Origin of the sequence: Rhizobium pisi, from assembly GCF_003938655.1 — a bacterium.
Lineage (GTDB): Bacteria > Pseudomonadota > Alphaproteobacteria > Rhizobiales > Rhizobiaceae > Rhizobium > Rhizobium pisi.
In genome coordinates this window covers 225,793-283,463 of sequence record NZ_RJJT01000007.1, presented here as the reverse complement: position 1 = coordinate 283,463, position 57,671 = coordinate 225,793, and the positions used below count along the sequence as shown (strand labels likewise).

Below are 57,671 nucleotides of genomic sequence, written 5' to 3'. Positions count from 1 at the left end.
ACGTGGGATATGCGCAGTCTCCATCGGACCGCGCCGAAACACGGTGCCCTCAAGTTCGAAATCAATGACGCCTTCCAGCACAAGGAAAGTTTCGTCCTCGGCCTCGTGGACGTGCGAAGGCGGGCCTTCAAGCGGACCGGCAACGCCGTGGACGATGGACATGGCGCCTTGAGTTTCGGCGGAGGACAACAGGATGCGATAGGTGGTGCCGTTCCAGCTATGAGACTGCTGTGGCTGGGTATATATGTTCATGATGCAGGGACCTTTGTGGTTGGTTGATGGAAGGCCCCCGAGGTAACGCACCGGCGGACTTGTGATAAATTGAATGATTGTATCGACTGAATTGGTCCCATGAATTTATCCGCGTTCGACCTCAACCTGTTGAAAGTGCTTGATGCCTTGTTGCGCGAACGGTCTACCGTGCGCGCCGGGGAGCGGGTTGGCCTATCGCAGCCGGCAGTGTCAGCGGCCCTTGGGCGGTTGCGCGCCGCCTTCGGCGATCCACTGCTGGTGCGTGATGGCCAGCAAATGCGCCCCACGGAATTCGCACTTGGTTTGGTGTTGCCGCTGACGCAACTGCTCGAGGATTCAAGCCGCCTTTTGAACCCGGCAAGCTTCGATCCAGTAAGTGCGGTGCAGACTTTCCGCATTGCAGCGTCGGATTTTTTCACCGAGATGATGCTTCCCGGCCTACTGGCTAACCTGGAACAGCAGGCGCCCGGCATTTCGCTGCGCTATACTGACTCGCCCAATCTTCAGACCATGGACGACCTACGGGAAGCCAGGCTGGATCTGATCTTGTTGCCTGCGGGCAATTTTCCGCCCTGGGTCGATTGCCGACCGATTTTTCATGCCGGTTACGTTGTTGTTGCGCGGCAGGATCATCCGGTTCTACGCCAGCACGATGTTACGCCAGCGGCGGCGATGCCCGTCGAACTGTATTGCAGCCTGCGCCACGCCGCCTTCTGTGTCATCGAGTCGGCGCCCGATCGAGAAACTGCCGCACTTGCTGCATTGGGTCTGCAACGCGAAGTCGTTCTCTCGGTGCCGACCTTTGCGGCCGTCTTGCGATCTGTAGCGGCGACAAACCTCGTCGGAATTGTACCGCGCCGGATGGCCCACAAAGTGGCCATCACAGCGGGGCTTGCCATTCATCCGCTGCCCTTTGCTTTGCCGCCAACGCTGTTGGCAATGATTTGGCACCGGCGCAATTCCGCCTCCCGTGCACACGCCTGGTTGCGCGATCAGGTCTTTGAAATACTCACGCCACTCGATGATCTTGAACAGGCCGGCGTCGGCAACGCGGTATTGGGAGGCCCTGGCAATATCGATTGATTGCAGGATATTTCTGCCAGGTGGCCTGGTCGCCTCTTTCTTCAGCGTCAGGTGCATGCGCTCATGCCGGCCATTCTCTTGCGGATGGCCCGGCAGCAATCCGTGCCGTATCGACTCTGTACTCGCCCCTCGCCCTTGAAAGGTCATCGAAGAAAAACTCTTTGTTTTCAATGTCACGAATTGCAGCCAGAGTTGGCGTTAGCACAGTGTTAGCGTGAGTCATCTACCATCGTGACACCATTGGAAACCGCCACGGAACATATCAAGGATCGGCTGCAACAGCGGCAGGCAGAATGGTGACGGGCTCTGAAACGCTGGCTTACGGAGATGACATGAAACTGGTTCTAGGCAGCCTGATATTGGCGTCTGGCATACTGCTATCCAGCCTGTCGGGATTCGCCGCTTCCGGCGGATGGCAGTCGGATGGGCAAGGCACGAGATACTGGCACGTCACTCCACCGCCCGGGCAATGCAACATAAGCCAGGCGAGAAACCGGGCGCTTCGGGCCGGCATCTATCGCAGCGAGATTATACAGCAGGATGAGAATATCATCGTGCTCAGAGGTCTGGATGAATCAGGCGACCGGCGAACGATCGGTTTCGGCAACATCAGGGGATGCCCTGAGTTAGAAGGCTTTGAGGATCCTTCGCACTTCTGAAGGCACGTTTAGAATTTGTTCAGCGAACTTTTCCAGTTCTGACCGGGGTGCGCATTTCTGTCCAAGCGTCGCGCAGCGAGGCTAGCGGTTAGCAGCTACTCGCGGACGCAGGTTGCGATTGCCCCTGGGATGGCCGCATCCTCAATTCGCCAAGCTTACACATCCGCTCGTTAGCAATTTGTTGACCATAATCTGGCTCTACTCAGCCGGATGGATGCGGAGTTCCCATCCGTCGTCGCGTGTTTGGTGTAGGACGGATTGTTCGTGTTGAAGTATCCAGTGCAAGGATTGTCGGGCGCAGCCTTGGGCGGCATGGCCACGCTCCTGTCGCATGCAAAACGCTTTGCAGCGCAGACCATTCTGCCGGCTTTGTTTGCGCTCCCTGCCCTTGTCGGTTCTGCATCATTCGCCTCGGCGGAAGATCGCGCCCTGAAGCTGTTCTTTACCCATACGGGCGAGAGGGCGACGATTACCTATAAGCGGGATGGAAAGTTCGATCCGAAGGGCCTCGCCCAGATCAATCGCTTTCTGCGCGACTGGCGGAGGAACGAGCCCACCCGTATGGATCCCCGGCTGCTCGACTTGGTCTGGGAGGTGTACAAGAAGAGCGGCGGCAAGGACTATATCCACATCGTCTCTGCCTATCGTTCCCCTGCTACCAACAACATGCTCCGCAACCGCTCGCGCATCACGGGCGTCGCCAAGAAGAGCCAGCACATGCTGGGCAAGGCGATGGATTTCTACGTTCCCGGCGTGAAGCTTGCGACGCTGCGGGCCACTGCGATGCAGATGCAGGTCGGCGGTGTCGGCTATTATCCGACCTCGGGATCGCCCTTCGTGCATCTCGATGTCGGCAACGTCAGGGCCTGGCCCCGCATGTCCCGGCAGGAACTCGCGCGATTATTCCCCAACGGGCAGACGATGCATCTTCCGGCCGATGGCCGGCCTCTGCCGGGATACGATCAGGCGATTGCGAACTACAGGAAGCGCGTCACACCCACCTCGATTGAGATCGCCAGCGCCGCCGGAGAAGACGATGACGTGGGAGCATCGACCCCGCCTGGCGGCGGCACCACAGACAAGAACCTCGTGACGGCGCTTCTGCCGGCGCCCCGAGGCCGGGCATTGAATGCGCTCGCGCTGCAGACCGGTGCGGTCGCGCCGGATGACAAACGGTCCGCTCTGGACCTTTCATCTTTGCCGATTCCGATACCGGCGATGCGCCCGCCCGCCCTTGACCACGACGCGAGCACGGACGACAAACTGGAGACTGCGTCGATCGGCCCGATTGCCGCTCTTCCGGAGAGACAGACCTCGGCATTGCCGGCCCACGCCCGCTTCCATCCCCTTGTCGTTGCACAGGAGACCTCCAGGCAGGGCGCTGATATGATCGCCTCCCTGCCCATGACCGCTTCCTGGGAAGAAGCAGATTTCTTTGGATCGACGTCCGACGCGGCGCTGATGAAATGGGCGCTGCATTCTCCCGGCGAGGCGATGGAATTGAGCGCGCCTCGCGTTTCCCCCCGCACGGTTCATCGTGAGGCTGGTGTCGCGGCATCAGGTGTGGATATCATGCCGGTCGCCGCTACAGACCTGTTCGATGCCAACCGGTTTGCGTCGCCCCCGGAGGGCTGAGCTCAATCATCAGGGCTGGATGCGCGGCACGAAGCCGGTCAGAAGCGTCAGCGGCCTGTCGAGGTCGGAGCCGGGCCGAAAGACGGCGGCGCTGTCCGATGTGACGATCGCTAACCTATATCCATCGACATGCCGGGCGCGATTGACGAGAGTCCAGATGCTTCTGGAAACCCAATCCCCACGTCAGAATGGAGCGCCGCACGGCGGCCAATCAGCTTTTTTAGAACATCCTAATTAATCAACATGCCTTGCGGCCGATGCTCGCACATCGACCCGAAAAGTCGGAATCGACTATCGGAAAGAACGACGTCGATTCAATGTGTTAAAGCATTCTCTCCAGACGCGCAGTCGCCGCAGTTCGGGTAGCCGAACGACCATGACCATCGCTTCCGCGCACGCCGGACTCGGACCAAAGTCTGGTCAACCCCGGACTTCGTACCCATACAAAACCTTCCCTCGCTGTAATAGCAATAGCACATCCGCAAGTAAAGAGGCATAACGCTATGAGAAATGTACTAATTTCAGGCGGGGCTGGATTCATTGGATCGCATCTATGCGATCGACTTCTACTTAGAAATGATATCCAGAAACTTGTTGTTGTTGACAATCTCTGGACAGGACTCTTCGATAATATTGCACACATCAAGGACTCCCGTTTTTACTTCGTGAAATCGGACGTCGAAACGCTGCAGACGTCCGAGAAATTCGATGAAATCTATCATCTTGCCTCTCCCGCATCGCCGCCATGGTATATGCAGGAGCCGAAGAGAACGATTTCCGCGAATCTGCTCGGCGCGTTCCGGCTTCTGGACCTTTTGAAGAGGGGCGGCCGTTTCGGTTTCACCTCTTCCTCCGAAGTCTATGGCGATCCTTTGATCTCGCCGCAGCCGGAATCCTATAAGGGCCAGGTGGATTGCACCGGGCCGCGCTCGTCCTATGACGAGAGCAAGCGCTGCACGGAATCGCTGCTCTTCGAGATGCAGCGCACCCAGGGGCTCAACCTCAAGGTTATCAGACCCTTCAATATCTATGGTCCCCGCACACGCGCCGACGATGGGCGCGCGGTCTCCAACTTCGTCACCCAGGCGCTTTCGGGACGCCCGATTACCGTGTTCGGCGATGGCCTTCAGTCTCGCAGCTGGGGTTATGTCGACGATATCGTCGACGGCTTCGCCCGGTATTTCTGGATCAATGAAACCGACTACAAGGGGCCTCTGAACATCGGCAATGATCGCGAGATTTCGGTTCTCGAGGTCGCACAATATGTTTCCAGCCTGGTCGGCGGCGTGCCGATCGTCTTCAAACCGTCGCCGCCGCAGGATCCCACGAACAGACGCCCGGACCTGACCAACGCAAATTATGTCATGCCGGAATGGTCGTGCAAGGTCTCCTATGAGCAGGGCGTGGCCATGACGCTCGACTGGTTCAGGGAGAAGATGAAGGCGCGCGCAGCGGGGTAACCATCACGCACGGCTTTCAGGCCCGCGCCTCGGGCGCGGGCGGCCATGCCATGGTGCGATTGAGAAAGCGATGATGCGAGAAACAATTCCGTCTGATCTGAAGGATATAAGCTTTCCCGTCCCGATCCATTACCTCGATCTCTCATCCAGCCAATCCCAGGCTATTTCGCCGCCGATTTCGGATGGGCTCGTGGTCTTCATGTCGGACGGCCTTCCCGTCGGGCAGACCTATATCGAGCGTCCCGAGACGGCGGCAGCACTTGCCGAGCGTATCGTGCAGGCAGACACCCTCGCACATGCGCGTGATATCGCCCAAACCCCTCTTCGTAATCGCGACGTCAGCATTCTGATCTGCACCAAGGACCGGCCGGATCAGCTGCGCCGGTGCCTGGCTTCGATCCCCGAACAATCGCTCCGCCCCACCGAGATCATCGTCGTGGACAATGCCTCCGCGGGCGATGCGACGCGTCGCGTCGTGGAGGAAGCAGGCGCCACCTATGTCCGCGAAGACAGGGTTGGGCTGGACTACGCCCGCAATGCGGCGCTCCGCGCGGCGAAAACCGAATTCGTCGCCTTTACCGATGATGACGTGGTTCTCCATGAGCGGTGGCTGGAGAACCTGATGAAGGCGTTCGATCGCCCTGACATCGCCTGCGTGACCGGCTTGGTCCTTCCCGGGGAGCTCGCAACGCCCGCGCAGTTCATCTTCGAAAAGCATTGGGGTTTCGGCCGGGGTTATCTCCGCCAGGATTTCAATCGGGACTTCTACATCAGCCATGCGCGTTATGGCGCACCGGTCTGGACGATCGGAGCCGGCGCAAGCCAGGCTTTCCGTCGCAAGGTCTTCGACGAGATTGGCCTGTTCGACGTCCGTCTGGACATGGGAGCGGCCGGATGTTCAGGCGATTCCGAATACTGGAACCGGCTGCTCCATCACGGCCATGTCTGCCGCTACGAGCCGACAGCGGTATCCTGGCATTTTCATCGCAAGGATATGAAGGGGCTCGCCAAGCAGATCTATCAATATATGAGCGGCCATATCGCGGCACTGCTGGTCCAGTATCAGAACACGGGAAATAACGGCAATCTCAGGCGCATCCTCGTTTCCTTTCCGAAATACTATGCGCGAAGGGTCCGCAGGCGATTTCGCAAAGGGGCGACGTCGAACGACTTTTTCCTGAAGCAGGAAATGCTCGGAAGCGTCAATGGCGCGCTCTATGTCCTGCGCCGATGGAAGATGCGCGCATGGTGATCGCTGCGACGCCTGACATCTCGTTTCTTATCCCTGCCTACAATGCAGACGATACGCTTGCGGAATGTCTTGCCAGCCTGCAGAAGCAGACGCGATCGAACTGGCAGGCCGTCGTGGTCGATGACGGTTCGACCGACCGCACCTGGGACGTTCTCGACGATATCGCAAAAGCCGATAGCCGCATTCTCCCCGCCCGTCAGGCAAATGCCGGCGCGGCTGCGGCGCGAAACCACGCCGCACGCCTCGCGGCCGCCCCCCTGCTCTGCATGCTGGATGCCGACGACTGGCTGGATCCGACCTTCATCGAAAACATGCAGCCTGTGGCAGAGGATTCGTCTCCTGATGTCATCGCCTATTGCGCGTACCGCCGCGTTGCTCCGGATGGCAGGCTGATGCGGGTGGAGCAGCCTCCCATCCTGACGGGCGATGCCGCCAAACGCGAGTTCTCCTCCTTTTGCGCCCTCGCCATCCATACGGTCGTCTTTCCCAAAAGCCTTTTCGACCGGCTGAAAGGCATGGATGAGACCTTGCAGACCTGCGAGGATTGGGATGTCTGGCTGCGCATGGCCTTTTCAGGCGCTGAATTTCGCCGTGTCGACAAGTGCCTCGCTTTTTATCGTATGAAGTCGGGCTCTCTCTCCGGCAGCCCGACCAAAATGATACGTGATGCCATTCGGGTGACATCGAAGGCGCAAGCGCTGCAAATGCAGGAAGGCTTGTCTGCCGAGGGGCCGGAGACAGGTTGGATCACGCCTCCCGTCAGCCAGCTGCGCATGCTGGCCTGGGTCGTCGCGGCCAAGCTCGATCCGGTTTTAGATGTTGCTGCCCTTGCAGCGCTTCTGCCTGACATGCCGGATGTCGCAGGCTACGAAAACCTTCTTGCCGGTGTCATCCTGCATGGCTTGCAGACCGGGCTCTCTATCGATCGGGCCGACGATCTCATCGATGTGCTCGATAAATGGCTGCCGACGTTCCTTTCGCTCATCCAAATGATTGAGAGCCATTCCTCGCCCGGCACCGGGCGCAAGATTATTGATGCCGTTTCCTGGCACATATCCGCCGCAGACCCTTTGCGGTCCTTCACGCTCGACAATGTCCAGGTAGTCAGCGTCGAACTCGGCAGGCTTTCCAGGATCCCCAAGGCCGTTGAGGCCGATACGCTCATCATGCACGCCTTCTCCGGCGAAAAGCATGTCGGCTCCTTTGTCGGTCCATTCTGGGGCGATCTTTCGATCCGGGCGCAGCTCCGGCTGATCATGCATGAGATGCGTGTGGAAGAGCACCTGCAAACGCCGCCCGCACTGGCCTATGCCAGTTCCTGGACGACGGAGGCGCTGAAGGGATATCGAGCCTTCGGCGGCCTCATCTTGAAGAGCGGCCGGCGGCGAGGCCGTCTGGAAAGGCTGCTGGCGCGCATCGGCCGCAACGCCGTCCTCGCCACGGCGCCAAGCGACAAGCACGACAACGACATCAGGCTCTCCGCCATCCTTCGGAAATTCGAACATGAGCTGAGCCCGCAGTTGCCGGAATCCTCCGGTCCGCGGCCGAAGGAAAGAAGGGAAATTCCGGCCATTCAGTCCGAGGAAGCGTACTGGGACCATATCTTCGAACAGCCGGATCCGTGGAATTACGTCTCGGTCTACGAGCAGGTCAAATATGAGCAGACGTTGGGCCTGATCCCGGATGGGATCGAGAAGGCTTTGGAACTTGCCTGCGCCGAGGGGATTTTCACCCGGAAGCTGGCGCAAAAAGTCGCCCGGCTGACGGCCACCGACATTTCCCAGCGGGCGATCGACAGGGCAGTCGAGCGGTGCCGCGACGATCGCAACGTCGAGCTTCGCGTTCTCGACTTCGTCAGGCAGGATCTTCCGCCCGAACAGGATCTGATCGTCTGCTCCGAAGTCCTTTATTACATGAAGGATGAGGAGATGCTGGCGGCCGCCTGCCGCAAGATGGCGGCCGCATTGAAGCCGAACGGCTGTCTGGTGACCGCCCATGCGCATATCCGCCGGGACGAACCCGACCGGACGGGTTTCGATTGGGGCAATCCTTTCGGCGTCGGGACGATCAAGCGGATTTTTGCCGAACAAGTCGGGCTCGCCCTGGAAGAGACGATCGAAACCGGGCTCTACGCCATCCACCGGTTCAGGAAAGGCCCCGCGGCCGATCCCGTGTTGCGGATCGAGCGCCATGGAACGCCATTGGAGACTGAAGTCGCAAAGCACGTCATCTGGGGTCCAGCTGGCGTCGAGCGCGAACTGGCATGGACGACGGAGGTCACGAGCTCGGTTCCCATTCTCATGTATCACGGGATCACGGAGGAAGGACCGGCGGCACTCCAGCGCTTCCGCACCTCGCCGGAGATCTTCCGCAAGCAGATGCAGTTCCTGAGGCGGCAGGGCTATTACACCCTGACCGCGCAGACCCTGGCGAATCTTCTGCGCAGCGGCAAGCCGATCCAGGGCCGCCCTGTGATGCTGACTTTCGATGACGCCTATCTGGATTTCCGGGCGAACGCCTTCCCGATCCTTGCCGAGAATGATTTCAGCGCCGAGGTGTTCGTGGTGACCGACAAAGTCGGCGGCCGGTCGGATTGGGATTGCGCCTATGGGGAACCTGCGGCCCTGATGTCATGGCCGGATATTCAGGACCTGCACAAAAAAGGCATCAGCTTCGGCTCCCATCTTGCATCCCACACGGCAGCCAGCGCGATGGACAATCAAGCCCTGCTGGCCGAAGCCATGTCGTCGCGCAATACGCTGCGGAGCCGGCTGGGCGCGCCCGTGGAATCCATCGCCCTCCCCTATGGCTCGACTGATTTCAGGGTCCCCGGCATTCTGGCGCTTGCCGGCTACGGCATCGGCTTCACGACGCGGCCTGAGAAAGCCACGCTTTCCGACAATCTCTTCGCCCTGCCGCGCCTTGAAGTGCGCGGCGATCGTCCGCTTGAAGCCTTCCCCGAACTCATGGGCCTGCCGGGAGCCTTTATCGGATGACAGCTGCAGCGCGCCCCTTGGTCACCGTCGTCGTCCCGGCTTACAATGCCGAGAAGACGCTTTTGGAAACATTGAGAAGCATCTCTGCCCAGTCCTACGACCAGCTCGAAATCCTGGTGGTCGACGACGGATCGCGGGACGGCACGTTCGAGCTTGCACGCGATTATAGCCTGAGCGACACCCGTGTCCGGGTTCTCCGCCAGGAAAATGGTGGCGTTGCGCGGGCGCGCAACCATGGCGTCAGGGAAGCGCGCGGCCTCTATATCGCACCCGTCGATGCCGATGATATGTGGCACCCCAGCAAGATCGAGCGCCAGCTCGAGGCGGTGCTGAAATTTCCCGGCGGAAACGGGGTTGCCTATAATTGGTACGCGTCGATCGACGAAAACGGCATCATTTTCGGCCATTCCCGCTCGGTCATGCATCAAGGCAACATCTTCGAACCGCTGCTGAGGGAAAACTTCATCGGCAATGGCAGCACGCCCCTGATGCCGCGGGCCGAGATTCTTCGCTGCGGCGGTTACGACCCCGGCCTGCGTGACAGCGGCGCCGAGGGCTGTGAGGATCTGAAGCTTTATCTGGCGCTCGCCGAGATCCTGCCCTTCGCTTTGATCCCTGATTTCCTCACCGGCTATCGGTTTACCAGGGGAAACATGTCCAGCAATGCCCATCGGATGCTGAAATCCTACGCCCTGGTGATGGCGCCGATCGCCGACCGCTACCCGCATCTGGCGCGCGATATCGAGGCATCGCAGTTCAACACGGCGTGTTGGTATTTCAAGAAGGCATTTCACGACGACGATTATGCCCAGCTCAAAAAGCTGGCGCCGATGATGGCGAGAAAATACCCCTCGCGGCTGATTGTCCACGGCCTGCGCCAGAGCTGGCGCCAGGTGAAACGCCAGGGCATCCGGATCGCAAAGCGCGTCCTGGGCAAGCCTCCGGCCCAGCCCAGGATCCGCTTCACCGCGGCCGTTCCGCAAGCCGGAACGGCTTTCAGCGATCGTTTCGCAAGCCTGCCGGCCAGGGAAACGACCGGCCCCGATCTCTTCACGGGTGGCCTGAAATGAACAGGTTTCGAAAACCCGCTTCCGCCAAGCCGGCCGTCGCCTACAATCTGATCGTGGCGGCGCGGTTCCGCGAGCTTCGGCGACTCGTGCCGGCGCTGCGGTTCAAGATGTCGGTGATGATCGTCCTCGGTATCCTCACCGGCCTCTCCGAAATGGTCGGCATCACCTTCCTGGTCAGCCTGGTCTTTCTTCTCGGGCAGCAAGGCACGGTTTCCGGCTCCGCCGTTCCGTGGCTTCCAGCGTTTTTCGGCAGCATCGACCTCAGCCTTTCGAAGCCTGTCCTGATCGGCATTCTCATCGGCTCCATCCTCTTCCGGATTTTTCTGGGATGCGCCAATTCCCTCATTGCGAGCACCGTCAACCATCGAATTAGCGACCGCATGCGGGATCGCCTCTACGCCAAGATCCTGACCATCCCCTTCCAGCGCTTTCAGGACTATGAGCGCAGCGACCTGATCAACGTCATCGCCACCGAATCCTACGCGGTGTCCTCGGCGCATGCCAGCCTGGTGCGTTTGGGCATCAACCTCGGCACGATCGTCATCTTCGGCATCGGCATGCTGGTGATGGCCTGGCCGATCGCCCTGCTCGGGCTCGCCTTCGGCTTCATCCATAATTTCGCTTTGGGGTTCTTTGCCGGCGCCTACCGACGCCTCGGCGTCTCGGCGCTGGCAGCCGTGGAAGCGTTGACGCAGCTGAGCTGGACAACCCTGCAGACTTTGAAGGCCGTCAAAAGCTTCGGCCTCGAAACGCGCCACCAGCAACTCTTCGCGACGCTTTCCAGGGAAGTCGGCCAGACCTGGCGACGGTCGGACCGGATGGGGGCGACAACCTCGCTTCTGAGCGAAACGCTGACCTTCGCCGTCATCCTGACGATCATTCTGTCCTCGGAATTCCTGCCGGTCGATTTCAAGGCTGCGCTCTCGGCCACGATCCTTCTCTACAGGCTTCAGCCGCATATCAAGGAATTCGACTCCCAGATCCTGCGCCTTTACGAAATGGAAGCGTCGCTGCAGAACGTCCTGTCGCTGCTTTCCGAAAGCGACGACATCAAACAGGCATCCCAAGGAGAGCCGATTACGCGCCTCGCGGAAGCGATCGTCTTCCACAATGTCTCGTTCGCCTACGAGCGCACGAACGCACCGGCGGTTCGCGGCCTCAGCTTCTCGATCCGGGCGGGCGAGACGACGGCTCTGACGGGACCGAGCGGCTCCGGCAAGACGACAATTCTCAACATGATCCTCGATCTCAACCGGCCGACCCAAGGCACGATTACGGTCGACGGCCGGGATCTCGCAACCATCGACCACTCCAGCTGGCTGCAACTGCTCTCCGTGTCGGGCCAGGACGTGGAGCTGATGGAAGGAACGGTTCTCGACAATATTCGATTTCGTCGTGACATCCCGGATGAGGATATCCGCTGGGCCGCCGATGTCGCCTGCGCCACGGAGTTCATCGAAGATCTGCCCTATGGCTTCGATGAATGGCTGGGCGACGAGGCAATCCGGCTTTCGGGCGGACAAAGGCAGCGGATAGGCCTGGCGCGCGCGCTGGCGAGCCGGCCGCAAATCCTGATTCTGGACGAAGCGACGAGCGCGCTCGACGAAGAGACCGAGATGCGGGTGTTTTCAGCCATCAAGCAAGATGCCGGCAGAACGCTGATCGTCGTCAGCCATCGGCCCGGCGTTGCCAGATTGATGAAAAACCAGATCGATCTTCGCCCGCCCGCGGCCATATCCAAGCTCAGGTGACGACAATGAAGGTGTCAGCCGTATCCGATATTTCCGTGGCCGTCATAATCCCGGCCTACAATGCCGGCCGCTACCTCGCGCAGACGCTTCAGTGCGTCATCGATCAGACCCACAAGGCGCTGGAGATCGTCGTCGTCGAGGACGGCTCGACGGATGACACCGCCTCGATCTGTCGCCGTTTCGCCGCGGGCGATGCAAGGATCCGGGTTCTCTCGACGGAAAACCGCGGCGTCGCCGCGGCCCGCAATACGGGAATCGGGGCAACCACGTCAGGCTATATCGCCTTCCTGGACGCCGACGATCTATGGCATCCGACCTATGTCGAAAGAATGCTTTCGGCTCTCCATCCCCTGCCCCGCACCTGGGGTGCCGTCTATGCGCTTCACCGCTTCATCGACCCCGAAGGCAATTGCCTGAGATCCGGCTCGTCCCTCAGCGCGCGGGACTCCATTCTCGCCCGTCATCTCGTCTTCCGCTTCGTCGGCAATGGCAGCGGCTTCATGATCCGTCGTGCCGTCGTCGACAGGATCGGCGGCTACGATCCGAGCTATGCCCGCCATGGGATCGGAGGATGCGAGGATTTCGATTTCGAACTACGTACCGCCGAGCATTTCAAGATCGAGACGGTACCGCTCGGCCTGGTGGGATATCGTGTTCATTCGGAAGCCATGTCCTCGGACAAATCGCGCATGGCCCGATCGCTTGTCGCAGTGAGTGAGCAATGTATTGGCCGCAACCCGGAACTTCCGGTTTTCGTCGTCAGCTGCGCCCGCGCGTCAGCGCACCTTTATGCATTTTCGAGATTTGCCGCGTTGAAGGATTGGCAGAGCGCCGCGAGTTCGCTGACGTATATCTATCAGCACAGCCCAATGCTTGCTCTCGGCGTTGTCGCCAATCTGATCTACTCAAAGGCCCGCAGAGCCGCACGCAGAGCCTTGTCGAAAGCCCTGCCGGCCGAGGCGCCAAAGGAAAACAATCTCCAGAAATTCGAGGAAATCGACCCGTTGCTCCCACTGGTCGGCGGCTGGTCGCACTTCAGAAGCAGGGCGTTGCTCCGGCGCCTGTCGGAGATCGATCGTTCCGGCGAATGCTCCGTTGCGACATCACGACGGAGGATTGACGCCTGTCGGCCGGAACACCCGTCGTCGGCGCCGATGTAGCGCGAATGCCGTGGAATCCTGCAGGCGCTGGTCACCGAAGCGTCAGGCCACGTCATCAATACCGCGGGCGACAGTGTCCTTGCTGAACTTCCGAGTGTCGTTGGCGCCATTCATTGCGCTAACGACTTTCAAAAGGCAGTCCGAGCCCGCAACCATGGTCGCCCTCCCCGCGAGCAAATCGAGTTCCGCGCAGGCGTCCATCAAGGAGAGATCGTCCACGAAGGTTCGGACGCGTTCGGCGATGGAATCAACATCGCTGTCCGGCTCGAGGGCGTGGCTGCTCCAGGAGGTATCGCCATCTCCGACAGAATTCACGACGACGTAGCTGGGAAAGTGAGCATCGAGTGGCAGGATGGCGGCGAGATCTCGCTAAAGAACATCGTCAAGCCAGTTCGGGTGTGGTTCAGCGGCGGAAGACCCGGACGGGCGGTGAAAGGTGGCGAGGGTGGACGTCCCTCGGTCGCAGTCCTTCCCTTTCTTGGAGGCGCCGGCGACGAAACATTATGCGATGGCTTCACCGAGGATATCATCAATGGGCTCGCGCGGTTTCGTTCGCTGTATGTCAGCGGTCGATACTCTTCGTTCGCATTTAAAGACAGCAGGGATGGCATCGAAAGTATCGCGCGCAAACTCGGGGTGACATATGTGGTCGAGGGTAGTGTACGTCGGCCGGCAGAGCGGCTGCGCGTAACCGCGCGGCTTTTGGATGCGGAAGTTGGCGTTGCTGTCTGGGCCGAACGCTACGACAGACCCCTGACCGACATCTTCGACATCCAGGACGAGATCGCCAACACCATCGTTGGAACACTGGCCGGGAGGATAGAAACCACCCAGACCGATATTTCTCTAAGGAAGCCCCCCGCCAGTCTTGCTGCATACGATCTCCACCTCAGGGGGCTCTCCCGATTCCGCGCCTATGACGTGCGGTCAAACCAGGATGCGGCTACTCTCTTCCAGCAGGCCATCGATCTGGATCCGGAATATGCGCAGGCGCATTCGTTTCTGGCGCTTTCCTCTCTGGCTGCCGAGGGCTACGGGGCCGCGTCGAAGCTGACACGGACACGCTCGGTCGCCCTAGCCCGGAAAGCTGTCGAGATGAGTTCACAGGACGCAACGTGCCAGAGGCTGCTCGGCCAGGCGCTGCTCTACGACCGCGATTACGATATGGCAGAACATCACGCCCGTCGGGCCATCGAACTCAATCCCAACGACGCCGACTGCCTGATGTCGATGGGCTATCTTCTAGTGCAGCGAGGGCGGCCCGTGGACGCACTTGCATTCATGGATCAGGCCGTCCGGCTCAACCCGTTCCATCCGCTCTGGTATTTCATTCACATGGCAGCGGCCCACTTTTCGTTGGGTCAGTACGATCAATGCGTCATGGCCATGCGGAAATTGCCGGACCCACAAGGATGGTTCTTCAGACTGGCGGGCGCCTACGCAAAGCTCGGCATGCAGCGCGACGCAGCCGGCGAAGCCGAAAAGGTCCTCGCAGCGAATCCGCATTTTTCCGTGGACGCTTTCATGAGCACGGCCATCCTTCTGGAGAAAGAAGCCGACCGTGAGAGCCTGAGGAATAGCCTCCTGCTTGCGGGGCTTCCGGCTTGAGCCTCATGGCAACATGCGTGGCGATTGATTCAGAAGGCTTATGCTGAAGCTGATCGAGGAATAAGCGAATGCACCGAAGAGGCCGCGAAGGAACCCCTCGCGCTGAACGAGAGCGCGTTTTTATCCAACTCGGTCGACGGCGCGCTCCCTTCCGGACACCGCCTGAACCTACTCGCTCTGCCGCAAATTCCGGATCCGATCGAACAGCACCGCAAGCACGATCGCCCCGCCAATGAACGTGCCTTGCCAGAAAGCGTTGATGCCGAGCAGGCCGAGGCTGTTGCGGATCACTTCGATGAGGGCTGCTCCGACCAGGGCGCCGAAGGCGGTGCCGACGCCGCCGGCGAGATTGGCGCCGCCGATGACGGCTGCCGCTATGACCTGGAGTTCCATGCCGGCGCCGATATTGGTGGTGACGGCGCCGAGCCAGCCGGTTTGGACGATGCCGGCAATGCCCGCGGACAAGGCCGAGACCATATAGACGGCGACCTTGATGCGGCGCACGGGAACGCCGGTCAGCGTTGCGGCATGCTCGTTGCCGCCGATCGCGAAGACATAGCGGCCGAACCTCGTCCAGCGCAGCACGAAGCCTGTCAGAAGCGCGAGGACGACCATGTAGAGAACCGGGTTGGCGATGCCGAAAAACCAGGCGCCGCCGCCGAGCGCCAGAAGCTTGTCATGATCGGGGCCGAACTGGAAGACGACGGTATTGTTCGAGGCGACCATCGCCAGGCTGCGCGCTATCGACAGCATGCCGAGCGTCACCACGAAGGGCGGAAAGTCGAGATAAGCGATCAACACACCGTTGAAGGCCCCGACCAGAAGCGCCGTGCCGACTGCGGCGGCTATGCCGATTTCGATGCTGTAGCCGGCGTTCATGGTAATTGCGAGCACCATGCTGCAGAGGCAGAGCACCGAGCCGACCGACAAATCGATGCCGCCCGTGATGATGACAAGCGTCATGCCGAGCGCGATGATCGCGACGAAAGTGACGTTGCGGGTGATGTTGTAGAGGTTCTTCGCCGTTGCAAAGGAGTCGGTGGCAAAGGACAGGAAGATGCAGGCAAGGACGACCGCGATCAGAACCCAGAAGGTCTGGCCGCTGATCACTTCCGAAAGCCAGTTCCGCTGCCTCTGCTCAATTGTCTGGTCCAGGGTAATTGCCATCTTCGACCTTCGCTTTTCCCGAGTGGGGCATTTCTCCCGAGCGGGGCTTTTGCCCCGCAGGGTTAGGCAGCGCCGATCAAACCTGTTCGATGGCGCCGGTGATGAGACCCGTTACTTCCTCCGGCGAACTCGCCGCGATCGATTTGTCGGCAACCTTTCGGCCCCGCCGCATGACGATCACGCGGTCGGCGACGGTGAAAACGTCGGGCATGCGGTGGCTGATCAGGACGACCGCAATACCCCGGTCGCGCAGCTCACGGATCAGGTTGAGCACCTCCGCCACCTGGCGGACCGAAATGGCCGCGGTCGGCTCGTCCATCAGCACGATCTTCGCCTCCGACAGCATGGTGCGCCCGATCGCCACCGCCTGCCGCTGGCCACCCGACATCTGCTTGACGAGGTCGCGCGGGCGCGTTTCCGATTTCAGTTCCTTGAAGATTTCGCCGGCGCGCCTGTACATCGTCTTGTAGTCGAGAACCTTCAGAGGGCCGATGCCGCGGCGCAGCTCGCGCCCGAGGAAGACGTTGGCCGCCGCCGTCAGATTGTTGCAGAGCGCCAGATCCTGATGAACGATCTCGATGCCGTGCTGACGCGCCTCGACCGGGCGGTGCATCACGATCTCCTTGCCGTCGAGGCGCATCGTGCCTTCGCTCGGCCGGAAGTTTCCGGCGATCATCTTGACCAGCGTACTCTTTCCCGCGCCGTTATCGCCCATCAGGCCGACGACCTGGCCGGCTTCGAGCGAAAACGACACGTCGTTCACCGCCTGGATGGCGCCGAAATGCTTCGAAATATTGGTGAGTTCGAGAACCGCTGCCAGCCGACCATCCTCCCCGGAACCTGCAGGCTTGCCGTCGCCGTGCGCCAGCCGCCCGCGATCTCGCTCCGCCGATCTCCTCCCGGAAAAGCGATTACGCTCATTTATGCAAAAGCTTGAAGAACCGTCAATCAATTGTCCGCGCTATCGGGCCGTCAATGCAAAAATCCTACTTATTCGTGCAAATACAGATTGACGCCGCAAACGCCGGGATATTAGCTGTTACTGGGAGAACGAGCATGCTGATCCTTGTCACCGGGGCTATGGGCAAGGTCGGGCGGCGCTTCATCGCTGGGCTGCTTGACGAGCCGAGATTTTCCAAAGCACGCATTCGCGCGCTTTGTCATAATCGCATGCTCGATGAAACCGACCGCATCGAAGTGGTCAGGGGTTCCATCGCCGACGCGCATGTCGTGGCGGCGGCGATGGAAGGCGTGACCCACGTCCTGCATCTCGCCACCTGCAAGGAAACACCCACCGATATCATGGATGTCACGGTCAAGGGCCTTTTCTGGCTGCTCGAAGCGTTCCGGGAGAGCCCCACGGCTCGGCAGTTCATCCTCATCGGAGGAGACGCCGGCATCGGGCATTTCTTTTATCGCCATGACGGGCCGGTGACCGAGAAGACGCCGCACCGCGCCTATCCGGGATGCTACGCCCTCTCCAAGGTCCTCGAAGAGGTGATGCTCGAGCAGTTCGCCATTCAATACGGCATCAACACCTGCTGCCTGCGTGCTCCCTGGATCATGGAGAAGGACGATTTCAAGTTCACGCTGTCCTTCGGCGACGATGTCTTCGGCGGGCCCGACTGGAAAACGCTCGTTCCGCCCGCCGATGCCGAACGTTATGTCAAAGATGGCACGGTGCCGCTGCTGCGTGATGCCGACGGGCGCCCGTTGAAGCGCAATTTCGTCCATGCCGACGATCTCGTCTCGGCAATACTGGCCGCGATCGACAACCCGCGCGCAAAGGGGCAGCTCTTCAACATCTCGATGGATCGCCCCGTGGATTATGGGGAAGTCGCCGCCTATCTCGCCCGCACGCGCGGGCTCGGCTCCGTCGACATAGAAAGCCAGTTCCACTCGAACTGGATGGACAACAGCAAGGCCAGATACCTGCTGGACTGGCGTCCTGCCTACGATCTGGAAAAGCTCATTGATTCAGCCTGGGAATACCGGCGTTCAGGGGAGGAGCCTCGTATCGTCTGGTATCCCGGTTGATTACTGGGCGGGCGATGGCGCCCGTCTTCTCAAAGGGAGGAAGCTATGAGGAAGGCATTATTACTTACAGCAGCTGTACTGGCGCTGACGGCCGGACAAGCCTTGGCCGCCAAAAAGCAGCTCGTCATCGTCGTCAAAGGCCTCGACAACCCGTTCTTCGAGGCGATCAACCAGGGTTGCCAGAAGTGGAACAAGGAAAACGCATCCGCCGAATATCAATGCTTCTACACCGGCCCGGCATCGACATCCGATGAAGCCGGCGAAGCGCAGATCGTCCAGGATATGCTGGGCAAGGCGGATACGGCGGCCATCGCCATCTCGCCGTCGAACGCCAAGCTGATCGCCCAGACGCTGAAGACGGCCAATCCAAGCGTTCCCGTCATGACGCTCGATGCCGACCTGGCAGCCGACGACGCCGCCCTGCGCAAGACCTATCTCGGCACGGACAACTACCTGATGGGCGCACGGATCGGCGAATACATCAAGAAGGCCAAGCCGAAGGGCGGCACGATCTGCACCATCGAAGGCAATCCGGGCGCCGACAACATCCTGCGGCGTGCGCAGGGCATGCGCGACACGCTGAGCGGCAAGAAGGGGCTTGCCGCATTGAAGGGCGAAGGCGGCTGGACTGAGGTCGCCGGTTGCCCCGTCTTCACCAATGACGACGGCGCCAAGGGCGTTCAGGCGATGACCGATATCCTCGCCGCCAATCCCAAACTCGATGCCTTCGGCATCATGGGCGGCTGGCCGCTGTTCGGCGCTCCCCAACCCTATCGCGATCTGTTCAAACCGATGGCAGATAAGATCGGCAAGAACGAATTCGTCGTCGGCGCCGCCGACACGATCGGCGACGAAGTGGCGATCGCCAAGGAAGGCCTCGTAACCGCGCTTGTCGGCCAGCGGCCATTCGAAATGGGATACAAGGCTCCATCCGTCATGGTGGACCTGATCGCAGGAAAGCCGGTCGAAGATCCCGTCTTTACCGGGCTCGACGAGTGCACCAAAGACACGGTCGACACCTGCATTCAGAAATAGCGCGCGATCGGAGCGCTCGCGCAAAAGCGGGCGCTCCGAACCATCACGCAAATCACACCTTCGAAGAGAGCGCATGGCCGCCATGACCGGCTTCGATTGCAGTCGCGGGAGCTAGCAATTTCCGAGCTATGTGGCGATGGCAAAGGGCTGCACGATCGCGCCCGAGAAGAGCAATTCCCTAGACCCTGATTTTAGAGAGCGCGCTGGACGAAAATTCGAGCGCGGAGCTGCTGCCCATGATTATCATCATGAATATCCAAAGATTCTTATGGAAAACTGACTATGACGACGACATAAAAATAGGAAATACACAGGTTACTCACAATAAAAATTAATTAACCCAATAATGACATGTGACAATATGAAATTTAACTGCAATCATACATGGGCACTGTGCAGACATTCCTACTGGAGGACCCGTCAACCACCCCGGCGGGTCCTCCAAATTGCGCTTGAAGACAGATCCCTGCAATTGCGGTCCCCTATCGCCGCTTCGACGTAGGAATTTCCTTCGGATCGAAGCGATCAAAAAAGCCATCGTCAGTAGAAGGTAAAGATGGAAGCACCGCCTTCTGCCTTCAATATTTCGAAAACGCAATCAACTTATCAGAGAGCCAAACATCAAAACTGGCGTTGTGACTGAAGTCACCGTCCTCATGCCGATATTATTTATGGGTACACATTCGTGAATATACATGGAATCGAGGACGGAAATACATCCATAGATCAACAATCTGTTAAATTATCACCATCTTATAATTGAGATTTAAATACAACCTCTATACGAAATCTTTAATTTCGCCTTTTGATAAAATTTGCTTAGGTTGCCCGGTTTTTAAGCCTAATTAATCCTCAATTCCACCGCTTGAAGGAGCGGCTTCATTTTTTCTCGTAGGGCCGAAAAAGCTCCTTTTCATGTCGGATTTTCCGAAAGACCGGCGGCCGATCGGCATCACTGACGATAGCATCGCACCGCTCTCTCAACCAACCTGGAGAGGCACCACGCGGAAGGATTGCTAATGCAGGTTGGCAGGGCGCCGGAAATATGACTGTCTGTAATAAATATTGAAATCAAACGCTTACATCAGCTGACACCACCAATCCATACGATAATGCCCGGTGCACCGACTAAATCTCGGCATGCGGCGCCAACAGATTTCAACGAAAGGCCCGATGCAGCCCGCCCTGTTTGACAGCTCTCTCACTTCAACCCGATGATATTTTTGCGGAATCCTCACCGTCCCGATTCAAGGCGCCGAAAGGAGTCGCCGCATGCTCCGACCTGTGTCGAAATGGTCGCACTCGCCCTGCGAATTAACCCTTCATAAAGCATTTGCTTGCTCAACTTATAATTTGTGTCATGGTCACTATAAGTAGCGAGGAGCCGACCGATGAGTGATTTAGCATCGCATGTCCCGGAATTTGGTTACGATGAGCGCGTCATGATCTGCCGCAAGCAGATCGAGAAGGCGGTCTATCAGTTCATTGCGAACACGAAAGTCGACGGATGCGACCCGGCGGAAGTCGCAATGGCGATCGCGGATATTGCCGACGATTACATTTTGCTGCTGGCCCAGAAGCGCAATTTGACCCACTGAGGCCCCTGATCGGCGGCACAGCAGCCGACGCCCACGGCGCGCGGATGGTGATTTCGCAACTACCTCCCAGACAAAGGCAAAGCCGACGAAACCGTCAAAGCTGCTTTGCAAGATGGATGCCGCATAGCAACTGAATGGAGCACCGCTCACCCGACGACCTCATCAATCGGGGCTGCTCCAACCTACCCCACCAGCCAGCAAGAAAAAGCCGTCAAGGAAGAAGCCCACGCCAGGCTTCGCTGCTCGGTCGATCCCTTCCCTTATTCGATGTGATCCGCTTTCAGCACCCTCGGCATGAACCATTTACCGGCAATGGTTCCGGCGGCTCGATCGTAGGCCGGTTCGGCCGGTAATGTCTTGCTTAGGCCCTAACGCACGCATGGCTCCGAAAATCTCAGATCTTCGGAGCCATGTGTGGATTTGAAGTGGTGATGCGTCCTGTCGGACGTCTAGTGGCTTCTCACGCTCATTTGCGGAACTGGGGAGCTCAATTCGGCCATCTCGCTGGTCAAGCCCTCCCCCACTTCCTGCTTCACCGCCTCGAGCGCAAGATCGAGGCAATGCGTCGCGAACTGCAGGTTGACATCCTGAGCGACATGCCGCGCATAGGCGATCATCCGCGCAAGTGCGACGAGTTCGTCCAGACCGTCTTCCGCGCCTTGGTCTGTGGTTATCCTGGCAGCCGATGTCACGCCCATGCCCATTTCTCCAACAAATTGAAGGCATGATACGCGGGTAAACGTGAGCGAGCCCGTGAAAAAAGCGTGACACAACCCTTGGTGACGGTTGTCACATTCAGTTCACAGCGCAGGTCGCGTCCGGAACGAGGTCTCGTGAAGCTTCCAGGGCAGATCGACATCGGCACGCATGTCGCCTGCTTCCTGTACGGCCTTCAGCAATTCCAGGGCATCGATGCGCTTTTGATCAATGGAATTCGCAAGAAGTGCTGCAAGCAGCGATCGGCGGTCCGGCTCGGCCATGCCGACGCATCGTTCGACGATCACCCGCCACGTCCGCTTCTTGAAGAATATCGCGCCTGCGGCCTGTTCGATCTGCTCGCGTTGGCCGTGTGCGAGCAACCCCTTGCCCTCCATCGCATCGAGCGTTGCGCTGACGTTGACGAGCGGCACCGTCAGCGGCTTGCTGCCAAGCGCGCTCGGCGCGTGCGTGAGGGCGACGGCAGCATCGTCGACCAAGCGGCCGGTGCGATAGTCATCAAAAATCCGGCCGATCCCGATCATCCCGAACGGATGGCATTCGGCAGCGCGCAGCGCGCCCATGCTGGCCGCCCCCAGAACCGCGACGCCCAGCGAAAGGGCATGGAAAATTTCCTTGTGCCACACGGGTGCTGCATATTCGAAGCCGCCATCGATCAGGCCGATGACGTTGGCGCCCTCTGCGACGGCAGCCAGCACATCGCCTTGCGTTGCAGGCGGCAGTACGCGTATCCCCTCGCCGACAAGCGACGCCGCATCGGGAAGACTGGGACCTGCGAAAACGATCTTCAAAACCCGATCGCCCTCGCAAGCGCCCTCATTCCAAATCTCCGGGCTCGTTCGCCCTCCGGATTTTCGAGTTCGGGAATGACGACCTTGACGACGCTGAAGGGAAGCGTGTCTTCACTCAGGCGCACGACGATGACCGAAGCGATCCGCCGGTTTCTGAGGGCATCGAGCACATGCTGCAATAGGAGCGAGAGATCCCCTGCCACCCCCTCACCGCAAAGGGCGGCCGCGGGAGGCGCGGCAACCGCATCGAAGGCCCGTCGCATCAGCGGCGGCAGGGATTTCGAAAAGGTTGCCGGAGAAATATCGTCCCTGGCGCCGCTGATATAGGTCAGCCGGGATTGCACAGCCTCCGTCACCGCCCGGATGGCGGCGCGGAGGGCAGATGGATGGGCTCCGGTGCCGCCCGTCACCTCGACCAGGCGGATATCTCTGCCGCCGTCAGAATCCCGCCGGCTCGGAATGAGGTCCCCAGGCCCCAGCATGGCGGTGAAACACGGGATCCCGATATCGCTGGTGATATCGAAGAGCCGCAGCGCCAGACCCGATGCCTCGATCTTGTCGATCAGCCCGGTGAGCGCGGCGTCCTCAAAACCGCGGGGATCGACACAACAGGCATAGCGATCCTTCTCCCCGCCCACCTGCCACAGCACATGGGCGTCGCGCTCGATGCGTTCCAGCACGCCGTGAAGGATCGCCTCCTCGACATTGTTTCCCGATGCCAGGCCATCCGACGACATCCAGTATCGGGCGTCGCGCGTGCGGTCGAGCACCACCGCCTCGAAGGGAATGTGAACCGTATCGCCGGTGAGAATATTGATGCCGGCAACCCATTCCGTCTCTTCGTCCGGCCCGAGATCCGCTTTGTGAACAGCCGTCAGGCAGTTCACTGTGTCGGTCTCATAGCCCATCGCCTGCAGGCTGGATGCGGAACCATGGATGAGCGTGACGGAGGGTTCGCCGGCAACCGCCCGTTCGAGGGCTTCCATGACTGTCGATACCCTGGCGTCGAAATCGGTCAGGCCCTTTCCCTGGGCAATCACGATCGACCGCGAATTCGGGGCATATGCGCACCAGACAGGGATCCCGATATCGTCAAGCCCGGTGTGGCGCGCAACCCGGGTTATGCCGAACCCGGCCAAAAAAGGTTCGACGCGGGAAAGGGTTTCCCGCGGCGACATGATCCTGTCGGAATATATGTTGGGCGACCGGTGCGTCAGAACGGCGGCTCAGCCGTCGACGTGACCGGAAAGGGCAACCTGCGCCGACGAAACGGCGACGGCGAGATCGACCCCCTTCACGAACGTGCCGCCGACTTTGCGCAGGTCGTTCGCGGTCGCCAGATCGCCCGTTGGATTGAGCGGCTTGACCGTGCCCGTACCGAGATCGGCAAGCCAAAGACCTGTTTCGCCGGGTATTCCTATAATGACTGCCTTTGCCATGTAATGCCCTTAAATGATTGTTAAAAACCAGCCCTTAACAGGCCCTCCCGATAAAGCTCTTTTTGCCAGTGCTCCTTGAAGGGAACGATGGCGAGCCACTTCTCGACGTCGAACACCGGGTTGATGCTCTCGGCGCGTTGCCGATGGAATAGCGCCCGCTTTCGATCGCCGATCATTGCGCAACTGGCCGCCGCAATGCGATGGGCCGGCGCTTTGTCTTTCATCGCCTCGACATAGGCGATGGCCTGCTCATACTGTTCCAGGAAGAAGCTCGCTCCCGCGGCACACCAGAGATAGGCGTCAGGCGCGATTGGATTGAGCGCGATCGCCTTTGTGATCTTGGCGAGCGCATCGCCGGGGCGCGACGCATGCACCAGCGTATCGGCATGGCTGTAGATGACATCGGCAAAATGCGGGCTGAGCTCCTCGGCCAGATGCAGCGCCGCGACGCTGGCATCGACATCGCCGAGATAGAGTTTGGTGACGCCGAGTTCGCGATGTCCCGCCGCCGATGACGGGTCCCGCTCGATGGCGCGAAGCGCATTCTGCTCGGCCAGATGCAGCAGCTCATTATCGCCTTGCGCCGTTACCAGCCATTCGCTGGTGAAGGTCCTTGCGAGCCCCGTAAAAGAAGGAGAGAAATCCGCCTTGTGCGACAGCGACTGTTTGAACGCCTTCCTCGCCCGGCGGATATGCGGCAAGGTCAATTTGCTCATCAGGCTCGAGCCGACGAGATAGGCGTGATAGGCCTGCGGATTGGCTTCGAAGCGTAGCCGCTCTTCCTCGTTTTCAGCGAGTTCACTTGCCACCGCCAGGGTCAGTTGCTGCGCGATCAGCCGCCGCTGGCGCGGCAATATATCGGGCGTCATCACGAAGCGATTGGCCCAGATGATCTCGTCGCTGGGGAAATAGACCAGCTGGGCAAATAGTCCCTCTTCGGAGAGCCTCGTATCCAGAAGATAGGAAATCGAGTGCCGGGCGACGACGGCCGCCTTTTCGGAATCGCGACGGATCTGTCCTGCCGTATGCGGCGCGACGATGGAAATGTTTCGAAGCGCGCAGAGTTCGATCGTCACGTCTTCGATCAGGGCGCTCGCCAGCGCAAGCCCCGCATCGGCATGTTTCGATGTCGGGGGAAGCAGCACCAGACGAGGCAGGATCACCGGCATCGCCGATACGCGGCCGATATCGGAAGGCGCCTGACCGTCGACCTCGGAAGGCTTCACCTCCACCCTTGTGCGGCCATCGCCGTTCGGCAGCTTCTCGCTGAACGACGATCCACCCGATAGTTGGTGCAACAAAGCCCTGACCTGCTCGTCGTTCGGATCCCGTTCGAGGATCTGCAGGGCTGTGGTGGAAATAATGCGTGCATCCCCGGGACTTTGCACAGCGGGCAACGCGTCCAGCAGTGCCTGGCGCAATTGCAGCGCCTGGGCGTCCCGCTGCGCCCTCATCCACGCGTCTATCGGCTTGGTTGCCGGTTTGATATTTCCGATGAACCCGCGCTGGGTCAGTTCGGCAATCGCGTTCAGCCGCTCCAGCGGCGGACCGTCGGCGCTAAAGATATCGAGATCGCTGGAAACCGCCTGCTTGTTGAGCCGAACGGAGGTGGCCGTGAAATCGAAGGGAATGTCGGCGCGGGCGCCATCCATCTCGCGGATGCGGGACAACAGTTTGCGCAGATTGAGCCGCGCCTGCTCGGGCTCGACGTCACTCCACAGGAACTGCGCCAGTTCATAACGGCTGAGTTCGTGGCTCGCACCAATATAGAGATGGGCCATCATCAACAGGCCCTTGATCGGATAGCGAACCGGGTCGCCATTCGTTTCGATCAACCGCAGATCGCCGAATGTCTGCAGATGAAGCACAATCCGTCCTCAACCGTTCGCGACCGTATCCTGCAATTCAGCGTCGAGGTCGGGCAATCCCGTCACAGCCAGGCTTTTGGCCAAGGCCACCAGTTTTTGCCTGATATTCGGATCCTCGATGGCAATGAAAGCCTTGTTGAGCGCAAGCCCCTCTTTCGAGGACAAAAACTTGTTCAACTCGCTTGTCTCGCCTTCGATCGGTCCGCCCCCCCCATTTTCGAAGAAGAAGCCGACGGGCACGCGGAGAATCTCGGATATGCGCTGAAGCCGGCTGGCGCCGATGCGGTTCGTTCCCTTCTCATATTTCTGGATCTGCTGGAAGGTGATCCCGAGAAGCTCGGCCAAACCGTGCTGGGTCATCCCGAGCGTCTTGCGTCGAACTCTCACACGGTTGCCAACATAGACGTCAATCGAATTAGGCGATTTAGCCTTCATATGAGTCAGTCTCCCACTTTATCAGCACGCCCAGCTGTATAATGGAGAGTTTAAGCAAGAATGCAACTAAAAGTAAATATTTCTTAACGATTTTTTTCGCCATTGCGCCCGGCAAAAACAACCTGTGGATTATTATAGGCGTGCGGCTCGATAAGGATACCGGCTGCAGCATAGCCGCGGGCGGGAGATGCCGCCCGAAACCAGCGGACGCTCAGAAGCCCTTTATGCGGGCTTCTGAGCGACGGCGATCATCGATTTGGCGAAAGCCGGAATCCTTCCGACATACTCAAAGTGGATATTGTCGAAACCAGTATCCAGCAGCAGCGTGCTCAACGTGCTTTTCGACCAGAACTTGATATGTCCATGATCCCTCAACGGCATGAAGTGATCGTCCATCTTTCCCACGGCGGCCAAAGCGAGGTTCTTCAGATAACCATGATAAGGCGTCGACATCACCGCGATGCCGCCCGGCTTGACGAGATCGTACATCGTCGAAGTGAACGTCTTCGGATCATAGACATGCTCGACGACCTCAAGGCTGATGACGGCATCGAACGTGCCATATTCCTTGGAAAGATCGTCATAGGCCGAACCGACGTTCAGCGGCAGTTCGGGATAATTGATTTTTGCCTTGTTGATGCCATCACTCGAAGGATCGACCCCGACGACGGAATATCCCTTTTCTGCAAGGGCGGCCGCCGCTCCGCCGGTACCACATCCCAAATCAAAGACGTCATTTTGGGCAGAACCATCCAGATGGTTCCCCAGCACGTCGAATACGGTAGGCAGGATGTAGGAGTGTGCGGTTGTCGGTTTGGCGTGAACGTAGGTGGTTGCGTCTAGCTCGACAGACATGTTCTCTCCTTTCCGGTTGCAGGCCAAACCCTATCGAAGAATACGTCGAAAATTTGATGAAAATCGCCAAAATCTATTCAGCGCAAAGGATATCCGAAGCGTGACCTATGGTTTTACGGCTGGCGCATAATCGTTTTACGCGAAAAATAAGTTCTTTCGGAAATTGAAATCAACAAACCCGGATAACAAGTCTACGGGACTTCAGAAACAACATAAAAGCATCGAACGAAATCATAACAATCACAAAAAAACATCTACATCTCGACCTGAACAGATCGAACTCGCATCGGCCGACTGATGAACCGAATGGCAAGATCGCCCGCCATTCCTCGCAGCAATTGTCGGCCGCTGTATTGGAGATTCTCGATTGAAATGGTGCTAAAGCGCCTCCGCCGAAATCTATAGACAGCCCTACCTGATAACGAGGCGGAAGGTGCCCGATGCCGACATAAAGCCAAGGATATTTAACGGATGAATGTATACTGCTGAATTTAGACAGCCCGATCGAAATCCTTCTCGCGTACCGGAGAAGACAAGCTTGCCCGATTCATCGCCCGCATCTGCGAAACAGCCGGTGAAAAGGCCGCGGATCCCCGTGGCCTTCTGGCTGTTGCTGACGATGTCCCTCTCGCTGGTCATGGGCACGGTACTTCTTTCCAACGACATGAAACACTTGAAGGCGGTCGGCCATTACTTCGGCTTCGATCTCTTTCCGGAAGAGGTGAAACCGCCTCCACCCAAGGCCCTTCCCCGCCCGATGCCTCCGGCCACCTTCAAGCTGCCCCTGCACGCCGTCGAAGCGCCCGTGGTGCAGGCAGCGTCGTCTTTTCTGCGCACATGGCGGATATCTGGGCCTGCAATGTGCGCGGCGCTGCGCGATGCCGGCATTCAAACCGGCGACTGGGCAGCGACAAGCTTCAACGCCGACACATACGAATGTTTTTTCGAGCATAGCGGCAAGCGGGAGAAGGATCAGCTTCCGAACTCCGTCTTCGTCATCGTTCGCGGCGACGCCACCGGCACGATCAACAATATGCGCGTGAAAATCATCAATCCGCAGACCGACCAAAATGGCCAGCTCGATCCCGGCATCCTGCGAATTTTCGAAATCATGCTGCAGCAACCGCAATGGCTCGATTTCCACGAGGCGCTGAGTGCGATCAAGAACCTGAGGGACGTTAAAGAAGACGGCTTTGGAGCAAGCATCAGCTTCACCCACGAAGGGCTCAATGCGGGGCACTACAATTTTACCCTATCGCTGGATGCGACTTCGGGACCCCAGAAAAGAACGAGAAGTTATTTTTCCGACAGACGATGGCTCCGCGCGCCGGATCCCATGCTCGAGATCGAACGCGAGCCTCCGGAATCAAAACCCGAGTCTCCCGGTGCCGAAGCGCCGGCAGCAAGTCAGGGACAGCAACCTTAAAGAGCCTTGTGTGCTCCCGGACATTCCCCGCATCGGGCCGAATGCCCCGACCGATCAGGCCATGTGACTCGCGCCGTTCTGGTGCTCGGACAGAATCTTGTAGAGCTCCGTCAAACTGTCGGGGGTCAGCCGTTCGGCGCTGTCACCGCCGGCCAGCCGCCAGACGCGCTCGACGTTGAGGTCCTGCGTGACCTGGGCGAGCTCGTTGTTCAGCGAGCGAATGACGCCCTCCGACTGCCGCAACCGTCGCCACGCCCTGACGAGCGCGATGAACAGGAGGAGAATGACGCTCACGACGGCGAAAACGATGGCTCCGAACAGCCGGTCATCGAGAAGGGATAGGTCGTTTCGAACGGTCGCCATAAAAAAAACGGCATTATGAAATGCCATATAAAAATAGCTCATCAGATAGCCAAACCAATCTTGCATCACGAGCTTCCTCCGCAGCGATCTATATCTTGGAATATGCTGAAAAGTCTAGACGATACTCACTGCACCGCGCTCACGGAAAGTATGTTTGAAGCTGCGTTACTCTATTGATTTGAAATCGAATCTGCCGTGGATCGCCGCCGGCGAGCCCGGTCGTTCACTTCGCTCGCAGGTCAGAAACCAACAGTGAGAGAAAGAATGAATAGAAGACGTTTCCTCGCCTCCGTTCCGCTTGCGCTGTTATATGCCCGCGCGGGCGCAGCCCTGGCGCAAACGCCGCCTGCCGCCGACCTGCGCACCCTTGCCGACAGGAAATCGTTCCGATTCGGCTCGGCGATCGACCCACGGGACATCGCCGATCCGGCCGCGGCCCAGATCTACATCGACAACGTCAATTCGATAACGCCGCGAAACGAGTTGAAGTGGAATGCGACGGAAAAGCGCCCCGGCGTTTTCTCCTTCGCCGATGCGGATCGCATGGTTGCATTCGCACGAAAAAACAACATGCGGGTTTATGGACATACGCTGATCTGGTATCGAGTCCCGGATTGGGTGTCCGGCATCACCGATGCGCAGACCATTCAGGCAGCAATGAACCGTCATATAAAACAGGTTGTCACTCGCTATAAGAGGTCGATCGATGCCTGGGACGTGGTGAACGAACCGTTGGAATATGATGCGCCGGATCTGCGGGATTGTGTTTTCCGACGCCTTCTTGGCGACGACTATATTCGTATGAGTTTCGATATGGCGCACGAGGCCAATCCCGAGGCGATGCTGGTCCTCAACGAAACGCATCTGGAGAAAAAATCCGACGTGTTCGAAAAGAAGCGCGCGCGAATCCTGAAGATTGTCGAGGATCTCGTCGCCAAGAAAACGCCGATCGGCGCCGTCGGACTGCAGTCGCACTTCCGCCCGGGTTTCGACCAGATCGATCCGGAAGGAATGGGACGTTTCTGCGCTGCGTTGAAAGACATGGGTGTCGGCGTTTTCATCACGGAACTCGATGCGTCCTGCCACTTCCTCAAACGCGAGAAGGGCTTTACGCCGGCGTCCTATGCCGAGATCTTCGGCGACGTGATCACGGTCGCTGCCGAACGCGGTGACTTGAAAGGCGCGACCGTATGGGGCATGTCGGAAAAATACAGCGCGCGTGACGAGAAGGACACCGATCCCAATGCCGCATGCACGAAACGCGTTAATCTTTACGATGAAAACAACGATCCGAGAAGTTCGGTCGACGGAATCAAGCGGGCGATAGAGGCGATGTGATCGCGCAACACAGTGGGGACGCGAATAGATTCATGAGAAAAGCCGTTATTTATGTCGAAAAATTTTTGCCTGCCAGCCAGGCATTTGTTCTGAACCAGGCAGTGGCATTTCGTTCCTTCGAAGCTGAAATTCTTGCCGGATCGCGAATCTCTTCCGCCCATACGAAAAAATCCACCGTCCCGGTTCACGACATCCGCCGGTCTCCCGTGGCGCGCGCAGGCGAACTGCTTCTGAAAATTCCACAGATCGGCCTGCCCTCGCTCTTTCCGGCGATCGGCAAGGCGGATCTCGTTCACGCGCATTTCGGTAAGAACGGTTATGTCATCGGTCCCCTGGCACGCGCCGCCGGCAAGCCGTTGGTCACGACGTTCCACGGCTTCGACGCGACCTATGGCGGCGATCCGAAAAAGCCGGGCGGCTTCAATCAGGTGCGTTTCTTCGCAAAGGGCCGCCGGGAAATGGCCGGCTGGAACAGCTGGAATATCGCGGTTTCCGATTTCATCCGCGACCGGCTGCTGGCGCTCGGGTTCCACGCCGACCGTGTCTATCGCCATCATATCGGCATCGATCTCGATCTCTTCAAAATGGAGCCGCGTCCACGAAAAAAGGGATTGGTGGTTTCCATCGCTCGTTTCGTCGACTATAAGGGCCACCGCTTCATGATCGACGCGCTTTCACGCGTGGCGGCCGCAGGCACCCCGGTCGAATTCGTCATGGTCGGCCAGGGTCCGTTGAAGCAGGAAATCGAGGCGCTGGCTCGTCGTTCCTTGCCAAGCGTCACGATCCATGAAAATCTGTCGCAGACTGAGATCAGGGATCTGCTTGCCAGTGCGGAACTCTATCTTCATGGCAGCGTGACCCTCGATAATGGTCACGCAGAAGCGTTCGGCCTCGCCAATCTGGAAGCCGAAGCCGTCGGTACTCCGGTCGTCGCATTCCGCTCGGGAGGCGTGGGCGAAGCGATCGAAGAGGGGAAAACTGGTTATCTCGTGGAGGAGCGGGATGTCGCAGGAATGGCGGAAGCGGTTGGAAGACTGCTCAACGACCAGGCCCTGTGGACAGCCTTCAGCGCGCGGGCACCGCTTCTGGTGGCCGAGCGTTTCGACATACGTCGCCAAACGGGGATGCTCGAGGACTATTACAGTTCCGTGCTTGACCAATTTTCCAGCCGGGGTCGGACTTGATGGTGCAGACAGGAAAGAAGCCGAAGTGGGGACTGAACGTGTTTCGGCCGCTGCGGGACGGAATCGTACGGGCCAAGTGGCTCTACTATACGAAATTCTGGGGAATGGACATCGATCCCACGGCGAGCTTTTCCCTGAGCGTACGGTTCGACAAGACCAACCCGAAGGGATTGCACATCGGCGCTGAAACCTATGTTGCCTTTGAAGCTGCGATCCTGACCCACGACCTCACGCGCGGGCTCTATCTTCACACGCGGATCGGCAAGCGCTGCTTCATCGGCGCGCGCAGCATCATTCTGCCGGGCGTCGAAATCGGCGACGAATGCGTCATCGGCTCCGGCTCGGTGGTGACCAAAAGCGTGCCGCCGCGCTCGCTCGTGGCCGGCAATCCGGCAAAGATCATCCGCAGCGACATCAAGATCATTTCACGTTACGGACGCATGGAACGCGAGGACGAAGCGGTCTCGCAGATCGTGACGCACTTGCCGACAGGAGAAGCACGATGAAGATGTTTGCCTACCGGGGGAAACACGAGAATTTCGGCGACGAGCTGAACCATTGGCTTTGGGAGCGCCTGCTGCCCGGCTTCTTCGACGACGACGAAAGCCAGCTCTTTCTCGGCATCGGCTCGATCCTCTATGACAATTTCGATCCGAACATGCAGAAGATCGTCTTCGGCTCGGGTTATGGCGGCTACACCAACCCGCCGAAGGTCGACGGCAACTGGACGTTCTATTTCGTGCGCGGGAAGAAGACCGCCGAAATCCTCGGCATTGACCCGAGCTACGCCATCGGCGATTCGGGCATCCTCACGCGCAGCTGCTGGGATGCGAAAAGCGTCGAGAAGCGTTATCCTGTCTCCTTTATCCCACACTACGAAAGCGCCATGCACGGCAGCTGGGACAAGGCCTGCGATCTCGCGGGCATCCATTATATCGATCCGCGCTGGTCGGTGGAAAAGGTCCTGACAGAAATCAGCGCATCGCATAAAATCGTCTCGGAGGCGATGCATGGCTGCATTATCTCAGACGCATTGCGGGTTCCGTGGCGGGCGATCCGCCCGATTGCTTTGGAAAATCGAGCCAAGTGGTATGATTGGGCGAGCGCCCTTGATCTGGAGATCGACTTCGATCCGATCGGCCCGTCGAACCTCGTCGAAGCAGGTGCGGCGTGGGTACCGAAGAACAGCTATCTCTGGAAGAACATAACGTTCCGCCGCCGCCGCATTCTGCAGCTCACCGGCAACTATGTCTTCGGATCGACGGTCAAGACGTTGCAGCGGGTCGCGGAAAAGCCCGGCCAGCTCAGCAGCGAAGAGGCGACTGTCAATGCGCATAACAGGATGCTGCGGGAACTGGACCGGCTGAAGCAGGATTTTTCCAGGAAAACGGCCAGCGCCCTGTGAGGGCAGCATCCACACATCGCTGCAGGCGATGCGGCGTAACTCTCATTCCATCATCCCGAACGACGACGGGGGCCAATCGTTCGGGATGGATATACCCACTGAAACGGTCAGTGTTCTTGACCTCAGGAGTCGTTAGACCATGAATAACGTTACCGATCGACTGATCCGGGGCAGCATCTGGCTGAGTTTGTCCCGCGCCATCGTTAACGGGCTTTCGGCGCTCAGCACCTTTGTTCTGGCCTGGTATCTCGGCCCCGCTGATTTCGGCCTCGTTGCTATTGCAACCACCCTTCAGCTCATTCTGAGTTCCGTCACCGAACTCTCTCTCAATCAGGCGCTCATCCGCCACGAGGCTCCAACCGAGGAACATTTCAGCGCGGTATGGACGTTGAGCGCGGCGAGAAGCTTGGTATTGGCACTGTTGTTTGCCGCCGCGGCTTATCCCGTTGCAGATTTTTACGGTGATCCTCGGCTGACGAACGTCATGTTCGCCTTGAGTTTGAGCCTGTTCCTGAGCGGTCTCGCCAATCCACGCCGCATCATGCTTCAGCGCGATCTGATATTCTGGCAGGATTTCGTGCTGAACGTATCGCAGAAGCTCGCCGGCTTTATCGTCACCGTTGCGGTCGCCGCGCTCTACCAGAGTTATTGGGCGCTGGTTCTCGGCCTCCTCGCCTACCAGCTGACCAATCTCGTCGTTTCCTACACCGTCCTGCCGTTCTGGCCACGCATAACCTTCCGGCACGCACGGGAATTGTTTTCGTTTTCTGTGTGGCTTACGGCCGGACAGATCGTCGGCACGCTGAACTGGCGGATCGAATATCTTCTGATCGGCAAGTGGATGGGTTCAACCCAGCTTGGCCATTACACGGTCGGCAACACGCTTGCGATGCTGCCCACCCGTGAAGCGACGGCTCCGTTGAACCAGACGATCTATCCCGGTTTCTCGAAGGTGCGCAACGACCCTGTCCGGCTCGTCGCGGCCTACCAGCGCGCTCAGGCGCTTCTGGCAGCCGTGGCCCTCCCGGCAGGCATCGGCATGGCGGTCGTAGCGGATCCGATGATGCGGCTTGCCATGGGCGAGAAATGGGTTCCCGCCATCTTTATCGTGCAAGCGCTTTCGGCGGTGTTTGGAATACAGACGCTCGGTTCGCTGGTCCAGCCGTTGGGAATGGCGAAGGGGCAGACCAAGTTGCTGTTCATCCGCGACGCCCAGATGTTGGTGCTTCGCGTCCCCATCATCGTCGCCGGTCTCGTGTATTTCGGACTTCCGGGCGTTATCTATGCGCGCATATTGTCGGGATTGATTTCAACAGTCGTCAATATGCTTCTCGTTAAACGGTTGATCGGCTTGCCTTTCTTCCAGCAGCTCGCGGCCAACTTCCGCGCGCTTGCCAGTGTCGCTGTGATGGCTGCCGGAGTATGGGGCGTGTCGCATCTTCTGAGCGCGCCGACCGACAAGCTGGCTCTGGCCACTCATCTGGCCATATTGGTCGTTGCCGGCGCTGTTCTCTATATCGGCTCCAGCTTTGTCCTTTGGCTCGCCATGAAGAAGCCGAACGGCCCGGAAACCGAAGTTCAGCGTATCGTTGTCAAGACACTGTCGAAGGCCAAACTTATCGCCGTGCCAAAGTCGGCCTAAGCCAATAGCTGAGAGAACTCGGCCCAGGAAATGATCCGGCCAAAAACGTGGTTGCTGATCGAACACAGCGTCGTTCGGAGGGCTCAGATGAGCAAAGTCAAAGTAACAATACTCTTCTCGACTTATAATGGCGCCAAAACCCTGCCCACCATGCTGGACGCATTGTGCGCCTCCACATTGCCGCATGACGAGTGGAAAATCGTCGCCGTCGACAACAACAGCAATGATGAGACTTCGAAGGTCTTGAAGTCCTATCAAGATCGGCTGCCGCTGGAAGTTTATTTCGAGCCTAAACAAGGCAAGCAGCATGCGCTGACACAGGGCTTCCGCCATTTGGAAGGCGAGCTGGTCATCTTGACCGATGACGACGTGATTCCCGAACCGGATTGGATCGAACAGTTCCTCGCTTTGGCAAACGAACAGCCGGAATTTGCCATATTCGGCGGCCTGATCATGCCCGAATGGGAGGAAAAGCCTGGTCCGTTGTTGATGAAGTACGGGCATATGGGCATCCTCTACGCTCTCAACGACGACCTTCGGGAAGGGCCGATATCCGCGGCTTTGATTTCAGGGCCGAATTCGGCCTTCCGCCGTTCCATATTAGGCCCCGGCTACATCGTTCATGACGATCTCGGTCCGGACGCCACCGTTGCACAGTTTCCGATGGGCGAAGACACCGCATTCGCCATGAGGCTGGAAAGGAACGGCGCCAGAGCCTTTCATTCGCAGAGGCCGAAGGTCCGCCACATGGTCAGGAAGGGCTATGTAGAGGAAGGTTGGGTTTTGCGGCGTGGAGAACGCTACGGCATGGGGCTGGTTATCATCCGGCCGAACCTGTTCGACAGAAAAGCAAAGTTTGGTGGCGTTCCCATTGGCAGCGCCTTGAGCTGGCTTGTCATGGCGCCTGCGAGCTTCATCCTGAAGAGCTTTCCCCAAAGCGGCCTTCGCTTCAAATTGCTCTGGGCACAATCGGTCAGGCAAGGAATCCTGCGTCAATTCCTCAAGCAGCGAACGACGACGAACAGCTTGATCTACTCTCGCATCGGTGCCGACAAATGAGTGCATTCCATCGCGTTGACGTCGCCGGAAAATGCTCCGGCCAGATCGGCAGGACCCCTATTTTTCGCGCTTCGATAGGCAGGAGAATTTGATGACGGATCCCAAAATCAGTGTCGTCTTCTCGTCCTTCAACGGTGCCGGACGTCGCCTCCAGCAAATGCTGGATTCCATGTTGACGCAGAACTTTCCCTTCGAACAATGGGAGCTGATTGCCGTCAACAACAACAGCAGCGACGGAACGCAGGAGCTTCTCGAGCGGTATGCGAAGAAGCTGCCGATGACGGTCATTCGTCATCCGCGCCCTGGAAAATCTGGAGCCATGAACGCGGCCTTGGCGAAAGCGCGGGGAGCACTGGTCGTCTTTACCGACGACGACGTCGAAGCAGACGTGAACTGGTTGAGCACACTTGCCGCCTGCGCGGAGGCCAATCCGGATTTTGGCGTCTTCGGCGGCGGAATTCTTCCAAATTGGGAGCACTATCCGCGAGGCAATCCGCTGTTGGATTGGATCCCCATGGGGTCAACCTTCGCCATCGCAGACGAGGAGCCGAGCGGCCCTTGCGACCCGACAAAAATTTGGGGTCCGAACACCACGGTCCGTCGGGAATTGCTCGGCAGCAATGTCCGGTTTCGCGAAGATATCGGCCCTCTCCCAGGCGGCCTTTTTGCGATGGGAGAGGATACGGAAATCGTCAGCCGCCTTTCCCGCACCGGCGTGAAAACATATCGGTGCGCCGAGGCCATTGTTCATCATTGGATCCCGGCCTCGAGCGTTACGGAAACCTGGGTGCAGAAGCGCGGGGAACGTCTGGGTTATGGAATGCCGGCGCTTTTTGCGGAGGACGTTCCCAAAGGTGTGAGAATCGGCGGAGTTCCCTTAAGAACCTGGATTGAGAGCGCTAACTGGACAGCGCGGGCAGCTTTTCTCTATCCTCTGCCAAGGTCGAAGAAGCGGTTCTGGGCGATCTGGAAATATTACTACATGCGTGGCTACCGTGCGGGGATTCGCCGATATATGCCGACGGGACATGGTTCTCAGCAAATGACGCAGGAGATTGCGCATTGAAACTTTCTGTGCTGATCAACAACTTCAACTATGCCCGCTATCTCGGCCAATGCATCGACAGCGTTCTTTCCCAGGATTATCCCGACTTTGAAATTGTCGTGGTCGATGACGGATCGACGGATGATTCCCGCCAGATCATCACCGCCTATGGCGATCGGATCGTCTCGGTATTGAAGGAAAACGGCGGTCAGGCTTCGAGCTTCAATGCGGGTTTTGCGGCTGCAAGCGGCGATATCCTCTTTCTTCTCGATGCCGACGATGCGTTTCTGCCCGGCAAGCTCACGCGAATTGCCGAAATCTACGACCGCAACGAGATCGATTGGTGTTTCGACCGGGTAACGACCAACGAAAGCGATCCGCCTCCTGCGGAGCTGCAGGTGACGCTTTTCGACAAGCGCGAAACACTGCGCAAAGGCGGCTTCCCCTCGCTTCCGGTTCCGACCTCCGGCCTGAGTTTCCGCCGCAGCCTGCTCTCCCAGATCCTGCCGATGACCGTCGCGACGGATGTCGTTCTCAGCGACAATTATATCAAGTTTGCCGCCGCCTATCTCGGCCGCGGCGCCATCATCGAGACCCCGCTGACCTTCCAGCGCATTCATGCCTCGAACCGCTACACCGGCACGACAAGGGCAAAGACGCTGCGCCCGCGGATCATGATCGCGACCGGACTGGAACTGGCGCGCCGCTATGATGAATTGCAGACGCTCGGCAAGAGCCTGGTGGCCGGCGGCATTGCCGAAACCACATCGCTGCTGAAGCTCCGGAGCGAAGCACGAAATACGGTGGCCGGCGGTCCGTTCGGCGACGCCGCAACCGAAGTGGCCTTGATGGCCGCACGCAAGCGTTTGGGCAAAATGTTGCGGAGAGGACAGTCATGAACCAGCAAGACACCTTCCCGCAGTCATCTGCCCGCGCCGGCGAGACAGGCACGGCGCCGTTGAACATTACCGTCGGCGTTCTGACCTATCGGCGTCTGGACGGGATCGCCAAGCTACTCGACGTGATGACGCGTCAGGTCAGGCACCCGGCCCGGCCCTATCATCTCACCATGGTGATCGTGGATAATGATGCCAGCGGCAGCGCAAAGGCGACGGTGGAGGGCTTCGGCCAAACCGGCGCCTATGACCTGATCTACGTCATCGAAACCAACCAGGGCATACCCTTTGCGCGCAACCGCGCGCTGGATTCGGCTCCTCCCGGCACCGACCTCTTCTGCTTTCTCGACGATGACGAATGGCCGGTCGACGGCTGGCTCGATGCGATGCTGGAGACCCGCGAGAAGAACCGCGCCGATTGCGTCTACGGTCCGGTCCAGCCGGTCTATCCGGAAAACCCGCCGGAATATTTCATCAAGGCACGGGTCTTCGAACGCAAGAAGAACCAGGACGGGCAACGCATCAATTACGCAGCTTCGAACAACGTCATGTTCGATTATCCCTTGATCCGCTCGTGGAACCTGCGTTTTGAAGAAAAGATGCGCTACACCGGGGGCACCGACTATCTTTTCTTCAATCAGGCCGTCCGTCGCGGCATGAAAGTTTTCTGGGCTGACAAGGCGCTTGTCTATGATATCGTTCCGGCAAACCGGATGACCTGGAAATGGGTGCTGCAGAGACAATACCGGCTCGGCAATACTTTTGCGGTCAGTGAGGTCCTGCATGGCAACCTCAAGCGCCGGATCTACCGCGCAGCCTATGGCGCCACGAGAGTCGTGCTCGGTCTGGCCATGCTGCCGGCGATCCTGATTTCACCCTACTGGGGCATGCGGGCACTCACCCATGTTCTGCGCGGCGCCGGCATGGTCAACGGCATTCTTGGTCACGCATACCAGGAATATAAGCCTAATGCCGCCCTTTAGTAAGATTTGCGGGAGCGACCTCGGATGAGTTACAGCCCTTCTTATGTTTCGGACGAAGGAATAAGGCTACGGCCGCTCGCCCGGTCGCGGCCACGTCGCGGCATCAAGAAAGAGACATTCGTCCGTGGGCTCCTCACCGGAATGCTTTATCTGACGCTCCTGCGGACAACAGGAATGTGGTATGGCTATCCGTCAAATTTCATCGAGGACGCGCCTGTCGATCCGTTCGCCCAGAAATTGATGCTGTACAGCCTCATTCCGTTGATCGGACTTTACATTTGGCTGGAGCCAAACCGTTTTGTCTCCTATTTTCGTAGAATACCGGTTCTGCTCATCGTCGTTAGCGCATTTTCAATTATATCACTTGGGGTGTCGATCAGCTTTGGCGCATCCGTCCGCGGTATTGCCGCGGTGGCGATACTGACGGTGGCACCGCTGCTCTACAGGTTTCGCTACGGCAGTGTCGCCACCTTCCAGATCCTGATCAATTTCGGCATCTTCGCGGCGTTTGCGAATATTTTATATACCGTCGCCTTCCCGCGATACGCGATCATGAGTGGCTCCTATGCCGGCATGATAAAAGGCTTGTTCTACCACAAGAACGGCCTGGGTCAGTTTTGCGCTGTCAGTTTCATCGCCATGCTATCGGTGGGAATACCGAAGGGCCGGCTGCGCTACAGCCAGCTTCTGCGCTGGGCGGCATTGCTCTGCACCCTCCTGCTTATCGTTGTCTCCAAGTCCTCGACCGCCGTTGTCATGGTGGCTATCGGTATATCTGCCTTGATCGGCTCGCACATGATGCAGTCCGTGAGAAACTCGCTGGCGCGCTCCTTCTTTGTCTTCTTCTTCTGCCTTCTTCTCGGGGTCGCCGCGTCCTTCGCCTATCTCGGTGTAGCCCAGATGATTGCGGACGCATTTGGAAAAGACCTTACATTTTCCGGACGTACCAATATCTGGGACCAGTTGCTGCCGCTGGTCTACGACCGCCCGATCTTTGGTTACGGCTTTGCGGCTTTCCGCCAGCCCGAAGTTATGGAGCAATATGTCGAACTGACCTTCGATGCGCGCTCGACACATAATACCTACCTGGAACTTGCCCTCAACATCGGCGTTCCCGGCATGATTGCCTGGACAGTTTTTGTTCTTCAGCGCCTCGGTGGCCGCCTGACCGCGACCCAACGTTCCGGCGATCTTCGCGACACGCATTCCAAAGAAGTTGCCATCATTCTCCTCATCGTCGTTGGTTCCATGATGGAAGCGGGAATGATGCTCGCCCCGGTCATCCTTTGGCCCTATCTGGTCGTGTCGCTTCCCGTGAGCAAGCCAAAAAACACCGGTAGATCGATGCGCGATCTTATTGCCGATAGCCGGCATGCGACGCCACAGTAGCAAATCCGACCGCAATTAATTCTCGTCGGAAATCACGAACTGCGGCAGTCTTGCCGTCCGTAAATCGCGCTGGGCTGCGCGCGAAGAGGGAAAAAATAATGACAACGATTGAGAAGCCGCAAGAGATTTTATCACTTCAATATCTTCGAGCGTTGGCGGCCATCGGAGTCTTGCTTTACCACCGGATAGAAATATTTTCGATCGGCACGCATGGGGTTGACTTGTTCTTCGTGATCAGCGGCTTCGTTATGATCGCCACGACCGACGCGAAAGAAAAAACACCATCTGCTTTTCTGCTTGATCGGATTATTCGCGTCGTCCCCATGTATTGGCTGGCGATCCTTGCGGGAGGACTTTTGGTTCTCGCCGGGATTCCGCTCCACCGATACGAGACCAATGTGGTCTCGCTGATTTCGTCCATGTTGTTTATTCCATACCTGAACGCGCATGGGGAGGCTTGGCCCGTGATCCTCCAGGGCTGGACCCTGAATTACGAAATGTACTTCTATGCCATATTCTCTCTTATTCTGTTCGCTCCCCAAAGCCTCCGTGTTTGGGCACTGGCAGCATGCTTCTGTGTATTGGTTGCTCTGGGAGAAGCCATTCCGTCGCAAGGCGCTATCTCCGCGACCTACACCAGCCCGCTCCTCCTTGAGTTCTTGGCGGGCACGATTTTAGGACGGATATACGGCCTGACGCTCCGAAATGTTTCGGTACTGCGCGCCCTCATAATATCCGGCCTTCTCGCCGCAGGTTTGTTTGCATGCTCGTATTTTTTCGGCAGGCTTGCATGGGGTGGCCTGGCCGTTTTGATCGTCGCCTCGGCATTAACGAGTGAGCGGCTTGGCTGGGTACCTAATATACCGTGGTTGAAGTTTCTGGGCGCCGCTTCTTTTTCGATCTACATATTCCAGCAACTGTTCTTCACATTGAGCGGGAACTTGTTCGGAGCCTTGACACAGCTTTCGGGAATAAATTTCCTGTATCTCTTGTTTTGGCGCCCGATGGATGTGGTGATTGCTGCCGGTGGCGGCGCACTGATTTACATGTTCATCGAGAAGCCGGTAGGACGCTATCTCAAGTCAATGCGCTTCCGCGACAAGGTCGTCGCCGCATAGGACAGTTTCTAGGAAACCTTGCTGCATGAAATCAATCTGACCGCCTGGCGCATACATCGGCCCGAAAATCGAAACTGATTTTCGAGCCGATGCGTCGATTTAGGTGTCAGAGCGTCCGTCATGCGTCTGAGAGGACGCATGGCGCTTCTGGCGCATGTCGCGCAAGCGCTCAGCGGCTTGCGATCACGAGATCGCAGAAAGCCAAAGATCTAAAGCGTGGCCAGCGAATCTGAAAGATCGCAATGCGGTTCAACGCACCGGCGCGTGATTGGATTCAGCTGCACCGGTCACCATAGGCCGGGTCTCGAAAGATGTCGTCCGCATCTTGTTCTCGTTGTCCGCGGAAAGCACTGCCCTTGCCGTGAGCGCCGAGCCGACAGTCGACAGATGTTGGTTGTCTGTGAACAATGGCGCGCCGTCGGCCGTGGAAAAACGGCACCGGGCTTGCGGGCAAAGCGCCCCAAAAGGATCGACCAGTGTGACGCCGGGGGGTGATTTTTCCGCGACGCGTGTCACGATATCTCTTACCGGGTCGTTGAAATTGACGACGGCTTTCATCGGGGCGTCGTGAGGTGTCAAGTCGCGATCGCCATCAAGCCATGTCCCGAATGTCGATCTCAAGGGTATCGCGCGCTGGAGCCCAACGCGGACCGGGTTGAAATTGAACAAGGGAACGTCCTGCAGAAGAACGACATCCTTGTTCATTTCCCGCAATTGCGAGATCTGCGATGCAAGCGCCGACTCGAGCGTCGGCCCATTTGCCTCCTCGGGCTGCTCCGCGCCGTTGGCGCCCGGATGAATGTAGCGCGAGCCGGTTTCTGCCTCACGCATCGGAGCAGACCAGTATCCGGCCAGGATCACCTTCTTGATGGCGCCGTTCCCGCGCAGCAAATCCATCACCCTGGCATTATAAGCCGCGCATTCCGCGGCATGAGCCGGATGATTTGGCATGTAGCGCGTGGCTCCCGTCAGCGGCGGACAGGATGATTTGGTGAAGACATAAAGCTGGTAGCCGCGCTCTTGCGCAACCGCCCTCAATCCGGGCGCAAGCGCCGCTGCATGGCTGTCGCCGATCAACGCTATTGCAGGCCCGGCATCGCCTCCGGGCTGGCACCCCGCGCCGCTGGCGGGAGAGGCCGCACCATAGGATACGAGGCATGACTCACGGGTGGATATGACCTTTTCGATCATCGCAACCTGTGGACCAAATCTCTGCGGAACTCCGGCCATCACCACGGCCAGCGCGAAAGGCAGCGTGAAAATGACCAGGGCAGTTGCGTAGCGCCAAAGTGTCCGGCCGTTGGAAATGCCCGGGCGCCGAAACGGCTTCTCCACGAGGTAATATGTCAGAACAGCCAGGATAAATGAGATCGAGACGATGATCAGAGCGGCCGATTGCTGCAATGGCCAGACGGACGAGACGCTGGCGAAACTCAAAAGCGGCCAATGCCAAAGATACCAGGAATAGGAGACAAGCCCGATGAAAACGAGTGGCCGCGAACCAAGCGCCAGGGCAACAAACGAGCCGGGGCTGGCAATGATCAGCGCCGAACCGAGAACCGGCAACAGCGCCGAAGCCCCCGGGAAAGGCGTGGAATCGTTGTAGATAAAGATAGGCGCGGCAATCAATATCGCGCCGATGAAAGCAATGCCATTGACGACGGCTTTCTTACCTTGCTCGAAGCGTACGCCCTTTATCTCCATGACGGCGAGACCGCCGCCAATTCCCAGTTCCCATGCACGGCTGGGGAGCAGGTAGAAGGTGAAAGCCGGGTCGATCTTCAGCGCCACGACGGAAAATATGAATGAGAGAACGACGAGCGTTGCGATTGCCGGAAGAATTCCCCGCTTGAAGAAGCGGTTCAGGAACAGAATGACCCAGGGAAAGACCATATAAAACTGTTCTTCGACACCGAGGCTCCAGGTCATCAGCATCGGCATCTGATCGGCTGCGGGCGAGAAATAATCGCTGGAAAACCAATAATAGATGTTGGAAATACCGAACATGGCCGCGACGGCGCTGAGCGAAAATTTCTTGAACTCCCCTGGGGAGAGCAGGAGGAAACCGATCAGAAAGGAAGCGCTCAGGACGAAAAACAATGCCGGCAATATCCGTCTTGCTCGCCGGACGTAAAATTTTGCGAAGCTGAATTCGGATTTGAGGACGTCGCTATAGATATGCCCGGTAATGAGATATCCGGAGATGACAAAGAAAATGTCGACGCCGACGAAACCGCCCGAAAATGGCCTCAGACCTGCGTGAAATAACACAACGGAAATGATGGCGATCGAACGAAGACCATCTACATCAGGACGATAGGCCCGTGCGGAGTTGTTATGCATCCGGATATCCCTTCGAAGCGATGCCCAGCTTGGCTGGCGGCGTCGATGCTAACGGAGTTGTATTGCAATGCATCCTAAAATGATGCATTGCAATAGGGAAGTTTAACACTTCTCAAATTTGAGCGAATCGAACAGGTTGGCGCATCGCAATGCGGATCGATACGAATATTGCGATGCTGTGAATAGTGGGTATCCTGCTGATGTTCGGGCATCCTCGCCGAGGCCAAGGCCCAGTTTATCGTATTGCGTAGCAAACATAAATTGAAGTTCAACCCTGGGAAGTCGATTGAAAGTTTCGATAGACCGACAGCAGCCCAAGACAGTGTGAGGCATGGACTATGACTGACGGAAAACGCCGGAAAATTCTCGCCGCGTCGTCGGGCGGTGGCCACTGGGAACAGTTGATGGCAATGCGTGCTGCCTTTGACGGCAGCGAGGTTATTTTCGCGACCACCATCCCCGGCCTCTTGAAAAAATACGACATTCGGGACGGGCTGGTCCTTCCCGATTGCAGCCGTGACTCGATCACCATGTCGATCCGGTGTTTTTTCAGTGCCTTCTATATCGTCCTCAAGCACAGACCCGACGTCGTTATCTCGACCGGTGCCGCGCCTGGACTCTTTTGCCTGCTTGCCGGCAAATTGACGGGCAAGCGAACGATCTGGATCGATAGCGTTGCCAACGTCGAGAAGTTGTCCCTATCGGGAAAACTGGCCGGCCATATTGCAACGCTCTGGCTCACACAATGGCAACATCTCTCGCGGCCTGATGGCCCGCATTACGCAGGAGCTGTCCTTTGATCCTCGTTACCGTCGGAACGCAGCTGCCGTTCGATCGCCTCGTCAAGGCCGTCGACACCTTCGCAAAGGATTTGACCAGACCGGTTCTGGCCCAGATCGGCAAGGGCACCTACACGCCCGCGAACATGAAATGGATCAAGAATATCGAACCTGCGGATTTCGATAGCGTCTTTCGCGATGCGACCGTCATCGTCTCTCATGCGGGGATCGGCACTGTCCTCACGGCAAAACGTTTTGGGAAGCCGATCATTCTCGTTCCGAGAAAGGCGGCCCTCGGCGAGCACCGAAACGATCATCAGCTTGCCACGGTGAGCCAGCTCGCGGGCCGGCCCGGCATCTATGTCGCGCATAACGATGACGAACTCAAAAACTATCTTCTCGACGAGCTGGACAGTCCTTCTCACGAAGATCCGTCTGAGGTCGGACGGACATCGCTGGTCAATTACCTGAAAGGCTATCTCGCGACAGCCTGAGCGCGAGAACAGCCGCGGGCCGCCCCGGCAAAGGAGAGATTTTTATCCTCCGCAATTGCGGCCGGCAATATGTTTGACAAGTTCCGGCACGATGATTTTGGATGCAATGTCAGGCCGGGGATGCGCACCGTCGGGAATTGCTGCCCAGAGGTCTCCCGGCGCCAGACGCTCCCAGTTGGGCCGGTGGTCGACGAACTCCAGGCCACGTTTCCGGGCTTCCGCCTCATGGGCCGAGATGTAGCTTTCGACGAAAGGCCGGATCAGGCCGCGCAGGCCTGAAAACGGATTCATCGCCATGACGATAATCCGCGCCCGCGGCACGCGCTGCCGGAGCTGATCGAGGATCTCGCCGATATCCTGCCGGCTTCGCGAAAGCGATACGAACCTCTGCAATGTTGCGTCATTGGCGTAGAGCTCGATCAGGATGACATCCGGCTGCTCGTCGACGACGCGATCGATTTGGGTCAGGGCCCATATGGTCGTCTCACCACTTTTCGCAACGCTGACGACGTTCACCGGCCGTTGCAGGCAGGCTGCCAGATCTTTCTCGAGAGCCGGCTGCCAGCCGCCACGGGCGGTCAAGGACGTCCCGAAAGCCACGATTTTCAACGGCGGAAGGTTTTCGGCATAACCGCTTTTCGGTGCCGAGAGCGTCACGAGGGACACCAAAAACAGAACCAGTCCATACGCCAGTCGTCTCTCAATTGGCATCGCTCGCCAAAGCCGTAAACCTGTCATGGAGAGACCATATCCCGGCGGAAACGATACGTCACCCGGCAGCCGGTCATTTGGGAGAATTGCTACATCCTTCCAACGCCGACCTGGAGCACCGCGAGACAATGTCATCGAAACGATCACTCATGCCCGCCCAAGACGACAGGAATGAGCCCCAACTCCAGCCCAGCGGATAGTGGCAACCATCTTTCGCCGCGCCTCAAAACGGCGCGGCGGCCGCCAATCACTCCTCGCGAAATACGTGCTGCATCTGATCGCTCAGCGGCTTCGTGAGATAGGAGATAACGGTCCTGTCGCCGATCTTGATGAAGACTTCGGCGGGCATGCCCGGATAGAGCTTTATCGACTTCAGCTTCGCCAGGCTGTCAGCCTTCGGCTTGACACGGATGGGATAGTAGCTGATGCCTGTCCGCTCGTCTCTGACGATATCGGGCGCGATGGAGGTGATCTCGCCGCCCACATCAGGCGTCGTACGCTGATCGAAGGCGCTGAACCTGACATCGACGGATTGGCTGACGTGAATCTGGTCGATGTCGCGGGTCGCGACCTTCGCCTCGACCGTGAGATCGTCATTTTCGGGAACGACGAGCATCAGAGTCTGACCGGGATCGATGACCCCATTGACGGTGTGAACCGCAAGCTCGTGAACCCGCCCGCTCAGCGGTGCGGTAATCTCGAGACGGTGGAGTTGATCGAGCGCAGTTCCGCGGCGCTCTTCATATTCGGCAATCTGTGCTTCGACATCGGTCAGATCCTTGGCGATCTCGGAACGACGATCTTCATCCAGCTGGATCGACTGGCGATCGATCTCGATCGCCTTGCCCTCGGCCTCCGCCTTCGCCGCGATTTCCTGGCCGCTATTGCCCTGGAGATCGGCGCGTGCGCGCTTCAGCTGATTCAAACGCTGAAGCGTGACGAGACCCTTCTTGTAGAGGGTGTCGACGCCTTCCAGCTCCTCTTCGATCAGGCCGAGGGAATCATTGGTCGCGTTGATCTGCACGACCAACCCTTTGATCTGCTCGCCCAACTGATCCTTGCGCGACTCCAGCTGGCTCTTCATTCCCACAAGCGCCGACCTGCGGCTATCGAACAGCTTCCGCTCGCCGTCGAGCAGCTTCTGCGCCGAGGTGCTGGATGTCAGATCGCTGATATTTTCCTCGACCTCGAACGACTCGGCGCCGATCCGTTCAGCTTTCAGACGGGCACGGCGCGCATAAAGCTGGGCGAGCGTGCTCTCGACGATCGAGAGCTGGGCCTTTGTCGTTGTTCCATCGAGCCGTATGAGGACCTGTCCAGCCGTCACATGGTCATTTTCCGCGACCAGGAGCTGCGACACGATACCGCCCGTTAGGTGCTGGATCTTCTTCACATCGCCGTTGACGACGACCACGCCCTCGCCGATGACGGCGCTCGAAAGTTCCGTCGTCGCTGCCCAGCCGCCAATGCCGCAAACGAGGGCGATCGACAAAGCGCCGACAACCATGACATGGCGATTGAGCGAGCGCTTCGATTCACTGATGATCTTACTCACAAATACGTCCTCCGGCCTATTCGGCCGCATTCATGCCGTCGACGACGACCTTGAGCTGAGCCACGCGGTCAGCAATCGGCGCGCGCGCCGCTTCCGGGCGGCTGACGCGAGCCATGACTTCTTCCTTGGGACCGAATGCGATCATCCGGCCGTCCTGCATCATCAGGACGAAATCGCACACCGCCAGAACGCCGGACCGATGCGCGATGACGACGACGATGCCGCCGCGCGCACGCACGCTCATGATCGCCGCGCTCAGCGCCCGTTCGCCCTCTTCGTCGAGATTGGAGTTCGGTTCGTCGAGCACGACGAGGAAGGGCTCGCCGTAAAGCGCCCTTGCAAGCGCGATACGCTGTCTCTGGCCGGCCGAAAGCGATGCCCCGCCCTCACCGATTTCCGTTTCATAGCCGTTCGGCAGACGAAGAATGAGATCGTGAACACGCGCTGCCCTTGCCGCGGCGACCACCGCCTCGGGCGACATGTCCTTGGCGAAGCGGCAGATATTCTGCGCGACCGTGCCGGAGAAGAGCTCGACGTCCTGCGGGAGATAGCCGATGTGCCGGCCGAGCGCGTCGGTATCCCACTGGTCGAGTGCCGCGCCATCGAGACGAATGGATCCTCTGACGGTCGGCCAGATGCCCATCATCGCACGCGCCAATGACGACTTGCCCGAGGCGCTGTAACCGATGACCCCGAGCGCGCTCCCTGCCCTCAAGCCGAAGCTGACGTCGGAAATGACCAGGCGCTGGCCTGCCGGCGGGCCGCTTGCCAGCCCCTCGACCGTCACCTGCTTGGACGGAGCCGCAAGCGCGAGCGGGGCCGGAATTTCCGGAATGGTTTTCAGGAGATTGGAAAGCCGCGCCCAGCTTTGCTGCGCGGAAACGAAACCGCGCCAGTTTCCGATCGCAGCTTCTACAGGCGCGAGAGCGCGGGACGTCAGGATGGAACCGGCAATGATGATGCCCGAGGAAGCCTGCCCTTGAATGACCAGGATGGCGCCGGTTGCCAGCGTTCCCGATTGCAGGGCGATACGGAAAATCTTCGACAGGGTCGCATATCCGTTGCCGACATCCGAGGCCTGCCGGGTGATGGAACGGTACTCCTCATTCTTCCGATCCCAGATTTCCGCCATCGTGCCGGCCATGCCCATCGCATGGATGACTTCGGAGTTGCGGATCGAGGTCTGGGCAAAGCCATTCCGCATATTGGCGGCGTCGGACTGCTTTTTCGAGAGCGTCCGCGTTCCCTGATTGGTCAGGAACGTCAGGATGGCGAGAACCAGCGAGCCGCCGATGGCGATATATCCGATCGCCGGATGAAACAGAAAACAGATCACGATATAGAAGGGCAGCCAGGGCAGATCGAACATCGCCGTCGGGCCCATGCCGGAGAGGAAAGTCCTGATCTGGTCGAAGTCGCGCAAGGGCTGCAGCCCGTCGCCGCCGATCTTGACCTTCAACGGCGCCTTGATGATCGCCCGGAATACACGTCCGTTCATCATCTCATCAAGCGAGCCGGCAACACGCACGAGCATCCTGCTGCGCAGGACTTCGAACGCGCCCTGGAAAGCATAGAGAGTGAGCGCAAGTATTGCCAAGGCAGCCAGCGTCGGAATGCTTTTGCTCGGAATGACGCGGTCATATACCTCGAGCATGAAAAACGAGCTTGTGAGATAAAGGATATTGATAAGCGCGCTTGCTATACCGATAAAGACAAGGCCGCCCTTGCACTTCCGCAAGGCTTTGGATGGCTCGCTGACATCAGCTGCTGAACTCTGAAACACCAATATTAATCCCTCTTCTGCCGCACCGCACACAAACAAATACGCCCGCACACGTTGCAGCTACGGGCCGTGAGGCCCGATCAATGATGACTACTTGGATCCCGGCGCCAGCGCCGAACTTCCGCTTGCAAGGCACGACTTATTATAAGAATCGTACCGAAAGATGACCGAAAATTCCAATTTATAGCGAACGATTTCAGCGGCTCCAGGTTAACGCTACGCTAAATATACCGATCGAAGCAAGTGAAAATTGCAAAACGCCCAATAACGGCTCAGAGCAGCGACCGCTTCGCACGCATAGACACCATATTTACTGGGGGATTAACTATATATGCAATCTATAGTTTCTTTGACTGTGAACGGCAAACACAGTTTGTGACTGCCCGCCGGCCCCTCTCGCCGGCTCGATCACTTGCGATATTTCGTCAACCAAGCTTCGCAGTCGCAGGAAGCCGGCCGGGGGACGGCCGGCTGATGCTGCCGTGACGCGCATCAGACCAAGGCATGCGAGGCGTGGCTGCTGTGGAACGCATCCACATTGATGGCGATGCTCAAGCTATCCGAGTCAATATGTGAAGCGCCATCGGAGATCTTGTACTGGAAGGACTCGCTGACCTTGCCGCTGAGACCGCCGAGTTTCGCCGCATCGACCGTGTAGGTGTAGTCGCCATCACTTTCCACATGGATGACGCCGTATTTCCCGGTCAGCGTCAGGCCGTGCTTGTCCACCCCGCTGTCACCGAAGCGGCGCAGCAGCAAGATGCCATTGGCCGCACTGTCGTTTTCGAGAAGATTGCCATGATAAGCGCTGCCGGTATTGGTCGAGATATTCAGGCTGTCATGGACTGCGGCGATCGTCGGAACGGGAACCGGAGGAAGAGACGTGGTGTGCGTGTCGCCAGCCGGCACCGGAGTGCTTGCCTGGGGCTGCGCGGGAGCCTCGACATGCGGCTCGACGACCGGTGCGGCGGGCGTTTGCTCGGTTGGCGAACCCGAATTGCTGGTCGTGCCGCCGCTCGCGTGACTATCGAGTTCGGCCTGCGCCTGTTCCAGCGTCTTGTTTTCGCCAACGGAGAACGTGTTCTGAGCGGCAATTGCGGCTGGCATCGTCAGCGTCGTCACCAGGCTGTCTATGATATTGTCGTGGAAAGAACCTGATGCCGTCCTGTCGACCTTCAACGCCGACGAGGACAGTCCTTCAAAGACGTTGTCGTGGATATCGATATTCTCGCGGACATAGTTTGGATAGCCGACAGCGCTGACCAAAACACCATACACGCCGCCATGCACGTAATTTCCGCTGATGTCGTAGTTTTTCGCATCACCGGAATCGCCAAGACCGATGCCATACGACCAGCTGTAACCGCCGAATCCCGAGATATCATTGTCGTGGATAGCGATATTCTTGCCTGCCTGGGCGCTCACCCCGAAGCCGCCGCCGACCAGCGTATTGTCCTCAACCACCGCATTTTCGGCCCGGATCAGCACCAGCACACCCTTGTTGCTGTTGGCGGCCGTCTGATCCAGATAATTGCCTTTGATCAGGATATTGCTGCTGTCATTGAGCTGGATCGCGTCTGCCACACTGCCCTGATTGTGGGAGACGACGTTGTTAACCAGAGTGACGCCGTTTACCTTATCCATCCAAATACCGTCGGCACGGACACCGGTAATCGTGCTGTTCTCGATCGTGATGTTTTGGCTGAATTGGAAGCTGACGGAGCCTGCCTTTCCGGAGAGCCCCGCATTCGTCACCTCGACATTTCGGACCGTCCAGTTCGAAACACTTCCTGCATATATCGCGTTCGCCCCGGTATCCGTGATCTTGATATTCTCCACCACGATATTCGAAGCACTCGAACCATGGATACCGTTAGTGCCGCCGCGAATGACCGGCGCATCGCCGGCGCCATAGCTGCCGATCGTGATCGGAGCGCTGACGCTGCCTGAATATTTCAGGTCGAACTGTTCATTGAACACGCTTCCGGCGGCAAGGAGCACGCTGTCGCCCGGCTTCAGCTTCAAGGATTCAACGGCCGACAACGTCGCAAAAGCTGAACCATCGCTGGTTCCGCTGTTCTTGTCAGATCCTATGACTGAATTCACATAGTAGACGGTCATGCGGCAAATCTCCCTAGATATTGGAAATCTTGTAACCGCTGACCTCTCTCCGGCTGCTAAAATGAAACACTAAAATGCTGTGTATCTCGTGATAATTCTTGCTTTCTGAGGATAAACAACTTCCGGGAGCATGTATTGTTGCGCCGCAACAAGGTTGCACCGCACAACGAAAAGTTTCGTTTACCTTGGATCCGCGTCGAACATCAGGAAATCCCCAAGGTATTTCGGAAACGTTTATTTGAATTTATAGAAGGATTTACTTAGAAAAGCAGGTAACCATATTTTTTACATCAGACACGCTCGATTATTAAAGTTGTTAGCCGGAACACCAAAACAAACCTCAATGTTACCACGCTAACCCAAAGGGATTATAGGAAAACATCATCTTCAGATTCACAGATCCTCGTATTCTTACTAATTGCCCAGGAATAACGATTCTTGTCTCCTGAAGAAAAAATCATAACCAGTTTGGCATCAGCATCTTCACTTATTATTAACACAATAATACCCAAGTGTTTCATCAGCTTATGCACATTCTGCGTGTGTTGTTATTGCACAACAGACCCAAAAATGTTCACTAGTCGTTAACTATGTCCTTGACTCGTTGTATTAACATATACTTAATCGGGCAGCTCGCGAAGGTCAGACCTGATCCGCGAATATTAATTCAAGGAGAGACAATAATGGCTATTCACGCAACCGATGATACTGCAACATTCCTGGAAACCGATGCCATCTCAGGCAATATACTGTCTAACGATACATCAGACGGCAACCTTTTCCTGCGCGCTTTCGATCAACAGAGCGTCGGCGCCAAGCAGGGCAACAGCCAGGTCACCGAAATCCAGGGCGACTTCGGCACCTTCTTCGTCAAGCCGGACGGCAGCTATACCTACGTCCTGAGCGCCGCTGCCAAGATCGGCTTCACCAACGGCGAAACGCTGACCGAACGCGTCTCCTACAAGATTTCCGACGGCGCCGGCCACACCGACGTCGGCGTGTTCACCCTGAACATCCAGGGCGTAACCCAGGTCAAGCCGGTCGCTGTCGATGATCACTTGAGCTTCAACGAAGGCGATGCCATCGGCGGCAACGTTCTCACCAACGACATTCCGGGCGATAACGGCAAGCTCTTCCTTCGTGTGTTCGACGGCACGAACGTAAACGGCAATCCAAGCGCAACCACCGACATCGCCGGCACTTACGGCACGTTCCATGTCAAAGTGGATGGCTCATTCAGCTATGAACTGACGTCGGATATCGCTAACGGCGATCACGTTACGGAAACGGTCCAGTACTACAAGATCTCCGACGGCGACGGTCATACGGATGTCGGCATTCTGACGCTCAACATTACCGGCACCGACGTCGTCTCCGGCGCCGTCGTCTGATCATCGATCAAGCCAGTCAATAAGCAACGCCCGCCGCAGCAAGCAGCGGGCGTTGTTGCATATCAAGTTTGATTTGCCGGAATTTTGACGGCCCATATTGGCAGCCTGTTTGGTGGCACGGTCACAGGCCCGTTTGAATTTTGGGGCGGCCTCTAACAACCTGCGAAAACGGTTATTTGCTGCAGCGCTGTTGGAAGCGGGCCGTCGCCGCCGTTCCGACGTTCGTCCAGGTTTTATCAAAGATTGGACGGAGCTGCGGGCTGATCTGCCTCTTTATGGTGGCGTTGACCATGCACCGGTCGCCGAGTTTCAGCATCGTCGTGAGATCGCTATCGAGCGCATTATTGGCCGCCGAAAGCGTCGCATCGGTGAAACCGTTCCAAAAATAGAACCGGCTCAGAATCATCGACTGGTCATAGGGCGCGAGCGCAACAGAACGCTTCATCATCCCTGCAATCGACAGCGGCTCTTCCGCAATGGCCGACTGAACGGCCGCCAGGCGCAGCCAGAAATTGCTGTTCGTCGGCATGCAGGAAAGAGCATATTGCAGATAACGGCGGGCGTTCGAGGCGGCAACAACCCAGGCGTCGTAATTGCTATTGATATTCTGCCGATCGAACTGCGCCAGAACAAGCGTGACCCCGGCGGCTGTGATATCGGACCGGCAATAATCTCCGGCAATCATATCGACGGTCCGAGAGGCATACTTGGCCGTGACGTCATCCGCGACGGTCTCGCCGCGCTCGATCCTTTCGGCGACGATCGAGATGCTGGCCGCTCTTATTGAAGCGTACAGCTCTCGACCAGCTAGCGCCGCGAAAATGGCGGTGACGATTACGAAAACGATCCTGGTGACCGAGACGAACCGACCGCTGGCCATCAGCTTTCGGTATAGTACCGCGAATAACGCTTATAATAATATTCGCTGGAGCCGAACGTCCGGTAAAGCTTCATCTGCGACGGATCGACCTTGGTCAGGATCACACCCACGCACTTGCTGTAGAGATCCGGCTCGGACAACAGGGTCGACTGAACCACTTTCCGCGAAGTCTTGCCCCACTCGATCACGAAGACGACTGCGTCGAGCTTCGGATTGATGGCGCGCGCATCCACCACCGGAGCCAGAGGAGGTAAGTCGATGATGATGTAATCAAAGCTCTGGCGCGCCGTTTCAAGGAGTTGATCCATGCCGCGCGAGGCAAGCAGTTCCGAAGAGTGTGGAACGCGATAGCGCGCCACCGTCGGCAGGAATGCGAGCTTTGTCTTGGGATCGAGAAGGATGAGGTCCTTGAGCGGGCGGTTGTCGACGATCGCTTCGAGCAGACCGGCCTCGGCATGGCGGCCGATTGCGCGGGTCGCTCCCGGATTTCTCATATCGCCATCGATCAGCAGGCAACGTGCCCCCTGCATTGCCAAAAGCTTGGCAAAATTGATGGATGTCGTCGACTTGCCCTCGCCAGGCAGGCTCGAAACGACGCCGATGACCTTGCAGCGCTGATCGGCCGCACTGATGTCGATGGCGATTTTCGCGCTTCGAAGCGTCTCGGCGAATGCCGAAAGCGGATGTTCCTCGGCATAGGTCGTGGTCTTGCTGCCCCTGGCTATGCTTCGCGGATTGCCTGGATCGACCAGCGTCGGATCGTCGACGTTATCCTCAACCAACGGCATGACGCCAAGAGATTCCACGTCGAGCATGTCCTTGACATCATCCCCGGTGCGGAAGAACCGGTCGCGGAATTCACGGAATGCTGCGATACCGCTTCCGAATGCACATCCCAGGAACATCGCAAAAGCGACGACAAGGCTTCTCTTCGGGGCGCTCGGCTTCGTCGGGGTCTCAGCGGTGGTGATGATACGCGCGGCGGTAATCGGGAAACTCTGCTGCTGAATGGCTTCCTGGTAGCGCGTCAGGAAGTTCTGGTAGAGATTCCTGTAGGTATCGCGCGTCCGCTCGAGCTCGCGAAGCTGCACCTGGGTTTCGCCAGCCGTCGCGGCCACGCCCGTCGCCTGTGTCACGCTATCGCGCAGGGAGGTCTCCCGCGACTTCGCCACTTGCAGTTCGCTCTGATAGCTCTCGGCGATACGATTCAACTCGTCGAACATGAGCCGTTGATATTCCGCCATCTCCGCACGAAGGCGAACCGCCTGCACGTGATCGGGACCAAGCCGCGCCTCGATCTCAGTGTCGAGCTTCGAAGCCTCCAGATATTTCTTGCGAAGGTCGTTCGCAATCGAGCTGTCGAGCACGTCGGTGACGATTGCGTCGGTCTGCTTGGCGTCAATGATCGACTTGATGCGGGTATATTTTGCTTCAGCCTGCGCCGTCGCCGCCTGGGCGCTGATCAGCTGGCTGTTCAGCTCGGATAGCTGCTGATCGCTGAGAAGCGTTCCGGCGGCTGCCTCGACCAGTCCATGCTCGCTGCGGAACTTCTGGACCGCAAGGTCGGTATCGAGCGCCTGCTGCCGGAGTTCTTCGATGCGCTCCTGCAGCCATTCGCCGGCCCGGCGCGTTGCCTCGTATTTCGAATTGAGCTTGTCGACCATATAGACGTCGGCAATCGCCGACGCGATTTGACGCGCCAGATCGGGGGATTGCGAGGTATAGCTGACATCGAGAACGTAGGACTTGCCAACACGTTCGACATCGATATTGGCCACCACGGTCTCAGCCGCGCCGCGCCGCTTCATGTCTACATCGGGCGCATCGGCGCCATCATCGGCGAACCATGATTTGAAATCCACCAGGGATTTCAACGATGCGACGGAAAAAAGCGAGTTCTTCGGCGCCATGAACAGCGGGTTGTCGACAAGTTTCAGCTTGTCGACGACGGCGTAGGCGATCGTGTCGGACTTCAGTAGCTCGACCTGGCTGAGGACCGTGCCTTCGTCATCGTCCAGCTGGCCGAAAGCCGCCAGCTGGTTGATTACCTGGTTGTCGCTGCGATCGATCAGGACGCTCGTATCGGCCGTGTAAACCGGGACCGCCGTGATGACGTACACGATGCCCAGAATGCCGAAGGCAACGGCGCACGCCGCAACGATTCGCCACTGGCGGCGGGCAATTGCGATGAGCTTATCAAAATCGATGAAATCAGCTTCGTTTCCCGTATCGCGGGAAGGGTCGATACGTGGCGTAAGTTTATCTGGTGACAGCAATTTCGATCTCCAACAAAGGCGTCAAGCGCCAAGATCTACGGGCAATTCCAGCTATTGTATGACCGGGATACTCTGACTCGTCGATTGCGTCGAGTCAGAGGACGATTGCCCTGCCCCATTTACGCTGACGATTGTCGTGGTGGTCGTCGAGCTCGAAGACGAGCGATCACCGAAGTTCGAAACCCTCAGCGTACCGGCAGTCGTGGCGGCGCCGTCGAATGGCGTACCGTCATCCGCTCCGGGTCCTGTCGGGCCGATTTGCCCGTCATTACCGATGCCGGATGCAGAAGCTGCAGCACTTCCACCCGGGCCGAGCGCCGCGGTTCCGCCTTCGGCGAGGACCTTCGCAAAGGCGGCAAGGAGCGGCGCAAGGTTCGGATCGGCGCTCGCCGCCTCGGCGACGGCCTTTTCGATGGCCAGTTTGAAGAGCGGATCTGTTACCTGGCAGCTGTTTGCCGCCCGTCCGAGACCGGAACCGATAGCGGCCATCTGTGCGGCATCGGCCTTCTTGGCCTGCTCGATCACCGGCGCCAGCGCGTCATCGCTGCTGCCAACCAGCGCGCGGACGCGCGATGACAAAACCAGCGGATCCGACATCTCAAGCAGAGCGGCGGGGTTCGCCGTAAATCCGCTGATATCAACAGTATTCAGACTTGAAAGCTTCACGCAAGCGGCCGCAAAGGCGCTCGTAGTCATGCCGGCCAACATTGCCACGACGATCCCGCTATATGCAAGCTTACGATAAACACCTGACCTTGCCATAACGATGCTTTCCTTCATGAAATCCGCGGCATAGACGGCCGGCTCCGATTGTTCTCAACCAGTGCCGGCCAGCCTATTTCAATCAATTTCCAAGATCTTCGACCGCGTTGCGAGTATCTTTCGCATCGTCGGCAACTCCGGAAATAGTGGACGATACGGAGTTCACGATGTCAAGGAACTTGACCAATTCGACAGAGTCCGAATTGGAAATATAGATAATATCCTTGTCTTCCATCTTGAATTGCTGGACGGCGAACAGGGTCGCCGGATCGCGAAGATTCGCGCGAATGATCATCGGAACCGTCTCACCGGCAAATCTCGACGTATCCACGTGCATTGCGGCAAGCGTCTTCTTCGGCGCGAGGCGATAGAGCAGGACCTGAGCCGGATCCGCGCGGTCGTCACGCAGTCCGCCAGCCTTGGCGATTGCCTCCCCGAGGCTGATGTCCGACTCCTCGAAATCGAAGCGGCCGCTGATGCCGGCGGCACCGAGCGCGAGATAGGTGCGGCGCTCATGATCGACCGAGATCGTATCATCCGGCGCGACATAGATATTTTCCGCCGGGGTTTTCAACAGCGTGTTGTAGGCGACGGTCGCCGTCTTGCCGCGGCGCTGCAGCGTCACATTCGTTTCGATATTGTTGGTCGTCAAACCACCGGCGGCAGAGATGACGTCGAGAACGCGTTCGCCGGCCGGGCTGATTTCGACGCGCTGCGGATTGTTGACGTCACCAAGCACCGCCACCTGACTGGAGCGGCTTGTCGTCGTCGTAATGACCACCTGCGGCTCGATCGCGCGGCTCGCCAGGCGATCCTCGATATCCTGCTCCACGACTTCCTTCAGGCGACCTGCGGCGGGAACCCGTCCCGCATAAGGAATCGTGATCGTCCCGTTTCTGTCGATGGTCTGGCTTGGCAGCGAGATGTAATTACCGGGTCGGCTGCCGGCATCGGACGGAATGAAGAGACCGCCGGACTGTGCTTCGAAGATGGCAACCTGAACGACGTCGCCGTAACCGAGTGGAATTTCGGGCGCTCCGCCTCGACCGCCGCCAAAACCCTTGAAGGAGGTCGGCTGGGGAGAGGTGAAATACGGCAGGACGTTTTTACTGAGATCGACGAGGGCGTAATCGATGCCGACGCGACGCTCTTTCGTTGTCACTTTCACCGTTGCATCTCGATCGACATCTTTGTGATCGGGACCGGATCTTGGCAAGGACGTGCAGCTTGCCAATATACTCATTAGCGCTACAACAATGGCGACGCGTGTACTACCGACAGGAAAACAACCCATAGAATAACCCGTGTTGACGCACTTTGAGCTACTGCCCCGCAATCTGACAAAATACAAGACAATCCCCGATCAATAATCACTGAAAGCCGTTTAACATTCTCTAACTGTGGCCGCTCGGCAACGCCGAGCTCTTCAGGAAGCAAATACGGTCTCAACCGACCCTTCTGGCGCCGGCAACAATCTAAAGGCTATACCCGCTATAAAATCTCTTGCGTTTGAGAGTCAACAGCGCGGCATCAATACAATTCCCAATTTCGAAAAACCTTCATAAAAACCATCCATTTAGGCCATTAATTAGTTAGTAGTCATACATATTGCCGGTCCGTTTCCGGGTGGCTGCGCCCCAGACTAATCGCGACGACCGCACTGAGAAAAGCCGAGAAAAACACAGCAAAACCCGGTATTTGCAGGGAGAAGTCGACCGCCGCATGAAGAGCGACCAAAACCGTCGCCGCAATGCCGAGAAGGACATAATGTCTCAGGCGCCGCCTTTCGGCGAGGCCGCGCCAGAACACCTTGACGAGGACCGAAAAGACGAGGACCGCCGCAAGCGGAAAAATGATCCC

At 58.1% G+C, this 57,671-nt stretch carries 50 protein-coding genes and 1 pseudogene (2 of these 51 only partly in view); 29 read left to right on the top strand and 22 right to left on the bottom strand.

What is annotated here, in order from left to right:
• On the bottom strand, positions 1-252 hold the 5' portion of the coding sequence (locus EFD55_RS12385; protein WP_125845337.1) for a cupin domain-containing protein. It extends 198 nt beyond the left edge of the window; 252 of the gene's 450 nt are visible here — the first part of the coding sequence; its start codon is at positions 250-252; its stop codon lies beyond the left edge, outside the window.
• 99 nt (positions 253-351) lie between these two features.
• Here EFD55_RS12385 and EFD55_RS12380 point away from each other — a divergent pair, with 99 nt between their 5' ends.
• The 11 genes and pseudogenes from EFD55_RS12380 (at position 352) to EFD55_RS12335 (ending at position 14,926) form a co-directional block, all read left to right on the top strand.
• Positions 352-1,335, top strand: coding sequence for a LysR family transcriptional regulator (locus EFD55_RS12380; RefSeq protein WP_125845336.1), 984 nt, complete (start codon positions 352-354; stop codon positions 1,333-1,335).
• 332 nt (positions 1,336-1,667) lie between these two features.
• Positions 1,668-1,994, top strand: a complete 327-nt coding sequence (locus EFD55_RS12375) for a hypothetical protein (protein WP_125845367.1) — start codon at positions 1,668-1,670, stop codon at positions 1,992-1,994.
• 312 nt (positions 1,995-2,306) lie between these two features.
• Positions 2,307-3,629, top strand: a complete 1,323-nt coding sequence (locus tag EFD55_RS12370; RefSeq protein ID WP_125845366.1) for a peptidoglycan L,D-endopeptidase MepK — start codon at positions 2,307-2,309, stop codon at positions 3,627-3,629.
• Positions 3,630-4,132: 503 nt separating this feature from the next.
• Positions 4,133-5,089, top strand: a complete 957-nt coding sequence (locus tag EFD55_RS12365; protein ID WP_125845335.1) for an NAD-dependent epimerase/dehydratase family protein — start codon at positions 4,133-4,135, stop codon at positions 5,087-5,089.
• Between the two features lie 70 nt (positions 5,090-5,159).
• Positions 5,160-6,341: a glycosyltransferase family 2 protein gene (locus EFD55_RS12360; RefSeq protein ID WP_125845334.1), complete on the top strand. Its 1,182-nt coding sequence runs from the start codon at positions 5,160-5,162 to the stop codon at positions 6,339-6,341.
• On the top strand, positions 6,335-9,337 hold the full coding sequence (locus tag EFD55_RS12355) for a trifunctional glycosyltransferase/class I SAM-dependent methyltransferase/polysaccharide deacetylase (RefSeq protein WP_125845333.1): 3,003 nt from the start codon (positions 6,335-6,337) through the stop codon (positions 9,335-9,337). The genes EFD55_RS12360 and EFD55_RS12355 overlap by 7 nt, the downstream gene beginning before the upstream one ends.
• A complete protein-coding gene (locus tag EFD55_RS12350) occupies positions 9,334-10,407 on the top strand; it encodes a glycosyltransferase family 2 protein (RefSeq protein WP_125845332.1) in 1,074 nt (357 codons plus the stop codon). Before EFD55_RS12355 ends, EFD55_RS12350 begins: the two co-directional genes overlap by 4 nt.
• Positions 10,404-12,158, top strand: a complete 1,755-nt coding sequence (locus EFD55_RS12345; RefSeq protein ID WP_125845331.1) for an ABC transporter ATP-binding protein — start codon at positions 10,404-10,406, stop codon at positions 12,156-12,158. Before EFD55_RS12350 ends, EFD55_RS12345 begins: the two co-directional genes overlap by 4 nt.
• A 5-nt stretch (positions 12,159-12,163) precedes the next feature.
• On the top strand, positions 12,164-13,318 hold the full coding sequence (locus EFD55_RS12340; protein ID WP_210276154.1) for a glycosyltransferase family 2 protein: 1,155 nt from the start codon (positions 12,164-12,166) through the stop codon (positions 13,316-13,318).
• A gap of 15 nt (positions 13,319-13,333) precedes the next feature.
• Positions 13,334-13,636 (top strand): annotated as a pseudogene (locus EFD55_RS34315) (adenylate/guanylate cyclase domain-containing protein); the annotation flags it as partial.
• Positions 13,637-13,651: 15 nt separating this feature from the next.
• The gene (locus EFD55_RS12335; RefSeq protein WP_165504801.1) at positions 13,652-14,926 is read left to right on the top strand and encodes a tetratricopeptide repeat protein; all 1,275 of its coding nucleotides are present in this window, start codon (positions 13,652-13,654) and stop codon (positions 14,924-14,926) included.
• Positions 14,927-15,094: 168 nt separating this feature from the next.
• Here the strand turns inward: EFD55_RS12335 and EFD55_RS12330 are convergent, their stop codons facing one another.
• On the bottom strand, positions 15,095-16,093 hold the full coding sequence (locus tag EFD55_RS12330; RefSeq protein WP_125845328.1) for an ABC transporter permease: 999 nt from the start codon (positions 16,091-16,093) through the stop codon (positions 15,095-15,097).
• 76 nt (positions 16,094-16,169) lie between these two features.
• Complete coding sequence (locus EFD55_RS12325; RefSeq protein ID WP_245438463.1) at positions 16,170-16,913, bottom strand: ATP-binding cassette domain-containing protein; 744 nt, start codon at positions 16,911-16,913, stop codon at positions 16,170-16,172.
• Positions 16,914-17,149: 236 nt separating this feature from the next.
• Here EFD55_RS12325 and EFD55_RS12320 point away from each other — a divergent pair, with 236 nt between their 5' ends.
• The 3 genes from EFD55_RS12320 to EFD55_RS12310 all read left to right on the top strand — a co-directional run bounded on the left by EFD55_RS12320 (position 17,150) and on the right by EFD55_RS12310 (position 20,763).
• The gene (locus tag EFD55_RS12320; RefSeq protein WP_125845326.1) at positions 17,150-18,130 is read left to right on the top strand and encodes an NAD-dependent epimerase/dehydratase family protein; all 981 of its coding nucleotides are present in this window, start codon (positions 17,150-17,152) and stop codon (positions 18,128-18,130) included.
• Between the two features lie 45 nt (positions 18,131-18,175).
• Positions 18,176-19,165: a substrate-binding domain-containing protein gene (locus EFD55_RS12315; RefSeq protein WP_125845325.1), complete on the top strand. Its 990-nt coding sequence runs from the start codon at positions 18,176-18,178 to the stop codon at positions 19,163-19,165.
• A 1,391-nt stretch (positions 19,166-20,556) separates the two neighbouring features.
• Positions 20,557-20,763, top strand: coding sequence for a hypothetical protein (locus tag EFD55_RS12310; RefSeq protein ID WP_125845324.1), 207 nt, complete (start codon positions 20,557-20,559; stop codon positions 20,761-20,763).
• A 449-nt stretch (positions 20,764-21,212) separates the two neighbouring features.
• Here the strand turns inward: EFD55_RS12310 and EFD55_RS12305 are convergent, their stop codons facing one another.
• The 8 genes from EFD55_RS12305 to EFD55_RS33455 all read right to left on the bottom strand — a co-directional run bounded on the left by EFD55_RS12305 (position 21,213) and on the right by EFD55_RS33455 (position 27,507).
• Positions 21,213-21,461 carry a hypothetical protein gene (locus tag EFD55_RS12305; protein WP_125845323.1) on the bottom strand — a complete coding sequence of 83 codons (249 nt, stop codon included), beginning with the start codon at positions 21,459-21,461 and terminating at the stop codon, positions 21,213-21,215.
• A gap of 102 nt (positions 21,462-21,563) precedes the next feature.
• Complete coding sequence (locus EFD55_RS12300; RefSeq protein WP_125845322.1) at positions 21,564-22,271, bottom strand: TfuA-like protein; 708 nt, start codon at positions 22,269-22,271, stop codon at positions 21,564-21,566.
• The gene (locus EFD55_RS12295) at positions 22,268-23,449 is read right to left on the bottom strand and encodes a YcaO-like family protein (RefSeq protein ID WP_125845321.1); all 1,182 of its coding nucleotides are present in this window, start codon (positions 23,447-23,449) and stop codon (positions 22,268-22,270) included. Before EFD55_RS12295 ends, EFD55_RS12300 begins: the two co-directional genes overlap by 4 nt.
• A gap of 48 nt (positions 23,450-23,497) precedes the next feature.
• The gene (locus EFD55_RS12290; RefSeq protein WP_125845320.1) at positions 23,498-23,710 is read right to left on the bottom strand and encodes a hypothetical protein; all 213 of its coding nucleotides are present in this window, start codon (positions 23,708-23,710) and stop codon (positions 23,498-23,500) included.
• Between the two features lie 20 nt (positions 23,711-23,730).
• A complete protein-coding gene (locus EFD55_RS12285) occupies positions 23,731-25,578 on the bottom strand; it encodes a peptide antibiotic resistance protein (protein ID WP_125845319.1) in 1,848 nt (615 codons plus the stop codon).
• Positions 25,579-25,587: 9 nt separating this feature from the next.
• On the bottom strand, positions 25,588-26,013 hold the full coding sequence (locus EFD55_RS12280) for a helix-turn-helix domain-containing protein (RefSeq protein ID WP_125845318.1): 426 nt from the start codon (positions 26,011-26,013) through the stop codon (positions 25,588-25,590).
• Between the two features lie 222 nt (positions 26,014-26,235).
• Positions 26,236-26,868, bottom strand: a complete 633-nt coding sequence (locus tag EFD55_RS12275) for a class I SAM-dependent methyltransferase (RefSeq protein ID WP_125845317.1) — start codon at positions 26,866-26,868, stop codon at positions 26,236-26,238.
• A gap of 411 nt (positions 26,869-27,279) precedes the next feature.
• The gene (locus tag EFD55_RS33455; protein ID WP_208653548.1) at positions 27,280-27,507 is read right to left on the bottom strand and encodes a hypothetical protein; all 228 of its coding nucleotides are present in this window, start codon (positions 27,505-27,507) and stop codon (positions 27,280-27,282) included.
• Between EFD55_RS33455 and EFD55_RS12270 the strand changes: the two genes are divergently transcribed.
• Positions 27,407-28,294, top strand: coding sequence for a DUF6030 family protein (locus tag EFD55_RS12270; RefSeq protein ID WP_125845365.1), 888 nt, complete (start codon positions 27,407-27,409; stop codon positions 28,292-28,294). The two genes, EFD55_RS33455 and EFD55_RS12270, sit on opposite strands and share 101 nt — an antisense overlap.
• 54 nt (positions 28,295-28,348) lie before the next feature.
• Here EFD55_RS12270 and EFD55_RS12265 read toward each other — a convergent pair whose 3' ends face one another.
• Positions 28,349-28,723: a hypothetical protein gene (locus tag EFD55_RS12265; RefSeq protein WP_125845316.1), complete on the bottom strand. Its 375-nt coding sequence runs from the start codon at positions 28,721-28,723 to the stop codon at positions 28,349-28,351.
• A gap of 198 nt (positions 28,724-28,921) precedes the next feature.
• Here EFD55_RS12265 and EFD55_RS12260 point away from each other — a divergent pair, with 198 nt between their 5' ends.
• The 11 genes from EFD55_RS12260 (at position 28,922) to EFD55_RS12210 (ending at position 40,716) form a co-directional block, all read left to right on the top strand.
• Complete coding sequence (locus EFD55_RS12260; protein ID WP_125845315.1) at positions 28,922-29,995, top strand: endo-1,4-beta-xylanase; 1,074 nt, start codon at positions 28,922-28,924, stop codon at positions 29,993-29,995.
• A gap of 32 nt (positions 29,996-30,027) precedes the next feature.
• Positions 30,028-31,179 carry a glycosyltransferase gene (locus EFD55_RS12255; RefSeq protein WP_125845314.1) on the top strand — a complete coding sequence of 384 codons (1,152 nt, stop codon included), beginning with the start codon at positions 30,028-30,030 and terminating at the stop codon, positions 31,177-31,179.
• Positions 31,179-31,685, top strand: coding sequence for an acyltransferase (locus EFD55_RS12250; protein ID WP_125845313.1), 507 nt, complete (start codon positions 31,179-31,181; stop codon positions 31,683-31,685). The genes EFD55_RS12255 and EFD55_RS12250 overlap by 1 nt, the downstream gene beginning before the upstream one ends.
• A complete protein-coding gene (gene pssM / locus EFD55_RS12245; protein WP_125845312.1) occupies positions 31,682-32,584 on the top strand; it encodes an exopolysaccharide glucosyl ketal-pyruvate-transferase in 903 nt (300 codons plus the stop codon). The genes EFD55_RS12250 and pssM overlap by 4 nt, the downstream gene beginning before the upstream one ends.
• Before the next feature lie 139 nt (positions 32,585-32,723).
• Positions 32,724-34,226 (top strand): lipopolysaccharide biosynthesis protein, encoded by a 1,503-nt coding sequence (locus EFD55_RS12240; RefSeq protein ID WP_125845311.1) that lies wholly within the window; start codon positions 32,724-32,726, stop codon positions 34,224-34,226.
• Between the two features lie 87 nt (positions 34,227-34,313).
• Entirely contained in the window at positions 34,314-35,285 is a 972-nt protein-coding gene (locus EFD55_RS12235; protein ID WP_125845310.1) for a glycosyltransferase, read from the top strand.
• A gap of 91 nt (positions 35,286-35,376) precedes the next feature.
• Positions 35,377-36,351 carry a glycosyltransferase family 2 protein gene (locus EFD55_RS12230; protein WP_125845309.1) on the top strand — a complete coding sequence of 325 codons (975 nt, stop codon included), beginning with the start codon at positions 35,377-35,379 and terminating at the stop codon, positions 36,349-36,351.
• Entirely contained in the window at positions 36,348-37,229 is an 882-nt protein-coding gene (locus EFD55_RS12225; protein ID WP_125845308.1) for a glycosyltransferase family 2 protein, read from the top strand. The genes EFD55_RS12230 and EFD55_RS12225 overlap by 4 nt, the downstream gene beginning before the upstream one ends.
• The gene (locus EFD55_RS12220) at positions 37,226-38,209 is read left to right on the top strand and encodes a glycosyltransferase family 2 protein (protein ID WP_125845307.1); all 984 of its coding nucleotides are present in this window, start codon (positions 37,226-37,228) and stop codon (positions 38,207-38,209) included. Before EFD55_RS12225 ends, EFD55_RS12220 begins: the two co-directional genes overlap by 4 nt.
• Before the next feature lie 24 nt (positions 38,210-38,233).
• Positions 38,234-39,598 (top strand): O-antigen ligase family protein, encoded by a 1,365-nt coding sequence (locus tag EFD55_RS12215; RefSeq protein WP_125845306.1) that lies wholly within the window; start codon positions 38,234-38,236, stop codon positions 39,596-39,598.
• Positions 39,599-39,696: 98 nt separating this feature from the next.
• Complete coding sequence (locus EFD55_RS12210) at positions 39,697-40,716, top strand: acyltransferase family protein (protein WP_125845305.1); 1,020 nt, start codon at positions 39,697-39,699, stop codon at positions 40,714-40,716.
• Between the two features lie 249 nt (positions 40,717-40,965).
• Here the strand turns inward: EFD55_RS12210 and EFD55_RS12205 are convergent, their stop codons facing one another.
• A complete protein-coding gene (locus tag EFD55_RS12205) occupies positions 40,966-43,059 on the bottom strand; it encodes an acyltransferase family protein (RefSeq protein ID WP_125845304.1) in 2,094 nt (697 codons plus the stop codon).
• Between the two features lie 338 nt (positions 43,060-43,397).
• On the opposite strand from EFD55_RS12205, the gene EFD55_RS12200 reads away from it, so the two are divergent.
• Positions 43,398-43,859 (top strand): glycosyltransferase family protein, encoded by a 462-nt coding sequence (locus tag EFD55_RS12200; protein ID WP_125845303.1) that lies wholly within the window; start codon positions 43,398-43,400, stop codon positions 43,857-43,859.
• A complete protein-coding gene (locus EFD55_RS12195) occupies positions 43,856-44,332 on the top strand; it encodes a glycosyltransferase (RefSeq protein WP_125845302.1) in 477 nt (158 codons plus the stop codon). The genes EFD55_RS12200 and EFD55_RS12195 overlap by 4 nt, the downstream gene beginning before the upstream one ends.
• Before the next feature lie 42 nt (positions 44,333-44,374).
• Here EFD55_RS12195 and EFD55_RS12190 read toward each other — a convergent pair whose 3' ends face one another.
• The 4 genes from EFD55_RS12190 to EFD55_RS12175 all read right to left on the bottom strand — a co-directional run bounded on the left by EFD55_RS12190 (position 44,375) and on the right by EFD55_RS12175 (position 50,502).
• Positions 44,375-45,070 (bottom strand): SGNH/GDSL hydrolase family protein, encoded by a 696-nt coding sequence (locus EFD55_RS12190; protein ID WP_125845301.1) that lies wholly within the window; start codon positions 45,068-45,070, stop codon positions 44,375-44,377.
• Between the two features lie 220 nt (positions 45,071-45,290).
• Positions 45,291-46,598 (bottom strand): HlyD family type I secretion periplasmic adaptor subunit, encoded by a 1,308-nt coding sequence (locus EFD55_RS12185; RefSeq protein ID WP_125845300.1) that lies wholly within the window; start codon positions 46,596-46,598, stop codon positions 45,291-45,293.
• A 16-nt stretch (positions 46,599-46,614) separates the two neighbouring features.
• Positions 46,615-48,381 (bottom strand): type I secretion system permease/ATPase, encoded by a 1,767-nt coding sequence (locus EFD55_RS12180; protein ID WP_125845299.1) that lies wholly within the window; start codon positions 48,379-48,381, stop codon positions 46,615-46,617.
• A gap of 492 nt (positions 48,382-48,873) precedes the next feature.
• Positions 48,874-50,502, bottom strand: a complete 1,629-nt coding sequence (locus EFD55_RS12175) for a right-handed parallel beta-helix repeat-containing protein (RefSeq protein ID WP_125845298.1) — start codon at positions 50,500-50,502, stop codon at positions 48,874-48,876.
• A 683-nt stretch (positions 50,503-51,185) separates the two neighbouring features.
• On the opposite strand from EFD55_RS12175, the gene rapA2 reads away from it, so the two are divergent.
• Complete coding sequence (gene rapA2 / locus EFD55_RS12170; protein WP_125845297.1) at positions 51,186-51,893, top strand: calcium-binding lectin RapA2; 708 nt, start codon at positions 51,186-51,188, stop codon at positions 51,891-51,893.
• A 172-nt stretch (positions 51,894-52,065) separates the two neighbouring features.
• Here the strand turns inward: rapA2 and EFD55_RS12165 are convergent, their stop codons facing one another.
• From EFD55_RS12165 to EFD55_RS12145, 5 genes are all read right to left on the bottom strand, one after another.
• Positions 52,066-52,773, bottom strand: a complete 708-nt coding sequence (locus tag EFD55_RS12165) for a hypothetical protein (protein WP_125845296.1) — start codon at positions 52,771-52,773, stop codon at positions 52,066-52,068.
• Positions 52,773-55,049 carry a polysaccharide biosynthesis tyrosine autokinase gene (locus EFD55_RS12160; protein WP_125845295.1) on the bottom strand — a complete coding sequence of 759 codons (2,277 nt, stop codon included), beginning with the start codon at positions 55,047-55,049 and terminating at the stop codon, positions 52,773-52,775. Before EFD55_RS12160 ends, EFD55_RS12165 begins: the two co-directional genes overlap by 1 nt.
• A 51-nt stretch (positions 55,050-55,100) precedes the next feature.
• Positions 55,101-55,811, bottom strand: a complete 711-nt coding sequence (locus EFD55_RS12155; RefSeq protein WP_125845294.1) for a sugar transporter — start codon at positions 55,809-55,811, stop codon at positions 55,101-55,103.
• A gap of 82 nt (positions 55,812-55,893) precedes the next feature.
• Positions 55,894-57,105, bottom strand: coding sequence for a polysaccharide biosynthesis/export family protein (locus EFD55_RS12150; RefSeq protein WP_125845293.1), 1,212 nt, complete (start codon positions 57,103-57,105; stop codon positions 55,894-55,896).
• Between the two features lie 305 nt (positions 57,106-57,410).
• Positions 57,411-57,671, bottom strand: the final stretch of a protein-coding gene (locus EFD55_RS12145) for an O-antigen ligase family protein (protein ID WP_125845292.1). It continues 1,149 nt past the right edge of the window; only the last 261 of its 1,410 coding nucleotides appear in the window; its start codon lies beyond the right edge, outside the window; the stop codon is at positions 57,411-57,413.

What these genes read in the sequence shown, in the direction of transcription:
- EFD55_RS12380 (WP_125845336.1), top strand. Translation starts at nt 352, where the DNA reads ATGAATTTATCCGCGTTCGACCTCAACCTGTTGAAAGTGCTTGATGCC.
- EFD55_RS12375 (WP_125845367.1), top strand. Translation starts at nt 1,668, where the DNA reads ATGAAACTGGTTCTAGGCAGCCTGATATTGGCGTCTGGCATACTGCTA.
- EFD55_RS12370 (WP_125845366.1), top strand. Translation starts at nt 2,307, where the DNA reads ATGGCCACGCTCCTGTCGCATGCAAAACGCTTTGCAGCGCAGACCATT.
- EFD55_RS12365 (WP_125845335.1), top strand. Translation starts at nt 4,133, where the DNA reads ATGAGAAATGTACTAATTTCAGGCGGGGCTGGATTCATTGGATCGCAT.
- EFD55_RS12360 (WP_125845334.1), top strand. Translation starts at nt 5,160, where the DNA reads ATGATGCGAGAAACAATTCCGTCTGATCTGAAGGATATAAGCTTTCCC.
- EFD55_RS12355 (WP_125845333.1), top strand. Translation starts at nt 6,335, where the DNA reads ATGGTGATCGCTGCGACGCCTGACATCTCGTTTCTTATCCCTGCCTAC.
- EFD55_RS12350 (WP_125845332.1), top strand. Translation starts at nt 9,334, where the DNA reads ATGACAGCTGCAGCGCGCCCCTTGGTCACCGTCGTCGTCCCGGCTTAC.
- EFD55_RS12345 (WP_125845331.1), top strand. Translation starts at nt 10,404, where the DNA reads ATGAACAGGTTTCGAAAACCCGCTTCCGCCAAGCCGGCCGTCGCCTAC.
- EFD55_RS12340 (WP_210276154.1), top strand. Translation starts at nt 12,164, where the DNA reads ATGAAGGTGTCAGCCGTATCCGATATTTCCGTGGCCGTCATAATCCCG.
- EFD55_RS12330 (WP_125845328.1), bottom strand. Translation starts at nt 16,093, where the DNA reads ATGGCAATTACCCTGGACCAGACAATTGAGCAGAGGCAGCGGAACTGG.
- EFD55_RS12320 (WP_125845326.1), top strand. Translation starts at nt 17,150, where the DNA reads ATGCTGATCCTTGTCACCGGGGCTATGGGCAAGGTCGGGCGGCGCTTC.
- EFD55_RS12315 (WP_125845325.1), top strand. Translation starts at nt 18,176, where the DNA reads ATGAGGAAGGCATTATTACTTACAGCAGCTGTACTGGCGCTGACGGCC.
- EFD55_RS12310 (WP_125845324.1), top strand. Translation starts at nt 20,557, where the DNA reads ATGAGTGATTTAGCATCGCATGTCCCGGAATTTGGTTACGATGAGCGC.
- EFD55_RS12305 (WP_125845323.1), bottom strand. Translation starts at nt 21,461, where the DNA reads ATGGGCGTGACATCGGCTGCCAGGATAACCACAGACCAAGGCGCGGAA.
- EFD55_RS12295 (WP_125845321.1), bottom strand. Translation starts at nt 23,449, where the DNA reads ATGTCGCCGCGGGAAACCCTTTCCCGCGTCGAACCTTTTTTGGCCGGG.
- EFD55_RS12290 (WP_125845320.1), bottom strand. Translation starts at nt 23,710, where the DNA reads ATGGCAAAGGCAGTCATTATAGGAATACCCGGCGAAACAGGTCTTTGG.
- EFD55_RS12280 (WP_125845318.1), bottom strand. Translation starts at nt 26,013, where the DNA reads ATGAAGGCTAAATCGCCTAATTCGATTGACGTCTATGTTGGCAACCGT.
- EFD55_RS12275 (WP_125845317.1), bottom strand. Translation starts at nt 26,868, where the DNA reads ATGTCTGTCGAGCTAGACGCAACCACCTACGTTCACGCCAAACCGACA.
- EFD55_RS33455 (WP_208653548.1), bottom strand. Translation starts at nt 27,507, where the DNA reads ATGACCAGCGAGAGGGACATCGTCAGCAACAGCCAGAAGGCCACGGGG.
- EFD55_RS12265 (WP_125845316.1), bottom strand. Translation starts at nt 28,723, where the DNA reads ATGCAAGATTGGTTTGGCTATCTGATGAGCTATTTTTATATGGCATTT.
- EFD55_RS12260 (WP_125845315.1), top strand. Translation starts at nt 28,922, where the DNA reads ATGAATAGAAGACGTTTCCTCGCCTCCGTTCCGCTTGCGCTGTTATAT.
- EFD55_RS12255 (WP_125845314.1), top strand. Translation starts at nt 30,028, where the DNA reads ATGAGAAAAGCCGTTATTTATGTCGAAAAATTTTTGCCTGCCAGCCAG.
- EFD55_RS12250 (WP_125845313.1), top strand. Translation starts at nt 31,179, where the DNA reads ATGGTGCAGACAGGAAAGAAGCCGAAGTGGGGACTGAACGTGTTTCGG.
- pssM (WP_125845312.1), top strand. Translation starts at nt 31,682, where the DNA reads ATGAAGATGTTTGCCTACCGGGGGAAACACGAGAATTTCGGCGACGAG.
- EFD55_RS12240 (WP_125845311.1), top strand. Translation starts at nt 32,724, where the DNA reads ATGAATAACGTTACCGATCGACTGATCCGGGGCAGCATCTGGCTGAGT.
- EFD55_RS12235 (WP_125845310.1), top strand. Translation starts at nt 34,314, where the DNA reads ATGAGCAAAGTCAAAGTAACAATACTCTTCTCGACTTATAATGGCGCC.
- EFD55_RS12230 (WP_125845309.1), top strand. Translation starts at nt 35,377, where the DNA reads ATGACGGATCCCAAAATCAGTGTCGTCTTCTCGTCCTTCAACGGTGCC.
- EFD55_RS12220 (WP_125845307.1), top strand. Translation starts at nt 37,226, where the DNA reads ATGAACCAGCAAGACACCTTCCCGCAGTCATCTGCCCGCGCCGGCGAG.
- EFD55_RS12215 (WP_125845306.1), top strand. Translation starts at nt 38,234, where the DNA reads ATGAGTTACAGCCCTTCTTATGTTTCGGACGAAGGAATAAGGCTACGG.
- EFD55_RS12210 (WP_125845305.1), top strand. Translation starts at nt 39,697, where the DNA reads ATGACAACGATTGAGAAGCCGCAAGAGATTTTATCACTTCAATATCTT.
- EFD55_RS12205 (WP_125845304.1), bottom strand. Translation starts at nt 43,059, where the DNA reads ATGCATAACAACTCCGCACGGGCCTATCGTCCTGATGTAGATGGTCTT.
- EFD55_RS12200 (WP_125845303.1), top strand. Translation starts at nt 43,398, where the DNA reads ATGACTGACGGAAAACGCCGGAAAATTCTCGCCGCGTCGTCGGGCGGT.
- EFD55_RS12190 (WP_125845301.1), bottom strand. Translation starts at nt 45,070, where the DNA reads ATGACAGGTTTACGGCTTTGGCGAGCGATGCCAATTGAGAGACGACTG.
- EFD55_RS12175 (WP_125845298.1), bottom strand. Translation starts at nt 50,502, where the DNA reads ATGACCGTCTACTATGTGAATTCAGTCATAGGATCTGACAAGAACAGC.
- rapA2 (WP_125845297.1), top strand. Translation starts at nt 51,186, where the DNA reads ATGGCTATTCACGCAACCGATGATACTGCAACATTCCTGGAAACCGAT.
- EFD55_RS12165 (WP_125845296.1), bottom strand. Translation starts at nt 52,773, where the DNA reads ATGGCCAGCGGTCGGTTCGTCTCGGTCACCAGGATCGTTTTCGTAATC.
- EFD55_RS12155 (WP_125845294.1), bottom strand. Translation starts at nt 55,811, where the DNA reads ATGGCAAGGTCAGGTGTTTATCGTAAGCTTGCATATAGCGGGATCGTC.
- EFD55_RS12150 (WP_125845293.1), bottom strand. Translation starts at nt 57,105, where the DNA reads ATGGGTTGTTTTCCTGTCGGTAGTACACGCGTCGCCATTGTTGTAGCG.